At 72.9% G+C, this 55,424-nt stretch carries 55 protein-coding genes (1 of these 55 running past the window's edge); 29 read left to right on the forward strand and 26 right to left on the reverse strand.

All coding sequences use genetic code 11. The annotated features are described in order from the left end of the window. Positions 1 to 269: 269 nt before the first annotated feature. Complete coding sequence (locus ABZ135_RS01465) at positions 270 to 1,529, reverse strand: zf-HC2 domain-containing protein (RefSeq protein ID WP_356690637.1); 1,260 nt, start codon at positions 1,527 to 1,529, stop codon at positions 270 to 272. Beyond that, a complete protein-coding gene (locus ABZ135_RS01470) occupies positions 1,526 to 2,113 on the reverse strand; it encodes a sigma-70 family RNA polymerase sigma factor (RefSeq protein ID WP_356690639.1) in 588 nt (195 codons plus the stop codon). Before ABZ135_RS01470 ends, ABZ135_RS01465 begins: the two co-directional genes overlap by 4 nt. Before the next feature lie 314 nt (positions 2,114 to 2,427). On the opposite strand from ABZ135_RS01470, the gene ABZ135_RS01475 reads away from it, so the two are divergent. Continuing rightward, a complete protein-coding gene (locus ABZ135_RS01475; RefSeq protein WP_356690641.1) occupies positions 2,428 to 2,802 on the forward strand; it encodes an STAS domain-containing protein in 375 nt (124 codons plus the stop codon). Positions 2,803 to 2,851: 49 nt separating this feature from the next. On the opposite strand, the gene ABZ135_RS01480 is transcribed toward ABZ135_RS01475, so the two are convergent. Further along, on the reverse strand, positions 2,852 to 4,381 hold the full coding sequence (locus ABZ135_RS01480; RefSeq protein WP_356690643.1) for an AMP-binding protein: 1,530 nt from the start codon (positions 4,379 to 4,381) through the stop codon (positions 2,852 to 2,854). A gap of 129 nt (positions 4,382 to 4,510) precedes the next feature. On the opposite strand from ABZ135_RS01480, the gene ABZ135_RS01485 reads away from it, so the two are divergent. The 4 genes from ABZ135_RS01485 (at position 4,511) to ABZ135_RS01500 (ending at position 8,691) form a co-directional block, all read left to right on the forward strand. Further along, positions 4,511 to 5,701: an amidohydrolase family protein gene (locus ABZ135_RS01485; RefSeq protein WP_356690645.1), complete on the forward strand. Its 1,191-nt coding sequence runs from the start codon at positions 4,511 to 4,513 to the stop codon at positions 5,699 to 5,701. Positions 5,702 to 5,711: 10 nt separating this feature from the next. Continuing rightward, positions 5,712 to 6,845, forward strand: a complete 1,134-nt coding sequence (locus ABZ135_RS01490) for an acyl-CoA dehydrogenase family protein (RefSeq protein ID WP_356690647.1) — start codon at positions 5,712 to 5,714, stop codon at positions 6,843 to 6,845. Between the two features lie 8 nt (positions 6,846 to 6,853). After that, positions 6,854 to 7,738: an acyl-CoA dehydrogenase family protein gene (locus tag ABZ135_RS01495; RefSeq protein ID WP_356690649.1), complete on the forward strand. Its 885-nt coding sequence runs from the start codon at positions 6,854 to 6,856 to the stop codon at positions 7,736 to 7,738. A 380-nt stretch (positions 7,739 to 8,118) separates the two neighbouring features. Beyond that, positions 8,119 to 8,691: an ATP-binding protein gene (locus tag ABZ135_RS01500; RefSeq protein WP_356690651.1), complete on the forward strand. Its 573-nt coding sequence runs from the start codon at positions 8,119 to 8,121 to the stop codon at positions 8,689 to 8,691. Between the two features lie 154 nt (positions 8,692 to 8,845). Here ABZ135_RS01500 and ABZ135_RS01505 read toward each other — a convergent pair whose 3' ends face one another. Continuing rightward, positions 8,846 to 9,784, reverse strand: a complete 939-nt coding sequence (locus tag ABZ135_RS01505; RefSeq protein WP_356690653.1) for a cyclase family protein — start codon at positions 9,782 to 9,784, stop codon at positions 8,846 to 8,848. A gap of 101 nt (positions 9,785 to 9,885) precedes the next feature. Between ABZ135_RS01505 and ABZ135_RS01510 the strand changes: the two genes are divergently transcribed. The 3 genes from ABZ135_RS01510 (at position 9,886) to ABZ135_RS01520 (ending at position 13,568) form a co-directional block, all read left to right on the forward strand. Further along, positions 9,886 to 10,800: an SDR family oxidoreductase gene (locus ABZ135_RS01510; RefSeq protein WP_356690655.1), complete on the forward strand. Its 915-nt coding sequence runs from the start codon at positions 9,886 to 9,888 to the stop codon at positions 10,798 to 10,800. A 483-nt stretch (positions 10,801 to 11,283) separates the two neighbouring features. Next, a complete protein-coding gene (locus ABZ135_RS01515; RefSeq protein ID WP_356690657.1) occupies positions 11,284 to 12,342 on the forward strand; it encodes a Zn-dependent alcohol dehydrogenase in 1,059 nt (352 codons plus the stop codon). An 80-nt stretch (positions 12,343 to 12,422) separates the two neighbouring features. Then, positions 12,423 to 13,568, forward strand: a complete 1,146-nt coding sequence (locus tag ABZ135_RS01520) for an MFS transporter (RefSeq protein WP_356690659.1) — start codon at positions 12,423 to 12,425, stop codon at positions 13,566 to 13,568. On the opposite strand, the gene ABZ135_RS01525 is transcribed toward ABZ135_RS01520, so the two are convergent. Beyond that, on the reverse strand, positions 13,523 to 14,518 hold the full coding sequence (locus tag ABZ135_RS01525) for a helix-turn-helix domain-containing protein (protein WP_356690661.1): 996 nt from the start codon (positions 14,516 to 14,518) through the stop codon (positions 13,523 to 13,525). The genes ABZ135_RS01520 and ABZ135_RS01525 overlap by 46 nt on opposite strands. 181 nt (positions 14,519 to 14,699) lie before the next feature. Between ABZ135_RS01525 and ABZ135_RS01530 the strand changes: the two genes are divergently transcribed. From ABZ135_RS01530 to ABZ135_RS01540, 3 genes are all read left to right on the forward strand, one after another. Then, the gene (locus ABZ135_RS01530) at positions 14,700 to 15,920 is read left to right on the forward strand and encodes an MFS transporter (protein WP_356691078.1); all 1,221 of its coding nucleotides are present in this window, start codon (positions 14,700 to 14,702) and stop codon (positions 15,918 to 15,920) included. Positions 15,921 to 16,037: 117 nt separating this feature from the next. Continuing rightward, positions 16,038 to 17,342 (forward strand): MFS transporter, encoded by a 1,305-nt coding sequence (locus ABZ135_RS01535; protein ID WP_356690663.1) that lies wholly within the window; start codon positions 16,038 to 16,040, stop codon positions 17,340 to 17,342. A gap of 75 nt (positions 17,343 to 17,417) precedes the next feature. Beyond that, a complete protein-coding gene (locus tag ABZ135_RS01540; RefSeq protein ID WP_356690665.1) occupies positions 17,418 to 18,332 on the forward strand; it encodes a hypothetical protein in 915 nt (304 codons plus the stop codon). On the opposite strand, the gene ABZ135_RS01545 is transcribed toward ABZ135_RS01540, so the two are convergent. From ABZ135_RS01545 to ABZ135_RS01565, 5 genes are all read right to left on the reverse strand, one after another. After that, a complete protein-coding gene (locus tag ABZ135_RS01545) occupies positions 18,329 to 18,922 on the reverse strand; it encodes a flavin reductase family protein (protein WP_356691080.1) in 594 nt (197 codons plus the stop codon). The two genes, ABZ135_RS01540 and ABZ135_RS01545, sit on opposite strands and share 4 nt — an antisense overlap. A 67-nt stretch (positions 18,923 to 18,989) precedes the next feature. Continuing rightward, entirely contained in the window at positions 18,990 to 19,802 is an 813-nt protein-coding gene (locus tag ABZ135_RS01550; RefSeq protein WP_356690667.1) for an enoyl-CoA hydratase-related protein, read from the reverse strand. Then, positions 19,793 to 22,033, reverse strand: a complete 2,241-nt coding sequence (locus ABZ135_RS01555) for an acetate--CoA ligase family protein (protein WP_356690669.1) — start codon at positions 22,031 to 22,033, stop codon at positions 19,793 to 19,795. The genes ABZ135_RS01550 and ABZ135_RS01555 overlap by 10 nt, the downstream gene beginning before the upstream one ends. Positions 22,034 to 22,185: 152 nt before the next feature. Then, on the reverse strand, positions 22,186 to 23,073 hold the full coding sequence (gene bla / locus ABZ135_RS01560; protein ID WP_356690671.1) for a class A beta-lactamase: 888 nt from the start codon (positions 23,071 to 23,073) through the stop codon (positions 22,186 to 22,188). A 102-nt stretch (positions 23,074 to 23,175) separates the two neighbouring features. Further along, on the reverse strand, positions 23,176 to 24,483 hold the full coding sequence (locus tag ABZ135_RS01565) for an NAD(P)/FAD-dependent oxidoreductase (protein ID WP_356690673.1): 1,308 nt from the start codon (positions 24,481 to 24,483) through the stop codon (positions 23,176 to 23,178). 165 nt (positions 24,484 to 24,648) lie between these two features. Between ABZ135_RS01565 and ABZ135_RS01570 the strand changes: the two genes are divergently transcribed. Both ABZ135_RS01570 and ABZ135_RS01575 read left to right on the forward strand, forming a co-directional pair. Further along, on the forward strand, positions 24,649 to 25,101 hold the full coding sequence (locus tag ABZ135_RS01570) for a DoxX family protein (protein ID WP_356690675.1): 453 nt from the start codon (positions 24,649 to 24,651) through the stop codon (positions 25,099 to 25,101). Then, entirely contained in the window at positions 25,098 to 25,508 is a 411-nt protein-coding gene (locus tag ABZ135_RS01575) for a Zn-ribbon domain-containing OB-fold protein (RefSeq protein ID WP_356690677.1), read from the forward strand. The genes ABZ135_RS01570 and ABZ135_RS01575 overlap by 4 nt, the downstream gene beginning before the upstream one ends. 10 nt (positions 25,509 to 25,518) lie before the next feature. On the opposite strand, the gene ABZ135_RS01580 is transcribed toward ABZ135_RS01575, so the two are convergent. Continuing rightward, the gene (locus ABZ135_RS01580) at positions 25,519 to 26,418 is read right to left on the reverse strand and encodes an AraC family transcriptional regulator (RefSeq protein WP_356690679.1); all 900 of its coding nucleotides are present in this window, start codon (positions 26,416 to 26,418) and stop codon (positions 25,519 to 25,521) included. Between the two features lie 189 nt (positions 26,419 to 26,607). Here ABZ135_RS01580 and ABZ135_RS01585 point away from each other — a divergent pair, with 189 nt between their 5' ends. From ABZ135_RS01585 to ABZ135_RS01595, 3 genes are all read left to right on the forward strand, one after another. Beyond that, complete coding sequence (locus tag ABZ135_RS01585) at positions 26,608 to 27,372, forward strand: MerR family transcriptional regulator (protein ID WP_356690681.1); 765 nt, start codon at positions 26,608 to 26,610, stop codon at positions 27,370 to 27,372. A 108-nt stretch (positions 27,373 to 27,480) separates the two neighbouring features. After that, the gene (locus ABZ135_RS01590) at positions 27,481 to 28,203 is read left to right on the forward strand and encodes a DUF1326 domain-containing protein (RefSeq protein ID WP_356690683.1); all 723 of its coding nucleotides are present in this window, start codon (positions 27,481 to 27,483) and stop codon (positions 28,201 to 28,203) included. Between the two features lie 69 nt (positions 28,204 to 28,272). Continuing rightward, complete coding sequence (locus tag ABZ135_RS01595; protein ID WP_356690685.1) at positions 28,273 to 28,683, forward strand: Rid family hydrolase; 411 nt, start codon at positions 28,273 to 28,275, stop codon at positions 28,681 to 28,683. A 48-nt stretch (positions 28,684 to 28,731) separates the two neighbouring features. Here the strand turns inward: ABZ135_RS01595 and ABZ135_RS01600 are convergent, their stop codons facing one another. Continuing rightward, entirely contained in the window at positions 28,732 to 29,358 is a 627-nt protein-coding gene (locus tag ABZ135_RS01600; protein WP_356690687.1) for an HAD-IA family hydrolase, read from the reverse strand. Between the two features lie 18 nt (positions 29,359 to 29,376). Here ABZ135_RS01600 and ABZ135_RS01605 point away from each other — a divergent pair, with 18 nt between their 5' ends. Continuing rightward, complete coding sequence (locus tag ABZ135_RS01605) at positions 29,377 to 29,811, forward strand: SSI family serine proteinase inhibitor (protein WP_356690689.1); 435 nt, start codon at positions 29,377 to 29,379, stop codon at positions 29,809 to 29,811. A gap of 15 nt (positions 29,812 to 29,826) precedes the next feature. Here ABZ135_RS01605 and ABZ135_RS01610 read toward each other — a convergent pair whose 3' ends face one another. Both ABZ135_RS01610 and ABZ135_RS01615 read right to left on the reverse strand, forming a co-directional pair. Continuing rightward, positions 29,827 to 30,069, reverse strand: coding sequence for a DUF397 domain-containing protein (locus tag ABZ135_RS01610; RefSeq protein ID WP_356690691.1), 243 nt, complete (start codon positions 30,067 to 30,069; stop codon positions 29,827 to 29,829). Continuing rightward, positions 30,066 to 30,929, reverse strand: coding sequence for a helix-turn-helix transcriptional regulator (locus ABZ135_RS01615; RefSeq protein WP_356690693.1), 864 nt, complete (start codon positions 30,927 to 30,929; stop codon positions 30,066 to 30,068). The genes ABZ135_RS01610 and ABZ135_RS01615 overlap by 4 nt, the downstream gene beginning before the upstream one ends. 103 nt (positions 30,930 to 31,032) lie before the next feature. On the opposite strand from ABZ135_RS01615, the gene ABZ135_RS01620 reads away from it, so the two are divergent. Together ABZ135_RS01620 and ABZ135_RS01625 are read left to right on the forward strand one after the other, a co-directional pair. Then, on the forward strand, positions 31,033 to 31,443 hold the full coding sequence (locus ABZ135_RS01620; protein ID WP_356690695.1) for an ATP-binding protein: 411 nt from the start codon (positions 31,033 to 31,035) through the stop codon (positions 31,441 to 31,443). Positions 31,444 to 31,674: 231 nt separating this feature from the next. Then, positions 31,675 to 32,547 (forward strand): isocitrate lyase/PEP mutase family protein, encoded by an 873-nt coding sequence (locus ABZ135_RS01625; RefSeq protein ID WP_356690697.1) that lies wholly within the window; start codon positions 31,675 to 31,677, stop codon positions 32,545 to 32,547. Between the two features lie 30 nt (positions 32,548 to 32,577). Here the strand turns inward: ABZ135_RS01625 and ABZ135_RS01630 are convergent, their stop codons facing one another. From ABZ135_RS01630 to ABZ135_RS01650, 5 genes are all read right to left on the reverse strand, one after another. Continuing rightward, positions 32,578 to 33,084, reverse strand: coding sequence for a DUF664 domain-containing protein (locus ABZ135_RS01630; protein WP_356690699.1), 507 nt, complete (start codon positions 33,082 to 33,084; stop codon positions 32,578 to 32,580). A gap of 95 nt (positions 33,085 to 33,179) precedes the next feature. Continuing rightward, the gene (locus ABZ135_RS01635) at positions 33,180 to 35,177 is read right to left on the reverse strand and encodes a serine/threonine-protein kinase (RefSeq protein ID WP_356690701.1); all 1,998 of its coding nucleotides are present in this window, start codon (positions 35,175 to 35,177) and stop codon (positions 33,180 to 33,182) included. A 133-nt stretch (positions 35,178 to 35,310) separates the two neighbouring features. Then, a complete protein-coding gene (locus tag ABZ135_RS01640) occupies positions 35,311 to 38,718 on the reverse strand; it encodes a FlgD immunoglobulin-like domain containing protein (RefSeq protein ID WP_356690703.1) in 3,408 nt (1,135 codons plus the stop codon). Between the two features lie 104 nt (positions 38,719 to 38,822). Further along, positions 38,823 to 39,233 carry a DUF1992 domain-containing protein gene (locus tag ABZ135_RS01645; protein ID WP_356690705.1) on the reverse strand — a complete coding sequence of 137 codons (411 nt, stop codon included), beginning with the start codon at positions 39,231 to 39,233 and terminating at the stop codon, positions 38,823 to 38,825. Positions 39,234 to 39,353: 120 nt separating this feature from the next. After that, positions 39,354 to 39,557, reverse strand: coding sequence for a cold-shock protein (locus ABZ135_RS01650; protein ID WP_345486399.1), 204 nt, complete (start codon positions 39,555 to 39,557; stop codon positions 39,354 to 39,356). Positions 39,558 to 39,816: 259 nt separating this feature from the next. On the opposite strand from ABZ135_RS01650, the gene ABZ135_RS01655 reads away from it, so the two are divergent. Further along, on the forward strand, positions 39,817 to 40,686 hold the full coding sequence (locus ABZ135_RS01655) for a menaquinone biosynthesis protein (protein ID WP_356690707.1): 870 nt from the start codon (positions 39,817 to 39,819) through the stop codon (positions 40,684 to 40,686). A gap of 82 nt (positions 40,687 to 40,768) precedes the next feature. Here ABZ135_RS01655 and ABZ135_RS01660 read toward each other — a convergent pair whose 3' ends face one another. Then, on the reverse strand, positions 40,769 to 41,848 hold the full coding sequence (locus ABZ135_RS01660) for an alpha/beta hydrolase-fold protein (protein ID WP_356690709.1): 1,080 nt from the start codon (positions 41,846 to 41,848) through the stop codon (positions 40,769 to 40,771). Positions 41,849 to 42,049: 201 nt separating this feature from the next. Between ABZ135_RS01660 and mqnC the strand changes: the two genes are divergently transcribed. Together mqnC and ABZ135_RS01670 are read left to right on the forward strand one after the other, a co-directional pair. Beyond that, positions 42,050 to 43,264, forward strand: a complete 1,215-nt coding sequence (mqnC, locus tag ABZ135_RS01665; RefSeq protein ID WP_356690711.1) for a cyclic dehypoxanthinyl futalosine synthase — start codon at positions 42,050 to 42,052, stop codon at positions 43,262 to 43,264. A gap of 7 nt (positions 43,265 to 43,271) precedes the next feature. After that, positions 43,272 to 43,871, forward strand: coding sequence for a hypothetical protein (locus ABZ135_RS01670; RefSeq protein WP_356690713.1), 600 nt, complete (start codon positions 43,272 to 43,274; stop codon positions 43,869 to 43,871). 21 nt (positions 43,872 to 43,892) lie between these two features. On the opposite strand, the gene ABZ135_RS01675 is transcribed toward ABZ135_RS01670, so the two are convergent. Next, positions 43,893 to 44,711 carry a hypothetical protein gene (locus ABZ135_RS01675; protein ID WP_356690715.1) on the reverse strand — a complete coding sequence of 273 codons (819 nt, stop codon included), beginning with the start codon at positions 44,709 to 44,711 and terminating at the stop codon, positions 43,893 to 43,895. A gap of 8 nt (positions 44,712 to 44,719) precedes the next feature. Further along, entirely contained in the window at positions 44,720 to 45,229 is a 510-nt protein-coding gene (locus ABZ135_RS01680) for a SigE family RNA polymerase sigma factor (RefSeq protein ID WP_356690717.1), read from the reverse strand. A 158-nt stretch (positions 45,230 to 45,387) separates the two neighbouring features. Between ABZ135_RS01680 and ABZ135_RS01685 the strand changes: the two genes are divergently transcribed. Next, entirely contained in the window at positions 45,388 to 46,083 is a 696-nt protein-coding gene (locus ABZ135_RS01685; RefSeq protein WP_356690719.1) for a demethylmenaquinone methyltransferase, read from the forward strand. A 22-nt stretch (positions 46,084 to 46,105) separates the two neighbouring features. Here the strand turns inward: ABZ135_RS01685 and ABZ135_RS01690 are convergent, their stop codons facing one another. Both ABZ135_RS01690 and ABZ135_RS01695 read right to left on the reverse strand, forming a co-directional pair. After that, positions 46,106 to 47,488: a phosphodiester glycosidase family protein gene (locus ABZ135_RS01690; protein WP_356690721.1), complete on the reverse strand. Its 1,383-nt coding sequence runs from the start codon at positions 47,486 to 47,488 to the stop codon at positions 46,106 to 46,108. Further along, positions 47,485 to 48,246: a peptidase inhibitor family I36 protein gene (locus ABZ135_RS01695; RefSeq protein WP_356690723.1), complete on the reverse strand. Its 762-nt coding sequence runs from the start codon at positions 48,244 to 48,246 to the stop codon at positions 47,485 to 47,487. Before ABZ135_RS01695 ends, ABZ135_RS01690 begins: the two co-directional genes overlap by 4 nt. 121 nt (positions 48,247 to 48,367) lie before the next feature. On the opposite strand from ABZ135_RS01695, the gene ABZ135_RS01700 reads away from it, so the two are divergent. Then, positions 48,368 to 49,654, forward strand: a complete 1,287-nt coding sequence (locus ABZ135_RS01700) for a geranylgeranyl reductase family protein (protein WP_356690725.1) — start codon at positions 48,368 to 48,370, stop codon at positions 49,652 to 49,654. Here the strand turns inward: ABZ135_RS01700 and ABZ135_RS01705 are convergent. Continuing rightward, complete coding sequence (locus tag ABZ135_RS01705) at positions 49,620 to 50,597, reverse strand: helix-turn-helix domain-containing protein (RefSeq protein ID WP_356690727.1); 978 nt, start codon at positions 50,595 to 50,597, stop codon at positions 49,620 to 49,622. The two genes, ABZ135_RS01700 and ABZ135_RS01705, sit on opposite strands and share 35 nt — an antisense overlap. 85 nt (positions 50,598 to 50,682) lie before the next feature. On the opposite strand from ABZ135_RS01705, the gene ABZ135_RS01710 reads away from it, so the two are divergent. Beyond that, the gene (locus tag ABZ135_RS01710; protein ID WP_356690729.1) at positions 50,683 to 51,555 is read left to right on the forward strand and encodes an NAD(P)-binding domain-containing protein; all 873 of its coding nucleotides are present in this window, start codon (positions 50,683 to 50,685) and stop codon (positions 51,553 to 51,555) included. Positions 51,556 to 51,630: 75 nt separating this feature from the next. On the opposite strand, the gene ABZ135_RS01715 is transcribed toward ABZ135_RS01710, so the two are convergent. After that, on the reverse strand, positions 51,631 to 52,452 hold the full coding sequence (locus ABZ135_RS01715; protein ID WP_356690731.1) for a C40 family peptidase: 822 nt from the start codon (positions 52,450 to 52,452) through the stop codon (positions 51,631 to 51,633). A gap of 678 nt (positions 52,453 to 53,130) precedes the next feature. Here ABZ135_RS01715 and ABZ135_RS01720 point away from each other — a divergent pair. The 4 genes from ABZ135_RS01720 to ABZ135_RS01735 all read left to right on the forward strand — a co-directional run. After that, positions 53,131 to 53,490 (forward strand): NADH-quinone oxidoreductase subunit A, encoded by a 360-nt coding sequence (locus tag ABZ135_RS01720; protein WP_003956195.1) that lies wholly within the window; start codon positions 53,131 to 53,133, stop codon positions 53,488 to 53,490. Positions 53,491 to 53,507: 17 nt separating this feature from the next. Then, positions 53,508 to 54,062, forward strand: a complete 555-nt coding sequence (locus tag ABZ135_RS01725; RefSeq protein ID WP_265863904.1) for an NADH-quinone oxidoreductase subunit B — start codon at positions 53,508 to 53,510, stop codon at positions 54,060 to 54,062. An 88-nt stretch (positions 54,063 to 54,150) separates the two neighbouring features. Then, the gene (locus ABZ135_RS01730; RefSeq protein ID WP_356690734.1) at positions 54,151 to 54,882 is read left to right on the forward strand and encodes an NADH-quinone oxidoreductase subunit C; all 732 of its coding nucleotides are present in this window, start codon (positions 54,151 to 54,153) and stop codon (positions 54,880 to 54,882) included. Continuing rightward, positions 54,879 to 55,424 carry the beginning of an NADH-quinone oxidoreductase subunit D gene (locus ABZ135_RS01735; protein WP_356690736.1) on the forward strand. It continues 777 nt past the right edge of the window, so only the first 546 of its 1,323 coding nucleotides appear in the window; the start codon lies at positions 54,879 to 54,881; its stop codon lies beyond the right edge, outside the window. The genes ABZ135_RS01730 and ABZ135_RS01735 overlap by 4 nt, the downstream gene beginning before the upstream one ends.

Here is a 55,424-nt window from a genome sequence, read left to right on the forward strand (position 1 = left end):
TTCGTTCCGCTGGGGCGGAACGGGTGGGCACAACGGAACGGCGCCCTTTGCCGGGCCTAGGCTCCTGGTGCCTTGACCCGCACCACGAGTACGGCGCCGTCGTGGTGCGGGCAGGTGCAGGTGCGGAACGCGCCCGCATGGGCGCCGTCCCGTGTGCCCACCCGTCCCGCCCTGCGGGACGATTGCCCACACGGGCGGGCGGGGCGGGGTGCCGTCCCAGCGAGGCGCGGGCCCACACGGGGGCGGACCGCAGGCCGCATGCGCATTCGTTACATGCGGCTCAACGTCGCCGCCGCGAAGAGGACGTCGCGGATGGCCTCGCGGTCGCCGTCCTGGCCCGCCGCCGCTTCCTCCGGTGGGACGTGGCCCGCCACCAGTTGGCAGAACTCGACGCCGTCCATCGCCACCTGCGCCACCGCGTGCTCGCGGGAGCCGAGCGCGGCGGGGGAGTCCAGGGCGATGTACCAGTGGCCGCCGCCCGCGCCCTCGATCTCCAGGTGGAGGGAGCGGCCGGGCGCACCCGCGGTGACCAGCTCGCGGGGCGGCCCCGCGAGCCCCGCGCGGCGGCGGCCGGCGAGGGCCGCCGGCAGCAGCCGGGCCGCGAGGTCGATCATCCCGTGCAGATGCGCCCCGCTGGGCGGCTCGTACGGATACGCCACCGCGTTCGCGATGTCGTCCGCGTGCAGCCAGCACTCGAAGGCCCGCTCCAGGAGCGAGTCCCGCAAGGGCAGCGCGAAGTCCCCGTACGTCACCGTGAGGTCCGCCACCCCGCGCCCCGCGAAGGAGACCGTGCGGATCAGGGCGTGGCTCTGGTCCCGCCACGGCTCGCGCACCGCCCGGGTCGGCGGCCGGGACGCGCCGTTCCAGTAGATCTCGGTCCGCTCGGTCGGCGGCATCTCGCCCACGCCCGCGCCGAGCGGATCGTCCAGGCCGAGCGAGGCGGCCACCAGGCCGTCCACCGCGAGGAGATGGCCGATGACGCCCGCGACGGTCGTCTTCCGGTTCACCCGCCGCTCGCCCTCGAACCACTTCAGCCGCACCGGCGCGTGCCACTCCGACTCGCCGATGTCGCGCAGCAGCGCGTCCAGCCGGGCGGTCTCCGCGTCGTACGGCGTCGCCCACGTGGGTACGGGGATCCGGGCCGGCCGCCGGCCCAGACAGTTCTCCAGGACCCGGGAGCGCAGCAGCGGGTCCAGGTCCAGATCGCGCTCGGCGTGCAGCAGCCCGACCGCGTCGCGCAGCCGCAGCGCCTCGTCGGCGCAGGGGGCGCACTCGGTCAGGTGCGCCTCGACGGCCTGCGTCTCCTCCGCCGAACACGCCGAGAGCGCCCACGCCCCGAGCAGGGACTTGAGCACCCGGTGGGGCAGCGGTTCCGGTTCCGCTTTCGGGTCCGGCTCCCTTTCGGGTTCGGGCTGCACGGCGGGAAAGGGGGACGACGTCAGGTCCGCGTGGTCGTCCGCCGCCGGGCGCGGCCCCGGTATCCACGGGGCGCGTGCGACCTCCTCCGGATCGCCGTTCGCCCCCGTCACCGCGACCGTCCGTAGCCACCGGGCGGCGGGGAGCCCTCCAGCGGGCGGGTGTTGGCCGTGGACAGGAGCTGGAGGCCGAGCCGCAGCCGGCGCCGCGCCTCGTCCTCGGTCACCCCGAGGTCCGCCGCCGTCTGCCGGTAGTCCCGCCGCTGGAAGTACGCCAGCTCCAGGGCCTGCCGCAGCGGCGTCGGCATGGACGTCACGATGTAGTCGGCGCGGGCCGCGACCGAGGCCCGCCGCACCTTCTGCTCCAGCTCCTCCGCCGAGCCCTCGCCGCGCTCCGCGTACGCCTCGGCCTCCGCCTGCCGCAGCCGGTACACCGCCTGCCGCTGGGTCAACCGGGCCACCCAGGCCCGCATGTTGCCCTGCTTCGGGTCGTAGGCGTCGGGGTTCTCCCAGATGTAGCCGAAGACCTCGCGGGTGATCTGGTCGGCGGCGTCGTCGTCGTCGAGCACGCGGTGGGCGAGGCTGTGCACGAGGGAGGCGAACCGGTCGTAGAGCTCGCCGAGCGCGGCCGCCTCACCGCGCGCCAGCCGCTGCTGCATCTTGCGGTCCCAGCGCGGTGGTGTGTCCTTCGCCGCCATCCGAAGCCCTCCCGACCGACCCGAGTTCTCCTCCAAAGTAATGCGCCGGACCCCGGCGCACTTCTCTTTGCCACAAGTGCGCCCTTGACGGGACGGGCAATGGTAAGGAAAGCGACAAGCCCGACCGCGGGGGTTTCAAGGCGCGGTGGCGGGGCAGCGGGAGACAGGAAGGACCCCCTCCGCTTGATCCACTCGTTCCACTTGCCGCCCTCGTTCCACTCGTTCCACTCGTTCCACTCGATCACTCGATTCGCTTGATCCCCTTGATTCGCTTGTTCGCTTGATCTGTCTGATCCGTCTGAAAGGCGCCGCTCGTGACGATTCAGGTCGACGAGGCCGAGCAGGACCCATGGACCGTGCTGCGGATCAGCGGGGAGCTGGACCTGGTGAGCTCCCCGCTGATCCGCAAGCGCCTGCACGCGGCCGTCGCCGGCGGCCGCCACGACGTGGTCCTCGACCTGTCGGAGGTCCGCTTCTGCGACTCCAGCGGCGTCGGTGTCCTCATCGCGTCCCGCCGTCTGATGCGCTCCTGCGGCGGCCGGCTCCGGCTGATCCTGCCCGCCCGCGGCGCCGAGGACGGGGCCCACGTCAACCGGGTGCTCGCCGCGCTCGGCGTCCGCCGCCTCTTCGAGGTGTACGAGGACGTGCCCGCCGCCCTCGACGAGGCGACCGAGCCCCTCTCCGCCTGACGCCCCCGCGCGTCCCGCGCGTCCCGCGCACCCCCCGCGAGCTCCGGAATCAGGAATAGCGCTCGCGCAGCTTGTACTTGAGCACCTTCCTCAGCGTCTCGTTCCTCGGCAGCGCCTCCACCACTTCCACCTGCTCCGGCAGCTTGAACACCGAGAGTCCCGCCTCCCGCAGGAAGGCCGTCACCGTCTCCAGGGTGAGGGGCTCGGCGCCCTCCGGCTGTTCGATCACCGCGCAGACCCGCTCGCCGCGCTCGGCGTCCGGCAGGCCGACGACGGCCGCGTCGCCGACGTCCGGGTGGGTGTGCAGGAGGTCCTCGATCTCCTTGGCCGAGATGTTCTCTCCCTTTCGGATGATCACATCCTTGAGCCGTCCGGTCAGGACGAGATGGCCGCTGTCGGTGAGGTGCCCGAGGTCGCCGGTGCGCAGGAAGCCCTCCTCGTCGAAGGCGGCGGCGGTCTGCACCGGGTCCAGGTAGCCCCGGCAGACGGCCTCGCCGCGCAGCCGCACCTCGCCGTCGGCCGCGATGCGTATCTCCATGCCCGCGGGCGGGCGGCCCTCCGTCGTCGCCAGGTTCTCCGCGCTGTCGCCCGGGTCGCCCATGGTGATCATGGGGACCTCGGTCATGCCGTACCCGTGCGTGAGCTGACAGCCCAGCTCCCGCACGACCGCGTGGTAGATCTCCGGCGGTTTGGGCGCCCCGCCGCCCGCGAGGAGCCGCAGGGTCGGGATGATCGGCTCGCCCGGCCGCCGGCGCTGCTCGGCGAGGAACATCGCGTAGAAGGCGGTGGACCCGCCGGCGACGGTCACGCCGTGCCTGCGGTACTCGTCCAGGGCGTCCGGCAGCGCGAACTGCTCGAACATGACGGCGGGGAACCCGTACAGCAGCAGCATGACCGTGTAGTCGGGGCCCGCGATGTGCGCGTACGGGAAGGCCATGGAGCCGACGTCGCCGGCGGTCGGGCGGAGGGCGTGGGCGAGGCAGGAGCCGCCGGCGAGGAGCGAGCGGTCGGTGTGCAGCACGCCCTTGGGGTCGGAGGTGGTGCCCGAGGTCCAGTAGATCCAGCGCACGTCGGTGCCGGAGGCGGGCGGGGGTGGGAGCACCGCCGGGTCGCCGTCGGGCAGGCTCTCCGGCGCGTACGCCTCGAAGATCCCGCGCGCGCCGAGCCGGCGGGCCATCGCGGTGTGGTCGAAGCCGCGCCAGACGCCGGGGACGGCGAAGAACTCGGCGCCGGACTCGCGCAGCGCGAAGCCGACCTCCTTGTCCCGGTAGAAGGGGATGACGGGGGTCTGTACGGCGCCGAGGCGGGCGAGCGCGAAGGAGAGCACCGCGGTCTCGATCCGGGTGGGCAGTTGCCAGGCGACGACGGTGCCGGGGCGCACGCCCATGCCGTACAGGCCGGCGGCGCAGCGTTCGGCGCGGGCCCGCAGCTCGCCGAAGGTGAGGGTGCGGTCGCCCTGGAGGAGGACGGGCCGGTCGGGGGTGCGGTCGGCGCGGCGCGCGACGAGCTCCCAGAGGGTGCGGGACGCGCCCAGGGCGTACGCGGTCCCGGTCGGGTCCGCTGCGGCATCTTCGGTCACGACGACTCCCTAGCTGACTTACCGTCAGATCGTGCCGAGAGCGTAGAGGGGCGGTCCTTGTCGGTCCAGGGGTGCGGGGCTAGCCTGGCCTCCAGAGGATCTGACGATCCATCAGAAAACGGAGGGGTCATGACGGAACTGCCCCGCATCATCAGCGTCGACGACCACGTGATCGAGCCCGCGCACCTCTTCGAGACCTGGCTCCCGGCCAGGTACCGCGACCGGGGACCCCGGCCCCTCACCGCAGGCATCGGAGAGCTCGCCTACATCGGCGGCAAGTACCGGATCACGATGGATCCCGACGGACCGCCCACCGACTGGTGGATCTACGAGGACCTGCAGTTCCCGTACAAGCGCAACATCGCCGCCGTCGGCTTCGACCGCGACGACATGACCCTGGAGGGCATCACCCGCGAGGAGATGCGCCGCGGCTGCTGGGACCCCGTCGAGCGCCTCAAGGACATGGACCTCAACCACGTCGAGGCGTCCCTCTGCTTCCCCACCTTCCCCCGCTTCTGCGGCCAGACCTTCGCCGAGGCCAAGGACAAGGAGGTCGCCCTCGCCTGCGTCCGCGCCTACAACGACTGGATGGTCGAGGAATGGTGCGGAGACAGCGGCGGCCGGCTCATCCCGCTCTGCATCATCCCGCTCTGGGACATCGGCCTCGCCGTCGCCGAGATCCGCCGCAACGCCGCCCGCGGCGTCAAGGCCGTCACCTTCTCCGAGATCCCCACCCACCTCGGGCTCCCCTCCATCCACTCCGGCTACTGGGACCCCTTCTTCGCCGTCTGCCAGGAGACCGGGACGGTGGTCAACATGCACATCGGGTCGTCCTCCCAGATGCCCGCCGCCTCCCCGGACGCCCCGCCCGCCGTCCAGGCCGCGCTCAGCTTCAACAACGCGATGGCCTCGATGACGGACTTCCTCTTCAGCGGCGTGCTCGTGAGGTTCCCCCGCCTCAAGCTCGCCTACAGCGAGGGCCAGATGGGCTGGATCCCGTACGCCCTCGAACGCGCCGACGACGTCTGGGAGGAGCACCGCGCCTGGGGCGGCGTCCGCGATCTGATCCCCGAGCCCCCGTCCACGTACTACTACCGGCAGATCTTCTGCTGCTTCTTCCGCGACAAGCACGGCATCGCGTCCCTGGACGTCGTCGGCCGCGACAACGCCACCTTCGAGACCGACTACCCGCACGTCGACTCCACCTTCCCGCACACCAAGGACGTCGCCCTCGACCACGTCGCGGGCCTCGACGACGAGACCGTCTACAAGCTCATGCGCGGCAACGCCATCCGCATGCTCGACCTCGGCATCGTCTGAGGGCGGCCCGATGGACCTCGGCCACACCGAAGAGGAGGAGGAGTTCCGGACCCGGCTGCGGAAGTGGCTCGCCGCCGAACTGCCCGGACTGCCGCCCCGGCCCGACCCGCTCGACTGGCCCGCCCGGCGCGCCTACGACTGTGGCTGGCAGCGGCGGCTCTACGACGCGGGCTACGGGCACGTCCACTGGGACGCCTCCCCGACCCAGCGGCTGATCTTCCTGGAGGAGACCGAACGCGCCGGCGCGCCCTACGTCGGGGCCAACTTCGTCGGCCTCCTCCACGCCGGACCCACCATCGCCGCCGAGGGCACGCCGGAGCAGCGCGCCCGCTGGCTGGAGCCGGTGCTGCGCGGCGACGAGGTGTGGTGCCAGGGCTTCAGCGAACCCGAGGCCGGCTCCGACCTCGCCGCGCTGCGGACCCGGGCCGTCCGCGACGGCGACGCGTACGTCGTCACCGGCCGGAAGATCTGGACCTCGCACGCCGAGGTCGCCGACTGGTGCGAACTGCTCGTCCGCACCGACCCCGAGGCCCCCCGGCACCGCGGCATCACCTGGCTCGCCCTGCCCATGGACGCCCCCGGCGTCACCGTACGGCCGCTGCGCACCCTCGCCGGGTCCGCCGAGTTCGCCGAGGTGTTCCTCGACGAGGTCCGGGTGCCGGTGGAGAACCGCGTCGGGGCGGAGAACGACGGCTGGCGGGTCACCATGGTCACGCTGTCCTTCGAGCGCGGGACCGCCTTCGTCGGCGAGGTCGTCGCCTGCCGCCGCGTCCTCGGCGACCTCGCCCGCACCGCCCGCGCGAACGGCCGCTGGGACGACCCCGTCCTGCGCCGCCGCCTCGGCCGCCTCGGCGCCGAGTTCCAGGCGCTGTGGCGACTGATCCAGTGGAACGTCAGCGAGGCCCAGGCCGGCGGCGGGGTGCCCGGCGTCGGCGGCTCCGTCTTCAAGCTGCGCTACTCCCACGCCCGCCAGGAGCTCTACGACACGGCCGCCGCCGTCCTCGGCCCCGGCGCGCTCGACCTGGAGCACGCCTGGACCCTCGACCGGCTGTCCTCGCTGTCGTACACGATCGCCGCGGGCACCTCCCAGATCCAGCGGAACATCGTCGCCGAGCGCATCCTCGGCCTGCCGAAGGGCCGGTGAAGCGACCCGTGGACTTCCGACTCACCGAGGACCAGCGGGCCCTGAAGCGGGGCGTACGGGAGGTCCTGGAGCGCCGCTTCGACCGGGAGGCGCTCCGGGCGGCCGTCGACGGGGGCGGGGCGGCCGGCGGTCGGGGCCGGGTGCTCGACCGCGCGCTGTGGCGGGAGCTCGGCACGGCCGGCTTCTTCGCGCTGCGGCTGCCGGAGGAGCACGGCGGGGTCGGGCTCGGCCTGCCCGAGGCGGTGCTCGCCTTCGAGGAGGCCGGCCGGGCGCTGCTGCCGGGGCCGCTGATCGCCACGCACCTGGCGGCCGGGAGCGTGGCGGGCGCGGCGGAGGGCGAGGTCGTGGTGACACGGGCCGACGGCGACCTCGTCGAGTGGCTGGACGAGGCCGACGTGGTCCTCGGCCCGGCCGAGGGCGCCGTCCCGGTGCGCTCGGTCGACCCGCTCACCCCCCTGCACCGGCTGCCGGGCGGCGCCCCGCCGGGCGGCGACCTCGTCTCCCTCCTCACCGCCGCCGAGCAGCTCGGCAGCGCCGCCCGTACGACGGAGGCGGCCGTCGCCCACGCCCGCACCCGCACCCAGTTCGGGCAGCCCATCGGCGGCTTCCAGGCCGTCAAGCACCTGTGCGCGCAGATGCTCGTACGAACGGAAGTAGCCCGCGCCGCCGTCTACGCCGCCGCCGTCACCGCCGACCCCGTCGAGATCGCCGGGGCCCGGCTGCTCGCCGACGAGGCCGCCGTCGGCTGCGCCCGCGACTGCCTCCAGGTGCACGGCGGCATGGGCTTCACCTGGGAGGCCGATGTGCATCTGCACCTCAAACGGGCGTGGGTGCGGGCCGAGCGCGGGCTGTCCGGGGCGGCGGCCGAGGAGCTCCTCGCCGCCCGTCTCTGAGGGTCCGCCGGCAGCGGTCGGGTCACGCAGTGTCGATACCGGGTTGTGTCCTTCGGCGGGGTCGTCACGGGGCGGAGTCGGCCTCCGCCTCCGGTACGCTCCGTGGGATGCGAGTGCTTGTGGGACCGGATCACACCGGTGCCGCCCCTGCGGCGGCCCCGGGTTCGGGAATGCCCGCCGCTCGCGCCCCGTGGAGGCGCGGTGCGCGCCCCTGTTCGACTCGCCGGAACGTGCGTCGCACAGTATGGACCATGCGTACTCCTTCGCGCTGGAATATGCCCGAAGCGCTTGTTGCGGTGACTGTACGTCAACCATGCTGTCCCACAAGGGAATCACGTTCCGTTAGGTCGTCGAGGACGCCGGTTCGGATGGTGTGAACGGTGCAGGTGCTTCAGGTTCAGTTGGAGGTCGGGCCGGACCCGGCCGAGGTGGGGCGCGCTCGTCGCTGGGCGCGTTCGCGGCTGGCCGGCTCGGGGATAGGGGACGACGAGCCCCTGGCGGACACGCTGGTGCTGCTCATCTCCGAGCTCGTCACCAACGCGGTGGTGCACACGGGCTGTCCGGCCGTGCTGAGGATGCTCTTCGGCGGGGCCGGGGTGCGGGTGGAGGTCGCCGACACGAGCGACCGGCCGCCGCGGCCCCGGCACGCGAAGGGCGAGGACACCAACGGGCGCGGCCTGGAGCTGGTGGACGGCCTGGCCGACCGGTGGGGCTGGCAGCGCGAGGGCGCGGGCAAGAGCATCTGGTGCGAGGTGGACCGGGCCCCGGTCGCGGACCAGAGCGTGGCCCCGGTCGCGATCCCGGTCGCCGGACACGTGGTGGCGTCGGTCGGCGGCCCGGTGACGGGCACGGTGGCCGGTGCGGTCGTCGGCACCGGCCGGGGCGCCGACCGGGGTGCCGACCGAGGTGCGGACCGGGGTGCCCCGGTGTCACCCGCTCAGGCGCGCTGTTGACGATTCGGGACGAATTGACCACCCTTGGGTGAGCGATTCGCTCTGCGAGGGGAGTCGAGGGGCGTGCCCCTCGGCGCGCGCGAGTCGTGACGGGTGGCGGCTGTCGTGCCGTGCTCGGGGCGCGCGCGAGTGCGCCGCCACCCGCAGAGTTCTCTTACAGCACGGCCACCGGCGCCACCGGTGTGCCCGTGCCGCCCACGAAGGGCTCGGGCATCGCGGAGAGCAGGAACGCGTAGCGCCGTTCTTGTGCACAGGCTGTGGACAAGTTTTCCAGATTCCAGTTCTGCCCCTGGAGCATGCCCATCTCGACCAGATCCAGGGCGTGCACGGGCATCCACAGATTCTCGATCTCCGGCGGGAAGATCTCGAAGGTGAGCGTGTCGTTGGCGACCGCCGCCACGTCGCGGGCGTGGAACCACTCGGGCGTCCGCACGGACAGGCCGGGCGACGGAAAGGCGTAGCCGTGCCGGTCGCCGGCCAGATAGGCGCGGATCTGCCCGGTCCGTACGAGCACGATGTCACCGGACCGCACGGTGACGCCGCCGAAGTCCGCCGCCTCGTCGAGGTCTTCGGGGGTGACGGCGTGATCGCCGGGAAGCCGGTCGACGCCCTTGGCCGCCGCCACGTCGAGCAGCACGCCGCGCGAGACGATGTGGCGGGCGGTGTGGATGCCGCTGAACTCCGAGCGGCCGTGCGCGGTGACGGTGGCGGCGGGGCGGCCGTTGTAGATCCGGCCCGAGTGGGAGACATGGGTGAGGGCGTCCCAGTGGGTGCCCGCCTGGAGCCCGAGGGTCACGGCGTCGTCGCTGGTGGCGACCGTGCCGGGGCCGAAGAGCTCCTGGTTGATCTGGACCATGACGTGGAGCGGGTTGACCCGGCCGGGGATCACGCCGGTCTGCACGCCGTCCTGCTTCAGGTCGACGGCGAGCGGTATGCGCAGGCCGGTCCGGACGCCGGCGGCTGCCTCCCGCACCACCTCGTCGGTGATCAGGTTGAGCGTGCCGATCTCGTCGTCCCGGCCCCAACGACCCCAGTTGTTCACGCGCTTGGCGATCTCATGGAATTCCGGCGGGAGGGTGCTGGGGTCGGACATCGGGGGCCTCCGAGGTCTTGTTCTCCGGTATCTGACGGGCCGTAGAATCCTGTCGGCACAGAAATCTAACGGACCGTCAGAAAATGCGGAAAGGGGCCGGCGTGGGGAACTTCTTGGCAGGGAAGGTCATCGCCGTCACGGGCGCCGGCCGGGGGATCGGCCGCGCGGTCGCCCTCGCCTGCGCGACCGAGGGCGCGAAGGTCGTCGTCAACGACTACGGCGTCTCCGTCGAGGGCGCCGAACCGACCAGCGAGATCGCCGAGGCGGTGGTCAAGGAGATCGAGGCGGCGGGCGGGGCGGCGGTGGCCGTCGCCGACGACATCTCCACGATGGCGGGCGGACAGCGGGTCGTGGACACGGCGCTCGCGGAGTACGGGCGGATCGACGGGGTCGTGTGCGTGGCCGGCATCCTGCGCGAGCGGATGCTCTTCAACATGACCGAGGAGGAGTGGGACCCCGTCGTCGCCACCCACCTCAAAGGCACCTTCACCGTCTTCCGGGCCGCCTCCGCCGTCATGCGGAAACAGGGCTCCGGCACCCTCATCGGCTTCACCAGCGGCAACCACCAGGGCTCCGTCGCCCAGGCCAACTACGCGGCGGCCAAGGGCGGTGTCATCTCCCTGGTCCGCAGCGCCGCCCTCGGGCTCCACAAGTACGGCGTCACGGCGAACGCCGTCGCTCCCGTCGCGCGTACCCGCATGTCGGCCAACGTGCCCATGGAACTCAAGGAGATCGGCGAACCGGAGGACGTGGCCGCGCTCGTCGTCTACCTCCTCTCCGACCGGGCCCGCGCCGAGCGGATCACCGGGCAGGTCTACACGGTCGCGGGGCCCAAGATCGCGGTGTGGGCCCAGCCGAGGGAGCTGCGGGCGGCGTACGCGGAGGGGGGTGCGTGGACGCCGGAACGGATCGCCGACGCCCTGCCGGGCACGGTGGGCACGGACCCCATGCCGCTGCTCCCCCACCTGGCGGCGATCGCCCACGCAGCGACCGAGGGCTCCCGCCCCAACGCGTAACCCCCGCCGATGCGGGCACGTCGGGCACGGCGGCCCCGCCGGGGCCGCGCCCGGCCGGGGCGGTGCCCCTCCCTCCCCACCCGCCCGTGCGGCCTGCGGCCCGCCCGTGTGGGCCTCCGCCCCACCCCCGTGTGGGCAATCGTCCCGCAGGGCGGGACGGGTGGGCACACGGGACGGCGCCCATGCGGGCGCGTTCCGCACCTGCACCTACCCGCACCACGAGCACGGCGCACTCGTGGTGCGGGTCAAGGCACCGGGAGCCTAGGCCCGGCAAAGGGCGCCGTCCGTTGTGCCCACCCGTTCCGCCCCAGCGGAACGAATGCCCACAACGGGGGTGGGCGGGAGGGCACCGACCCGGCGGGGGTAAGGCGCCGGCGCGCGGCGTCGGGAGGTGGACGGGGGCCGCCCCAGCGGGGCTCGCGGGCAAAGGAAGCGCGCAGGCGCGTGCGTACGGATCCGTTCCATCGGTGGAGGTGCAGGCACATGAGAGGTGTCGTCTTCGACGGCGAGCAGGTCCGGGTCGTCCAGGACCTGGAGGTACGGCCGCCCGGCCCCGGGGAGGTGCTCGTCGCCGTCGTCGCCGCCGGGCTGTGCCACAGCGACCTGTCGGTCGTGAACGGCACCATCCCGTTCCCCACCCCCGTCGTGCTCGGCCACGAGGGCGCCGGAGTCGTCGAGGCCGTCGGCCCCGGCGTCACCCACGTCGTCCCCGGCGACCACGTCGCCCTGTCCACGCTCGCCAACTGCGGCGCCTGCCCCGACTGCGACCGGGGCCGCCCCACCATGTGCCGCAAGGCCATCGGCATGCCGGGCCGCCCGTTCTCGCGGGGCGGGCGCGGCGGCGAGCCGCTGTTCCAGTTCGCCGCCAACTCCTCCTTCGCCGAACGGACCGTCGTCAAGGCCGTCCAGGCTGTGAAGATCCCCGACACCGTCCCCCTGACCTCCGCCGCCCTCATCGGCTGCGGCGTCCTCACCGGCGTCGGAGCCGTACTCAACCGCGCCCGCGTCGACCGCGGCGAGAACGTCGTCGTCATCGGCACCGGCGGCATCGGGCTCAACGTCCTCCAGGGCGCCCGGATCGCCGGCGCCACCACGATCGTCGCCGTCGACACGAACCCGGCGAAGGAGCCGACCGCCCTCCGCTTCGGCGCCACCCACTTCCTGGCCTCGACCGACGGCGTCCGCGAGATCCTGCCCACCGGGGCCGACCACGTCTTCGAGTGCGTCGGCCACACCGGCCTCGTCCGCACCGCCATCGACCTGCTCGACCGGCACGGGCAGGCGGTCCTGCTCGGCATGACCGCGCCGAAGGCGGAGGCGACGTTCGCACCCGCCGCGATGTTCCTCGACAAGTCGATCCTCGGCTGCCGTTACGGCTCCTCCCGCCCCCAGAAGGACATCCCGCTCTACGCCGAGCTCTACCGCACCGGCCGGCTCCTCCTCGACGAACTCGTCACCGCCACCTACCCCGTGGAGGAGTTCGCGCGGGCGGCGGAGGACGCCGAGCGCGGCAAGGTGGCCCGGGCCGTCCTCACCTTCTGACGCCTCCGCATAATCGGCTGGGGCCCACCGGCCTCCGCGGCTACGGTCCGAGACATGTCGTCCCCCGGCTCCCCGTCGCCATGGCACCGCTGGCGCTGGTGTTCCTCGTACGGGAGCGGCCGGGCGGCTACACCCTCGGCGCGGTGCTCGCCGCCGTGTACGTGATCGGCGAGATCGTCGCGGCGCCCGTCCTCGGCGTCCGCATGGACGCCGAACGGGCCCGCCCGCACATGGCGGCCGGCCTCGCCGTCGGCGCGGCCGGTTTCGCCGGGCTCGGCGCCGTCGGAGCCAACGGCGGCGGAGGCCACCCCGTGCTCCTCGGGGCGCTCGCCTTCCTCGCCGGCGCGGGACCCGCCGCGGCGCCCGGCGGTCTGCGGGCGCTCCTCACCGGCATGGTCCCGGAACGGGCCGTCACCCAGGCGATGAGCGTGGAGTCGGTGCTGACCTTCGGGATCTGGGCCGCCGCCCCGGCCCTCGCGACCGGACTCGCCCTCGGCGTGGCCCCGGCCGTGCCGCTGCTGCTCCAGGCCGGGCTGATGACCCTGTCGGTGGCCGGGCTGTGGCTCCTTCCGGCCGGCTGGCCGGCCGGGGAGAAGCAGCGGGGCGCGGCCATGGGCCGGGTCCTCGCCCGCGCCTGGCCCGTGTACGTCACCGGCGCCGCCGGTCTCACCCTGCTCGCCCTCGCCGAGTTGATCCTGCCCGCCCTCCTGGAACAGCGGGCCATCGCCCTCGGCTGGGCCGGCCCGCTGCTCGCCGGGTTCTCCGTCGGCTCGGCCGTGGGCGCCTTCCTGTACGGGCTGCGCGGCTCCTGGCCCGGCCGGCTGCCGGTGCAGTCCGCCGTCCTGGTCACCGGCGTCGCCGCGGGCGTCGCCCTCGTCGCCGTACTGCCCTGGACGGCCGCGATCGCCGTGACCCTGGTCGCCGCGGGCCTCCTCCAGGCCCCCGCCATGCTGACCCGCAACCTCGCCCTGCGCCGGATCCTGCCGTCCGGTGCCCTCGCCGCGGGCTACTCGGTGATGTACGCGGCCGTGGGCGCCGGTTACGCCGCGAGCGGCACCCTCGCGGGCGCCCTGCTCGAGGTCGTCGCCCCGTCCACGGCGATCCTGTGCGGGGTCGCCCTGACGCTGGCGCTCACCGCCCTCGGCCTGTGGGGCGAGCGCCGGATCCCCGTCCCGGAGGCTCAGGCCGGGGAGCCGGCACCGGCGGCGCGGAAGGTGCGGCGGTAGGCGGTCGGGGTCACCCCGATCGCGCTCTGCAGGTGCACCCGCAGGGACTGGGCGGTGCCGAAGCCGGAGTCGTGGGCGACCTGGTCGACGGGCAGGTCGGTGGTCTCCAGGAGGTGGCGGGCCCGTTCCACGCGCTGCTGGGTGAGCCACTGGCCGGGGCTGACGCCGACCTCGTCGCGGAACCGGCGGGTGAAGGTCCGTACGCTCATCGACTCCCGCACCGCCAGGTCCCGCAACTGGATCGGCTCGTGGAGGTGGGCGAGCGCCCAGGCGCGGGCCGCCGTCGTGGTGGTGGCCGCCGGGTCCGGCACCGGGCGGGCGATGTACTGCGCCTGGCCGCCGTCCCGGTGCGGGGGCACGACGGTCCGCCGGGCCACCTCGTTGGCGACGGCCGTGCCGTGGTCGCGGCGGACGATGTGCAGGCACAGGTCGATCCCCGCCGCCACACCGGCCGACGTCAGCACGTCCCCGTCGTCCACGAAGAGCACGTCCGCGTCCACCCGCACCCGGGGGAAGAGCCGCTGGAAGTGGTCGGCGGAGGCCCAGTGGGTGGTGGCCGGGCGGCCGTCGAGGTAGCCGGCCGCGGCCAGGACGTAACCGCCGGTGCAGATGGAGACCAGGCGGGTCCCGGGCCGTATGCGGGCGAGCGCCGAGGCCAGCGGCTCGGTGAGCCTGCCCTCCTCGTAGACCGGGCCGAGCTCGTAGGAGGCGGGCACGACGACGGTGTCGGCGGTCGCGAGGGCGTCGGGGCCGTGCTCGACGTGGATCGCGAAGTCGGCGTCGGTCGGGACCGGTCCCGCGACCGGCGCGCACGTCACGATCTCGTACAGCGGCCGGCCCTCCGGGTCCTTGGCGCGGCCGAAGATCCGGTGCGGGATGCCCAGTTCGAAGGGGAGCAGGCCGGGCAGGGCCAGGACGGCGACGCGATGGGGCCGGTGCGGTGACGGCACGGCGTACTCCTCTCGGATAACCAGTGGTGGTCCAGACCACAGGCTGGTACCTGTGCTCTTCGTGACGGACAACACGTACAAGTCTGAGGCCGCCGACCGGATTCCCGCGCCGGCCGGACCGGACCCGCTTCCCGTACCGGCCGGACCGGACCGGATTTCCGCACCGGCCGGACCCGGACCGATTCCCGCGCCGGCCGACTCGGTTCTCCCGCCGCCCGCCCTCTGGAACCGTAACTTCCGGCTCTTCTTCGTCGCCCGCGCGGTCGCCGTCCTCGGCGAGGGCATGGTCCCGGTCGCGTTCGCCGCCGGACTGCTCGGCGCCGGGCACCCCGGCTCCACCGTCGGCTACGCGCTCGGCCTGTGGACGGCCGCCTTCGCCGTGTTCGTGCTCTTCGGCGGCGTCCTCGCCGACCGCTTCACGGCCCGGCGCATGATGATCCTCGCCGATCTGCTCCGGCTGCCCGGCGCGCTGCTCCTCGGCGTCACCTTCGCGCTCGGCAGCCCGCCGCTGTGGGCCGTGTACGCGCTGTCCGCCGTCAGCGGCATCGGCGCCGCCCTCTTCCAGCCCGGCGTCGCGTCCACGATCCCGCGCATCGCGCCCGACGTGCAGCGGGCGAACGCGGTCCTGAGGGTCGTCGAGGCCCTCATGACCATGGCCGGCCCGGCCCTCGCCGGTCTGCTCGTCGCGCTGTGGGACGCGGGCGTCGCCTTCACCGTGAACGCGGCCACGTTCGCCGTCAGCGCCGTCTGCTTCACGCTGATGCGGCTCGCCCCGCTCCCCTCGGACGGGGTCAGGCGCGGCTCGCTCGGCACCGAAATGGCCGTCGGCTGGCGGGAGTTCCGGGCGAGGAGCTGGCTGTGGGGCGTCATCGCCATCTGGACGGTGTACGGGCTCACCGTCGCCGGACCGATGGTGCCGCTGACCGCGAACCTGGTCACCGGGCAGCACGGCTCGGCCACGTACGGCGTGCTGATGGCCGCGGGCGGCGCCGGCAGCGCCGTCGGCGGCCTCCTCGCCCTGCGCCTGCGCCCGGTCCGTCCGCTGGCCGCCGGGGCGGTCGCCCTGCTCGGCCTGCCGGTCAACCTGCTGCTGCTCGGCACCGGTGCGCCGGTGCCGCTGCTGCACGCGGGCCAGTTCGTCGGCGGCGCGGCCTTCGCCTTCTGGCTGGTGATGTGGTCGACGGCGGTACAGACCCATGTGCCGCAGGACGCCCTGAACCGCATGCACGCCTACGACGTGGCCGGATCGCTGCTGATGATGGGCGTGGGGCGCAGCCTCTCGGGCCCGGTGGCGGCCGCCCTCGGCACGGAGGAGGTCCTGCTCGCGGGGGCGGGGATCGCGGTCCTGGTGGTGGCGGCGCTGCTGGTGGTGCGGCCGATCAGGACGCTGCCGCGGGTGTGAGGAAGCCCGGCCGTGGCGGAGGGCCGGGCGGGGCCTCACCGGGGTTGGCCCGATCCTTTGGAAAGCTGGCATCCGGGCCAATGGTCCCCTCGTGCTCCCGGCTCGATTCTGGGTGACGTGACCCAGACAACCGACACCCCCACCCCCGCCCCCTCCTCGTACCGCCCCCGCACGCCCCGGATCCACCGCGCCTGGTTCGTCGCGGCCGTCACCTTCGTCACGATCATCGGCGCGGCCGCCTTCGCCTCGCTGCCGGGCCTGCTGATCGAGCCGCTGCACTCCGAGTTCCACTGGACGCGCGGCACGATCGGGTTCGCGGTGTCGGTGAACCTCGCGCTGTACGGCCTGACGGCGCCGTTCGCCGCCGCGCTGATGGACCGTTTCGGCATCCGCCGGGTCGTCGCGGTGGCGCTGTCGGTCATCGCGCTCGGTTCGCTGCTCACCGTGTGGATGACCGCCGCCTGGCAGCTCGTCCTCTACTGGGGCGTGCTGGTCGGCCTCGGCAGCGGTTCCATGGCCCTGGCGTTCGCCGCGACCGTCACCAACCGGTGGTTCGTGGCCCGGCGCGGTCTGGTCACCGGCATCCTGACGGCGGCCGGCGCGTCCGGGCAGTTGGTCTTCCTGCCGCTGCTCTCCTGGCTGGTCGAGCACCACGGCTGGCGCCCGGCCGCCGTGACGACCGCGCTGGCCGCGCTCGCCGTCGTGCCGTTCGTGTGGCTGCTGCTGCGGGACCACCCGGCGGACGTGCGGCTCGCCCCGTACGGCGGGGAGTTCGCGGAGAAGCCCGCGCCGGTGCCGGGCGCCGCGCGGCGAGCCGTCACGGTCCTCCTCAAGGCGGCCCGCACGGGCCCCTTCTGGCTCCTCGCCGGCACCTTCGCGATCTGCGGCGCCTCGACGAACGGCCTGGTCAAGACCCACTTCGTGCCGGCGGCCCACGACCACGGCATGCCGGTCACGGCGGCGGCCGGGCTCCTCGCCGTGATCGGCGTCTTCGACGTCGTCGGCACGATCGCCTCCGGCTGGTTCACCGACCGCTTCGAGGCCCGCCGCCTGCTCGCCGTCTACTACGCGCTGCGCGGGATCTCGCTGCTGTTCCTGCCGATGCTGCTGGCCCCGACGGTGCACCCGCCGATGCTCTTCTTCATCGTCTTCTACGGTCTCGACTGGGTCGCCACGGTGCCGCCCACGATCGCCCTGTGCCGCGAGCACTACGGCGAGGACAGCGCCATCGTCTTCGGCTGGGTCCTCGCCTCCCACCAGGTCGGCGCCGCCGCCGTCGCCTTCCTGGGCGGCGTCGCCCGCGATGTCTTCGGCTCCTACGACGTCGTCTGGTACGCCTCGGGCGCCCTCTGCGCGGCGGCGGCCCTGATGGCCCTGATCATCCGCCGCCCGACCACCCCCCGGGCCCTTCCGGCGCTGTAGCGGGCCCCATGAGGGGACCCCGGGTGCACGGCCCCGGCCCGCAGGGAGGAGGATGCGGGCCAGGAGGGGATTTGAATGCGTTCAGAACAACTGCCGGGGGCGGCGGCCGGGGGGACCGGGCCGGTCGGGCCGGCGACGGCGAACGGCCCGGACCCGGACGGGCGCACGTCCGCCCGGATGCTGCGGATCTCGATGCTGGTGCTGTTCCTGGAGGCGGCCCTGCTCGGGGTCGGCGCCGTGGTGATCGGCCAGACCCGGCCCGCGCCCGTCGCGGGACACAACGCGCTCGGCCTGCTCGCCCTGCCGTTCCTGGTGGCCGGCGGCGCGGTCGTCGGGCTCGCCCTGTCCTCGGGCCTCGTCCTGCCGGTGGTCCGGTCGGGCGAGCTCCTGGCCCGCCGGGCCGGTGGCCGGCCCCTCTGGTGGCAGTCGGCGCTCGCCGTGGCCGCCACCGCCCCCGTCGCCCCGTTCCTGGGGCCGTGGTGGTGGTGCGGCGGCTGGGCGGCGCTCCTGCTGGCCGTGGTCGTCACCGCGCGGGCGCGGCGGGGCGGCTTCGTCACCCTGCTGGCCTGGGGCACCCTCGCCGTCGTGAGCGCCGGCACGCTGGGCGGCGCCGCCCTCTACAGCGGCGTCCTCGTCCCGTACACCCCGCCGCGGATGTCGGCCGAGGCGCTGGTCGGCTCCTGGACGGACGGGGACGGCGGCACCCTGACCTTCACCGCGGACGGCCGCGTCACGGCCAGGGGCGTGCGCTACGAAGAGGTCGGTTCCCCCGACTCCTTCGAGACGGTCTCCAGGGAGTGCACCGGCACGGGCCGCTGGGTCTACCAGCCCTCCGACACCCCCTGGCGCCAGAGCGTCGAGGTCACCATCGACGCGTGTTCATGGGTCCCGTGGGAGGTGACCGGCACGGACACCGATCCCGTCCTCTACCAGTACCTGGGCGACCCGGACGCCTGGGACCTGTACGAGCTCCGCAGGGCGCCCCGCTAGCCCGCGAAGCGCCCGAACCGCCCCCGGTGGAACAGCAGCGGCTCGCCGGTCTCCGTCGCGTCCAGGGACTCCACGCGGCCCACCACGATCAGGTGGTCGCCGCCCGTGTGGACGGTGGTGATCGTGCAGTCGATCCAGGCGGGGGCGTCGGGGAGGCGGGGGGAGCCGGTGGTGGGGGTGGGGGTCCAGGGGGCGCCCGCGAACTTGTCCGCGCCGCTCACCGCGAAGGCCCGGCACAGGGGGCCCTGGTCGGCGCCCAGGATGTTGACGCAGAAGCGGCCCGCGCGGGCGATCCGGGGCCAGGTCGTCGACGTACGGGCCACCATGAAGGCGACCAGGGGCGGGTCCAGTGAGAGCGAGGCGAAGGACTGGCAGGCGAAGCCCGTCGGGCCGGCCTCGTCGAGGGCGGTGACGATCGTGACCCCGCTGGCGAAGTTCCCGAGCACCCGCCGGAACTCGGCGGGATCGACCGGCGGCCGTTCCCCCTCCCGTACCGCCCGCAGCGCGGGCCGGGGCAGGGGCCGGGGCAGGGCTTCCGCGGCCGTGCCCGCACCGGCCGACCTGAGGTATCGGACGGCGGTGGCCGCCATCCCCGCGTGTCCCATCACATCCCCATTGAAGCTGACGGTGCGTCAGAAAGGAACCCCCGAACCGCCCCTACCGCCCCTCGAACCGCGCCGCCCGCCGCTCCACGAACGCCGCCACCCCCTCCCGCGCGTCCCGCGTCGTCATGCACAGCTCCTGCGCCGCCGCCTCCGCCGCGAAGGCGGTGGCCCGGTCGGTCTCCAAGGAGCCGTTGACCAGCCGCTTGGTGAGCGCCAGCGCGCGGGTCGGGCCCTGGGCGAGCCGCTCGGCCCACGCGCGGGCCGTCTTCTCCAGCTCCTCCGCCGGAACCACCCGGTTCACCAGACCCATCGCCAGCGCCTCGCCCGCCGGCAGCGCGTCGCCGAAGAACATCAGCTCCTTCGCCCGCTGCGGCCCCACCAGCCGCGGCAGCAGATACGCCCCGCCCCCGTCCGGTACGATCCCGCGCCGCACGAACACCTCCACGAACCGCGCCGACTCCGCCGCCAGCACCAGATCGCACGCGAACGCCAGATGCGCCCCGATCCCGGCCGCCGTCCCGTTCACCGCCGCGATCACCGGCTTCTCGCAGTCCAGTACGGCCCCGACGAAGCGCTGCGCGCCGCGCCGGATCATCCGGGCCACGTCGCCCTGCACCCGCTCCCCGCCGGCGGCCGGCCCGCCGCGCAGGTCCGCGCCCGCGCAGAAGCCCCGCCCCGTCGCCGTCACGACCACGGCCCGGACCTCCGGGTCGGCCGAGGCGTCGTCCAGCAGCCCGATGATCCGCTCCCGCTGGTCCCAGGTCACCGCGTTCATCGCCTCGGGCCGGTTGAGCGTGATCCACGAGACGCCGTTCCCGACGGCGTGCAGGACGTCCTCCACGTACGTACGCCTCCTCAGCGGCACACCGCGAGCGCGTCCAGGGCCACCGCGCCCTGCCCCCGCGGCAGCACCATCAGCGGATTGATGTCCAACTCGGCGAGGTCCCCGTCGAGTTCCAGGGCCATGCGCTGCACCCGCAGCACGACCTCCACCAGCGCGTCCACGTCCGCCGGCGGCGCCCCCCGCACCCCCTCCAGGAGCGCCCGCCCGCGCAGCTCGCCCAGCATGTCCCGGGCCTCCCGCTCCCCGAACGGCGGCACGCGCACGGCCGTGTCGTCCAGGACCTCCACCAGGACCCCGCCGAGCCCCACCGTGACCGTCGGCCCGAACAGGGAGTCGTGGGTCACGCCCACCACCATCTCGACCCCCCGCCCCACCATCTGGCACACGAGGATTCCGTCCAGGTCGACGCCCTCGTAGCGGGCGATGTCGGTCAACTCCCGGTAAGCGTCGCGGATCTGGCTCGCGGACGTCAGCCCGACCTTCACCAGGCCGAGCTCCGTCTTGTGCGCGAGCCGGGCACCCGAAGCCTTCATGACGACCGGGTAGCCCACCAGACCCGCCGCCCGCACGGCCGCGGCGGCGCTGGTCACGAGCTGTTCGCGGGGCACCCGTATCCCGTACGCCCGCAGGAGCTGCTTCGCCGCGTGCTCGCTCAGCCGGTGGCCGGGCCGGAGCAGCGCCCGGGCCTTGCGGAGGGAGGGGGACGGGGTGCGCGGGGCCTCGTCGAAGGGGGAGCGGTAGCCGGTGGTGAAGCGGTGGTGGTCCAGCCATGCCTTCACCGCGCCGATGCAGTTGCCGAAGGTGCGGAAGGTGGCGACCCGCGAGGAGCCGAGCAGTGTCGTGCGGTAGGCGTCCTCGGTGCCGACGGGCGAGCCCCACACCACGCAGATCAGCTTGTCCGTCTCCTCGGCCGCGTCCACCAGGTCCCGCGCGAGCCGGTCGCTCATCGGCGGGAAGGGCCCGGTGATCGGGCAGATCAGCACGCCCACCTCCGGGTCGGCGAGGATCGCGTCGATGATCTTCCGGCCGCGCGGGTCGCCGACCGGGTGGCCGCCGTTGTCGACGGGGTTCGCCACGCTCAGGTACGCCGGGATCCACTGGTGCAGCTCGTCCTGCTTGGCGGCCGACAGTGTGGGCAGGCTCAGGCCCGCCGCGGTCGCCAGGTCGGAGAAGTGGGCGCCGGTGCCGCCGGAGATGGAGTAGACGACGACGCCCTCGGCGACCGGCCGGCGGGCGCGGGCGAGCAGGGTGGCGGTGTCCTGGAGCTGGTCGAGCCCGTCGACCCGGATCACTCCGAACTGCCGCATGGCCGCGTCGACGACCCGGTCGGCGCCGGTGAGCTTGCCGGTGTGCGAGGCCGCCATCCGGGCCCCGGCCTCGGTGCGGCCGACTTTCACGGCGACGACGGGCACCTTGCGGCGGGCGGCCTGGTCGGCGGCGAGCAGGAAGGAGCGGCCGTCCTTGAGCCCCTCCACGTAACAGGCGATGGCCCCGACCTCGGGCCGGTGGGCGAAGTACGAGAGAAAGTCGGCGGTCTCCAGGTCGGCCTCGTTGCCGGTGGGGGCCCAGTGCGAGAGCCGGACGCCGAGCTCCTGGAGGGTGAAGACGGGCCGGCCCTGGTGGCCGGACTGGGTGATGAGCGCGATCGCCGGTCCTTCCAGGTCGTCCCGGAAGCGCTCGAAGGCGTTGAGGTTGGTGTTGGGGCCGAGCAGCCGGAGCCCGGACCGCGCGACCGCGGCCGCGAGCCGCTCCTGCGCCTTCGCGCCCTCCTCCCCGGTCTCGGCGAAGCCGGAGGCGAAGGCGACGGCGAAGCGCACCCCGGACGCGGAGGCGGCGAGCCGCTCGATGACGGGCAGCGGGTCGGCGACGAGGAGGACGGCGAGGTCGACGGGCTCGCCGAGGGCCTCCAGACCGTCGACGGAGGGTACGCAGTCGATCCCGAAGACGGTCGTACGGGTCGGGTGCACGGGCACCACTCGGGCGCCGACCCGGCCGGCCCAGTCGAGCAGTTGCCGGGTGATCCCGGTGGTGGGCCGCCCCTCGGTGTCGGAGGCGCCGACGACGGCGACCACCCGGGGCCGGAAGAACCGGTCGAGGTCGGGCACGGGGGCGTGCAGCGGGCGGCCGCTGACGTCGGTGTCGCCCTCGACGGCGGCGGCGCCGTGCGCAACCGTCCGGGCCGGCTGTTCGCCGCAGGCGTCCACCCGGGCCCGGAGGTCGGTGGTGAAGGTCCCGTGAGTCGATCCCAGCATCGTTCCGCACCGCCCATCCCGAAGACCGGACACGCCCCGGCTGTACCTGACGCTTAGTCAGATTACTCAACTGACGGTCAGTCAGGAATAGCCGGGACGGGACGGGACGGCATGGGACCGGCGGACGACGGCACGGCCCGGCTCGGGTCGCCCTACGCCGTCACGGTGTCCGCCAGCACCTCCGCCGCCCGGGCCACCAGCACGTCGTCGGCCGCCGCGTCCTCGGCGGGCTTGGTGGTCATGACGGCCAGGACGACCGGCGGCCGGCCGGGCGGCCAGGCGATCCCGGCGTCGTTGTTGCCGCCGTAGCGGCCGCCGCCGGTCTTGTCGGCCAGCGTCCAGTCGACCGGCAGCCCCTTGCGGAAGCGTGCGTCGCTGGTCGTGTTGGCCAGCATCCAGCCGGTCAGCCGGCGCCGGTCGCCGGGGGCGAGGGCGTCGCCCAGGACGAGCCGGGCGTACGAACGGGCGATGGCACGCGGGGTCGTCGTGTCCGTCTCGCGCCACGGCTCAGCCGAGTTCAGCTCCGGCTCCCAGCGGTCGAGCCGGGTCACCTCGTCGCCGATGGACCGGGCGAAACGGGTGATGGCGGTCGGTCCGCCGAGCTCGCGCAGCAGGAGGTTGGCGGCCGTGTTGTCGCTGTGGGTGATGGCGTACTCGCACAGCTCGGCGACCGTCATGCCGGTGCCCACGTGGTCCTTGGTCACCGGCGACCAGCCGGAGCGCGTCACGTACTCCTGGGTGTAGTGGATGCGCCGGGCGAGGAACGCGCCGTCCCGGTCCAGGTCCCGCAGGACCGCCGCCGAGCCCAGCGTCTTGAACAGCGAGCACATCGGGAAGCGTTCGTCGGCCCGGTACGCGACCAGGCGGCCGCTGCCGGTGTCGTAGGCGTACGCGCCGAGGCGTGCGCCGTGCTCCCGCTCCAGCGCCCGTAAACGCTGCCGCGCGCGCCCGGGCGCGGCATGGGCCGGGGCCGCGGCCAGGGCGCCCGCGAGGGCCGCCCCGGCGCCGGCGGCGAGGATCGTCCGACGGGTGGGTCGCACGGTTCGGTGCCTTTCGTTGCTGCGGATGGGACGCCTGAGGTGACGCCCCCACCCACCCACTCGGTTGCACCGCCCCCTCCGGCGCCGCCACGGCCTGCGCGGCTACGCCGGGCTCCCGGCCCCGCGCCCGCTCGCCCGGCCCTGCGCCCCACTGTCGGTGCCGCCCTCGGCCGCGCGGCGGCCCGCTCGGCGGGCCGTCGCGCCGCCGGTGCGCGGGTGGGTCTCCGGGGTGATGCCGGCCGCCTGGCGGCCCGCGCCCGTTCGGGCGATCCTTCGGGCGATCTTGTCCGCGTCTCTGGCCAGTTCTCGCAGCATGCCGCTGATCGGGTTGGTGAAGCCGGTGAAGTAGAGCCCCGGGGCGGTGCGCGGGCAGCGGGCGCCGCGGGTCAGGGGGCGGCCCTGCGGGTCCAGGACGTTCAGGTGGCCGAGGAGGGGCTCGAGGGCGCGGTCGTAACCGGTGGCGGCGATGACCGCGTCCGGGGTGATCCGGGTGCCGTCCGCGAGGACCACCTCGCGCCCGTCAAGCGCCTCGACGGCCGCGACGACCTCCACCTTGCCGGACCGGATCGCGGCGACGAGGCCCACGTCCTGCACCGGCACCGCCCCCGCCCGGGTGCGGGTCGCGAGGCCCGTGTCCGGGCGGGGCAGGCCGTACGCCGTCAGGTCGGGCGACGCGAACCGGCCGAGCGCCCGCCCCAGCAGGTCCACCAGGACCACCGGAAGCCGCCGGACCAGGATGCCGCTGCGCTGGGCGGGCCAGCCGAGGGTCGTGCGGCGCACGATGTGCGGGGCGGTCCGCACCGCGAGCCGCACCCGGGCCGCCCCGCCCTCCGCCAGGTCCGCCGCGATCTCCGCGCCGGTGTTGCCGACGCCCACGACGAGGACGTCCCTGCCCCGGTACGGCCCCGGATTGCGGTACTCCCGCGCGTGCCGGAGCTCGCCCTCGTACGTGGCGCGGCCGGGCCACGCGGGCAGCCGCGGCGTGTGGTTGTAGCCGGTGGCCACGACCACCGCGCTGCCGACGAGCCGCCGCCCCCCGCTCGCGTGCAGCACCCACTCCGTACCGTCCCGCTCGACGCGGAAGACCTCGACCCCGGTGACGATCTCCAGCTCGTGCCGCTCGGCGTACGCCTCCAGGTAGCGGACCACGTCCGCCCGCGCCACCCACCGCCCGTACGAGCGCGGGATCTTGAGGCCGGGCAGGGCGGACAGCCGCCTCGTGGTGTGCAGGCGCAGCCGGTCGTAGTGCCCGCGCCAGGAGGCGCCGACGGCGTCGGACTTCTCCAGGACGACGGCACGGACGCCGCGGGCGCGCAGGGTGGCGGCGGCCGCGAGTCCGCCGGGACCGCCGCCGATGACGTACACCGGGTGGACGACCTGTGAGGGCGGTGCTTGGGGGGTGGTGACCATGAATTCTGAGCGTAATGACGTGTACACGCTATGGGTCTCGGTCAAGAGGGGTTTCGGTTGCGAAACGGTCACGCGGGCCGGTCCTGACGGCCCCCTCTTGCGCCCGGACTGCTCCTGCGCTGAACTGACATGCCGTCAGATTCGTGTCTCCGGGGAGGCTCGCGCATGCAGACCCTCTGGCTCACCGGCGCCGAATGGCTCGCCGTCCTCCGCATCGGCCTCGGCCTGTGGTGGCTGGAGAGCTGGCGCCACAAGGACCGGAAGGGCTGGTTCGAGCGCGGCACCGGCATCGCCTGGGCCGCCGACATCGCCGCCCGGCACAAGTGGCCCGCCGTACGGAAGGGCTTCGACGCCGTCGTCGCCCCGCGCCCCAAGCTCATGGCCTACGTGGTCGTCCACGCCGAACTCGCCCTCGGCCTCGGCCTGATCGCCGGCCTCCTCACCCCCGTCGCCCTCGTCGGCGGCCTCCTCCTCAACCTCCTCTACCTCACGCTGATGATCCACGACTGGGCCGAGCAGGGGCAGAACGCGATGATGGCGCTCATCTCCCTCGTCGCCCTGGTCACCCTGTCCTGGCAGACCTGGTCCCTCGACCACGCGATCGGACTCTTCTCATGACCGTCCACCCCGCGAACCTCCCGGACGTCGACGCCTTCACCCGCCCCTATTGGGACGCCGCCGCCGAAGGCCGGCTCCTCCTGCGCCACTGCGCCGACTGCGACCGCCCGCACCACTACCCCCGCGAGTTCTGCCCCCACTGCTGGAGCGACGCCGTCACCTGGCGCCGCGCGAGCGGCCGCGCCGTGCTCTACACCTGGTCCGTCGTCCACCGCAACGACCTCCCGCCCTTCGACGGCCGCGTCCCCTACGTCGCGGCGGTCGTCGACCTCGCGGAGGGCCCGCGGATGATGACCGAGATCGTCGACTGCCCGGAGCCCGAGCTGCGCATCGGCATGGACCTGGAGGTCGCCTTCCGCCCGGAAGGCGACCTCCACGTCCCGGTGTTCACACCCCGGCGCCCGTGACGCCCGAACCCTAGGACCCGACCCGCTCGCCCGTGACCCTCTCGCCCGTGATCCGCTCCACCGGGACCCACAACTGCGACCCCGTCTCCGCCCCGATCTCCACCGGCCGGGTCTTCAGGAGCTCCGGACCCGGACGGCTCGCGTACGGGTTCGAGGGGAACCACTGCGTGAAGACGTCCCGCCACAGCTCCTGGAGCGCGCTCGGATACGGCCCGTGGTTGTCGAAGACCGCCCACGTCCCGGCCGGCACGTCCAGGACGTCCAGGTCCTCCGCGGTCGTCCCCGGACCGGTCGCCACACCGATCCAGTAGTCCACCTCGGCACCCTCCTCACGGCTGTCGGACAGATGCTCCACCGCCGTCAGGACCCCCTCCGGGTCCCGGTCGGACAGCTCCTTCATCCGTACGATCGCCTGCTCGCCCAGGCTCTCCACGTGCGCCGCGGCGGCCGCGTTCACCCCCTCGTGGACGAGCGGGACCCGGGCCTTCCGTCCCACGATCCTGAAGGCGTCCTTCTCGACGATCCGGTACCGCATGGTGCTGCTCCCTTCGACGACGACACGGAAGGACACGCGCGGCTGGGACGTGAGCACCGCGCCCGTGCGCCGGACCTCGCCCGGCCCCACCCCGTGCACGGAACGGAACGCCCGGGCGAACGCCTCGCCCGACCCGTAGCCGTACCGCACCGCGATGTCGAGCAGCGTCCGCTCCCCGGCCAGCACCTCGGCCCCGGCCAGCGTCATGCGCCGGCGCCGTACGTACACGGAGAGCGGCATCCCGGCCAGCGCCGAGAACAGCCGCCGGAAGTGGTACTCCGACGTCATCGCGATCCGGGCGGCCCCGGCGACGTCCACCTCGCGGTCGAGATGGCGTTCCATGTGGTCAAGGGCTCGGTTCAGCTCCTCCAGCACGCCTGTGCGTCCTTCCTTCTGGTGCCTTCACCGTAGGAAGGACCACCCTCCCAGGACCCGACAAGCCGTGCCCGGAACGGTCGGGTCCGGCGGGGGCGGCCCAGCGGCACTTGCGGTTGACGCTGCGGCAACTCCTACGGTCTTCGTACGGGGCCGGAGAGACCGGCCCCGGCGAGGGAAGGGACCGCCATGGCCTGGTCGATCGCGGACGTGGCCCGGATGTCCGGAGTCACCACCCGGACCCTGCGGCACTACGACGAGATCGGCCTGCTGCCGCCCGCGTGGACCGCGAGCAACGGGCACCGCCACTACGAGGAGGCCCAGCTTCTCCGCCTCCAGCAGATCCTGCTCATGCGGGAGCTGGACGTGGGGCTGCGCGAGATCCGGGCCGTCCTGGACAGCCGCGCGGACCGCGTGGCCGTCCTGCGCGAGCACCACGCACGGCTGCTCGCGGAGCGGGAACGCATCGGCACGCTGGCCCGGACGGTGGCCCGCACCATCGCCGAACTGGAGGAAGGCGAGGACGACGACACCATGACGAAGATCAACCGCCCGGAGAACCTCTTCGAGGGCTTCCAGCCCGACCCCGAGATGGAGGCCGAGGTCAGGGAACGCTGGCCGGAGGCGTACGAGGAGTCCCGGAAGGCGGTCGAGGAGCTGACCCCGGAGACCGGCGAGGAGTGGCAGCGCGAGGTCACCGCGCAGATGATCCGCTTCGCCGAGCACATGGCCGCCGGCACACCCGCCGACGACCCGGCCGTCCAGACCGAGGTGGACGCCCACTACCGGGGCGTGTGCCGCTTCTGGACCCCGAACGCGGAGGCGTACCGGGGCCTGGCGGCGACGTACGCGGAGGACCCGCGCTTTCGGGCGAACTTCGACCGCGTCGCCGATGGGCTGGCCGACTATCTGCGCGCTGCGATGGCTGTCTACGCGGATGCCCGGCTGAGCTGACGGCCTGCGGCCTGCGGTCGGCGGCCGGCGGCCCACGGGGGGATCACGCGCGGTCGACGGGCTGCAGACCGTCGACGGCGTCATGCTGGAAGGTGGGAGGCGAGGAGGATGACCACTCCTACCGACACCGACACCGACACCGACACCGACACCGACACCGGTACCGACACCGGTACCGACACCGGTACCGAGACCGGCACCCGCTGGCATATCGCCGGTGACTGGTTCGACACCTGTAAATGCACGATCCCGTGCCCCTGCACCTTCGCCCAGCCTCCGACCTTCGGCGACTGCGAGGGCGTGCTGGTCTGGCACATCAGAGAGGGCGCCTACGGAGACGTGCGCCTCGACGGCCTGAACGTCGTCATGCTGGCCTCCTTCACGGGCAACCCGTGGGCGGGCGAGCACACCGACCCCTTCGCCGCCGTCTTCGTCGACGAGCGCGCCGACGAGCGGCAGCGGGCGGCCCTGGGGGCGATCTTCGGCGGGGAGGCGGGCGGCTGGCCGGCGCAGTTCGGCGAGATGTTCGGCGCCGAGATGCGGGGGATGGAGTTCGCCCCGATCGAAGTGACCGTGGCCGCCGACCTGGCGTCCTGGAGCGCGGAGGTCCCGGGCAGGGTACGGGCGAGCGCGGAGGCCCTGAGCGGCCCGACGACCCCGGAGGGCGCGCGGGTCCAGGTCCACAACATCCCGGGCGCGGAGGTCGGCCCCGGCCAGATCGCGACGTGGGGCCGGTCGACGGCGGACCGGGCGGACGCGTACGGCTTCCGCTGGGACCGCAGCGGCCGGTCGAGCAAGCACTTCCCGTTCGACTGGAGCGGCCCGGACTAAATGTGTCGATCGCGGGGGCGACCTCTGAGAAGGTCCTGAGTGACCCGGAACCGCTACGAGGGGAAGCCCGTGCCGCGTGCTGTCACATTGATCCGTTCCGCCTCCCTGTCCGATGTGGCGGAGTACGCCTACGCGGCCACGGCCCCGGCCGAGGCGCGGCTGATCTTCCTGGCCGGAGCATGTCCTCTGAACGAGGACGGCTCGACCGCGGCGATCGGGGACGTCGCGGGGCAGGCGGCCAAGGCCGTGCAGAACATGCGGACGGCTCTGACGGACGCGGGCGCGTCACTGCGCGATGTCATCAGCACCCGTGTCCTCGTTGCCTCGCACCGGCGGGAGGACCTGGTGACGGCGTGGGAGGTCGTCCGGGACGCGTTCGGTGACCACGACGTACCCAGCACATTGATGGGGGTCACCGTGCTCGGCTATGACGGCCAGCTCGTCGAGATCGAAGCCGTCGCCGCCGTGCTTGACTCCTGAGCGGCGCCCCGCCGCTCCCCGGGCCTTCCGCCGGCCACACCTGGCCGGTCAAGCCGCCCCGACGGTCGCCAGGATCTCCGGTGCGGCCTCCGCCAGCGTGGCGAAGTGACGGTGCGAACCCTCCGCCGGGGCCGCCGTGTTGACGGCCCAGACCGTCATCCCGGCCGCCCGCCCCGACCGTACGCCCGACGGCGCGTCCTCGATCACCAGGCAGTCCGCCGGGTCCGCGCCCAGCTTCTCGGCGGCCAGGAGGTACGGCACGGGCGAGGGCTTGCCCTCGCTCACGCAGGCCGCGTCCACGACGAGCTCGGGCATCGGCAGCCCGGTCCGCTCGAACCGCCCGCGCACCCGGTGCTCGTAGTTCGACGTCACCAGCGCCCACCGGTCGGCGGGCAGGGCGTTGAGGAGCTCGGCCGCGCCGTCGAAGGCGCTGTACGTACCCGTCCGTACGTCCTCGTCCTCCAGCGCGTGCAGAAGGGCGAGGCACTCGTCGGGATCGGCCCCGGGCGCGACGGCCGCGAACGTCTCCACCGGCCGCGTCCGCAGCGCGAAGGCGTACACCTCGTCCCCGTCCAGCCCGTGGTGGGCGGCCCAGGCGTGCCAGACGCGCCGCTGGTTCTCGACTGCGTCCATCAGGGTGCCGTCGACGTCGAAGAGGATGAAGGTGCTGGTCATAGCGGGGAGATCGTAGACATGAAACGAAACCTTGCCTACGGCTTTGCCGCCGCCACCTGCGCCGCCGCCCTCGGCCTCGGCCTCTCCGGCGCGGCCACCGCCGGCCCCGTCCCCGGGGAGAACCCGGCCGCCGCCGAGTGGGCCCCGAAGCCGCCCACCCGCCTGCACCTGACGATCACCGACGCCGCCGGTGTCGAGAAGGACGTCTTCCTCGGCTGTCGCCCGAACGGCGGCAACCACCCGAAGGCGGACCTGGCCTGCGACGCCCTCCACGACTCCGCCGGCGACTTCGACAAGCTGAAGGGCGAACGGGACACGATCTGCACGGCCGAGCACGCCCCGGTCACCGCGAAGGCGGAGGGCACGTTCAACGACGCGCCCGTGACCTGGTCGAAGACCTTCGGGAACGCGTGCGAGCTGAAGGCGAAGACGGCACCCGTCTTCGCCTTCTGAGCGCTCACCGCGCGATCAGACGCGCGCGTACGACACGAACGACGACCACACGGCGGGCGCCACGGCGAGCTGGGGCCCGTCGGGGTTCTTGGAGTCGCGGACGTGGACGGTGGTGGGGTGGGCGGCGACCTCGACGCAGTTGCCGCCTTCACCATCGCTGTAGCTGGACTTGCGCCATTCGTAAGCGACTTCGAGGCACTCGCCGCCCTCAGGGCCGCTGTAGCTGCTCTTGAACCAGGCCAGATCCGCGGTGCTCATAGCTCTCCCAGCCGTTTCTCGATCCATTCCAGGGACTCCCGCTTGGTGAGTGCCTGTGATCGCAGGATCCCATAGCGCTCGGAGTACTGGCGCACCTCTTCCGGGTCGGTGATCAGGCGGGCGTGCCCGTAGACCTCGGTGTAGGCGACCTCGCGGCGCCCCTTGGGTGTCAGTAGCGTGAAGGGGTTGCCCAAGTACGGGTGTTCCTCACTGTCCTGGGGGAGGATCTGGAGCTCCACTGTGCGTCGCTGAGCAACCTCCAGGATGCGCCGGAGCTGCTCGCGGTGGACCTCAGGGCCGCCGAACGGCCGCAGAAGGACGGCCGCCTCAAGGACGAAGCTGATGGTCGGCACGGGCCATCGGTCGAAGATCATCTGCCGCGAGATCCGATCGGCCAACCGCTTCTCGATGGTCGCCTCGTCCAGCATCGGGCGGCTGCGTTCGAAGAGCGAGCTGGCATATGCGGGTGTCTGGAGCATGCCCGGCACGGCCTGCACCGCGTAGTAGTGCAGCGCGACCGCCTCCGCTTCCTCCTTCGCGAAGCTGCGGAACCAATCCGGATGCCGCACCCGCGCCCGCGCCAGCGCCTCCCGTACGTCGTCCACCGCCGCGATCAGCACCCCGTCCGCCCGCAGCACCGGGTCCGCCCGGATCAGGAAGTCGGGCTGCGGGGTGCGGACCCCGCGCTCTACCGAGGAGACCAGGTCCTCGCTACAGTGCGTGGCGTCCGCCAGTTCCGCCTGGCTCAGGCCCGCGTTCTTGCGCAGGACCTTGATGATTTTTCCCAGCGCCCTGAACAGGTGCGCCGTACCGTCGACTTCGGACGGCCGTTCCGGCCGCTCCTCCTCGTTTCCCGACATCCGTACCGCCCTCTTGGCGTGCTCGTACCGCTACTCAGCGTCGTGGTGTCGCCCCTGGTCAGGGTACGGCCGAGGCTCCACTCTCGGGGCCATGAAGACGGAAATGACCACCCCAACCAGTGAGTCCGGCGGCGAATTCAGGGGCGTGTTCGCGCAACGGCTCTCTTCCACGCGCCGGGGCGCTCGGCTCGCGCGCCTCCTGGCCGTGCAGCAGATGCGGGACTGGGGGCTGACGGACACGGACGCCGCCGAGCTGGTCGTGGCGGAGCTGGCCAGCAACGCCGTCACGCACGGTCGCGTGCCCGGGCGGGACTTCGAGGTGCGGCTGCTGCTCGCCGAGGACCATGTCCGGGTCGAGCTCTCCGACACCCGCGCCGAGCGCGAGCCGGAGCCGAACCCGTATCCGGACGAGCACGGCTACGGCCTCCCGCTCGTCGCCGCGCTCGCGATCGCCTGGGGTGTGAAGAGCCGCTGCGTCGGCAAGACGGTCTGGGCCACGGTGGCGGTGGGATGACACGGCCATCGCAGGCCCGGCGAGCCGTACTCGGCGCTGCCTTCCGGCCGCGGTTGCTCGGCGAGCAGGTCGACGGAGTCCTCGCGGATGTCCCAGTGACGTTTCTGCAGGTGAAAGCCGTCCGCCTGGCGGGTGAGGACGGGCCCGCAACGCGGCCGTCGCCGCCGCCCGTCCCCAACGATCGTCCTCGGCAGCGCGCCGGCGCGCTGCGGGACGATGAGGAGTCAGGCAGTGAGCATCACCCCCCACGGCGCCGCCCTGCGCGCCCGGATCGCCGCACCCGGCACGACGCCCCTGGTCGGCGTGTACGACATGTACTCGGCGTCGGTCGCCGCCGGGCACTACGACGGGATGTTCGTGTCCGGGTTCGGTTTCGCGGCCTCGTACTACGGGCTGCCGGACATCGGCTTCATCGCGTGGCCGGACATGCTGGCCTTCGTGCAGCGGCTGCGCGGCGCGTTTCCCCGGCACGATCTGCTCGTCGACATCGACGACGGCTACGTCGATCCCGAGGTGGCCTGCCATGTCGTGGAGAGCCTGGAGCGCGCCGGGGCCTCCGGGGTGATCCTGGAGGACCAGAAGCGGCCGCGGCGGTGCGGGCACGCGGACGGGAAGCAGGTGCTGCCGCTGGAGGAGTACCTGGCCAAGCTGGAGAGGGTGCTCGCCACCCGCCGGGACCTGGTGGTCGTGGCCCGTACGGACGCGACGGAGGAGGACGAGATCCTGCGGCGGGCCGAGTCCCTGGCGGCCACCGACGCCGACGCCGTGCTCGTGGACGGCGTACGGAGCGTGGAGTGGATCCGCCGGATCCGGAAGGTCGTGGACGGCAAGCCGCTGCTCTTCAACCAGATCGCGGGCGGCAAGTCGCCCCGCCTGTCCCTGTCCGAGCTGACGGACCTGGGGGTCGACGTGGCGATCTACAGCACGCCGTGCCTCTTCGCCGCGCACGAGGCGATGGACGCGGCGCTGGCCGAGCTGCGGCGGGCGGACGGCCGGCTGCCGGCCGTCGATCCCGGGAGCGGGGTCGGTGTCGCCGCCTCGACCCGGCTCCTGGAGCGGAACATCGCCCGGCACCGCGGGGCGCCCGAGCGGGCGGAGGTGTGACCCGGCGGCACCGGAGTCACCCTCGCCCCCTCAGCGGCGCTCCACGACTCCGCGGACGTACGCGGCCTGGCCCGCGTGCTGGTTGTCCTCGGCGATCACGCTGACCAGCCGGACGCCCAGGGTGACGTGCGGGGTCCAGCGGGTGTCGACGACCCGGGCCAGGTCGCCGTCGGTGAGGGAGCGGACGTGGTCGAGGGTGCGGGCGTGGACGGCGTCGTAGTAGCCGAGGAGCAGGTCGGCCGGGGCGCGGACGGCCGCGACCTGCTTGGCGCTGTGGCCGAAGCCGGTGGCGTCCTCGGGGAAGGGCAGGCCGAAGCGGCCGGACCAGCCGTCGGCCGTCCACACCTGCTCGGTGCCGAACGCGTCGGCGATGTGGTCGTCCTGGATACGGGTGAGGTGCCAGACCAGCCACGCGATCGAGTTGGCGTCGGGATCGATCCGTACGGCCAGGTCGTCCTCGGACAGGCCCTCGACGGCCTCGTGCACGGCCTCCTGGACCCGGCCGAAGGCGTCAAGGAGAAGCTCGGCGCTCTTCATGGGGCCACCGTACGACGTGCGCCGGCGGCCCGCCTGTTCCCTGCCTCCGTCCGACCTCCGCCAGACGTCCGCCAGACCTCTCCGTCCGACCTCCGTCAGACCCGGTGGTAGTGGTAGCCCTCCCCGTGGGAGGGGCCCACGTCGCGGAGGATGCCGCTCGGCACGGCGAGCTTGAACGCGGACGTGTCGCCGTTGGTGCAGTGGGGGTAGCCGCCGGACTTGGCCTGGTCGACGGTGGTGACGCCCAGGTTGATGCGCTTGCCGCCGTCGGTGATGGAGATCAGCTTGGCCACGTACTCGCAGTGCACGCTGTTGATGTTGGTGATCATCCGGGCGGCGATCTGGCCGGGCGCCACCCGGTAGATGTAGACCGTCTCGGGCTGGCTGATGTTGTAGTCCGCCGTGTACTTCCAGGTGCCGACGAAGGCCGAGGGGACCCGGTTGTCGCTGGTGGCGGGCGGCCTGGGGGCGTTGGTGGCGGGCGGCCGGGCCGCGGTGCCGCCGGAGGAGGAGCCGCCCGACGATCCGCCCGACACCGAGCCGCCGGTGGAGCCGCCGGACGTGGTGGTCGACGAGCCGCCGCCCGAGGCCGTACCGCCGCCGCTGGCGGGCAGGCCGCCGCCGGACCCGCCGGAGGCGCCGCCGACCGCCCCGCCCGGACCTGCGGGCGGCGGCACGGCGCTCGTCGGCGCCTGCCCCGGCTTGGTGGGCGTGCCGGACGGGGGAGCGGTCGAGGGTCCCGTGGTGGTGGCGGGCGGGGCGGTGGTGGCGGAGGTGCCGGGGGAGCCCTGGAGGTCGCGCTCGCGGGCACTGTCGTCGATCAGTTTGACGACGGTGCCGCTGACGCCGAGGACCACGAAGACGGCGGCCACGACCGCCCAGACGCGCGAGGCGCGGCGCGGCTCGCGGCGGCCGGTGCCGGCGGTGGCGGGAGTGCCGGCCGGGGCGGCGGAGGCGGCGGGGGTGGCCGGGGTGGCCTGCGGTGCCGCCTCGCCGTTCTCGGGGAGCGGCGCGGCCGCGCCGGAGCCCGCGCCCTGGTCCTCGCCCGTGTCGGCGTCGGACGCCGAGGGGCCGCCCGGCCCGGCGGTCCGGTCGGCCGCCTCCCGCTCCAGCTCCTCGGACAGGGCCTCGGCGTCGAGGAGCCGGGCCGCCTGCCGGGCGAGGCGGGCCACGAGCTCGGGCGGCAGCCACGCCCCGGCGGTCGCGCCGCGCCCGGTCTCCTCGCCGGGCAGGGCGGGGTCGGCGAGAAGGGCCTCGATGGCGGGCCGCTGCTCCGGGTCCTTGATGAGGCAGCGGGCGACGAAGCCGCGCAGCTCCTCGGACTCGATCCGGTCGAGCTCCGGCTCGGCCTCGACGATCTGGAACATGATCGCGTGCTGGTTGCTGGCCCCGTGGCCGAAGGGCAGCCGGCCGGTCGCCGCGTACATCAGGACGCAGCCGAGCGCGAAGACGTCGGCGGCCGGGCCGAGGCTCTCGCCGCGCACCTGCTCGGGGGCCATGAAGCCGGGCGAGCCGACCACCATGCCGGTGCTGGTGAGCAGCGACTCGACCGAGGGCTCCAGGGCCCGCGCGATGCCGAAGTCGATCACCCGGGGGCCCTCGACGGTGAGCATCACGTTGGACGGCTTGAGGTCCCGGTGCAGGATCCCGGCGCCGTGGATGCCCTGGAGCGCCCGCAGCAGCCCGAGCGCGAGGGCGAGGATCGAGTCGGCGGGCAGCGGGCCGTGCTCGCGCACCACCTGCTCCAGGGACGGCCCGGGCACGAAACCGGTGACCACCCAGGGGCGGTCCGCGTCGGGGTCGGCGTCCAGGACGGGCGCGGTGTAGTGCTCGCCGACCTTCCGGACCGCGTCCACCTCCCGGCGGAAACGCGCCCGGAACTGCGGGTCCTGCGCGTGCTCCTCGTGCACGACCTTGACGGCCACCGTGCGCCCGCCCTCGGAGCGCCCCAGGAACACCCGCCCCATCCCGCCGGACCCGAGCCGCCCGAGCAGCCGGTACGGCCCGACCCGGCGCGGGTCACCGGACTTGAGCGGCTCCATCCCGCTCCCGCCGCCGTCCCTCTTCTTCCCTTTGCCGCTCTCGCCGCTCATGCCGGTCTGGTCCCCCTGGTCGTCCCTGGTCCGTGGTCGGTCGAACGCGCACAGCGTAGATGAGTACGCGTCAAGTGGACGCGGCGAGAGCCGACTTGGGTTCCTCCTGCACGTACTCCTCCGCGCGCCTTCCTTACAGGAACCAGCCCTCCACGTCTGCGATCAGGTGCACGTTTCCGGAGTGGTTGGAGAAGGTCACCTTGCCGTCGACGACCGGGACGACGACCAGGTTCGGCACGGTCTGTCCGGCCCGGAAGTTCAGGCTCGACGTGGTGCCGCGGGGGGTGCCCGCCGGGTGGACCGTGACGTAGCCCGCGGTCGTCGGCTGGGTCGCCGTGACGTTGAGGACGACGGCCTTGACCTTCTCCGGGATCACGCCGGCGCCCCCGGCCTGGAGCGTCACGGACTGGCCCGGACCCACTGCGCCCTTGCGGACGCCGAAGCCGAGGCGGGTGTCCATGAGGCGGCGCGGTTCGGTGCCGGTGAAGGCCGAGCCGCTGCCGTTCGTGTAGTAGCCGACGACGTCGCCGAGCAGGTCCACGGAGCCCCAGCCGTTGGTGAAGGCCACCTTGCCGTTGACGACGGGGACGACGACGGCCCCGGCGACCGTCCGGCCCGCGGGGACGTTCAGGCTGGATGTGCCCGGGCGCGGGGTGCCGTCCGGGTAGGCGGTGACGTAGGTCCCCTTGGTCGCGTTGGTGGCGGTCACGTTCATGACGACGGCCGTGACGCCGCTCGCCGGGACGCCCTTCACGCCCGCGACCTGAAGACGGGCGGTGCCGCCCTGGCCGATCTTGGCGCGGGGCACGCCCGTGCCGCTGCGGGTGTCCATGAAGCGGGTCGGGGCGAGCGGCTGGAAGGCGGAGCCTGTGGCCGTCGTGTGGTAGCCGGAGACATCGGCGACGAGGTCCGTGCTGCCGGAGGTGTTGGCGAAGAACTCCACCTTGCCGTCGACGACGGGGACGACCACCAGGTTCGATGTCGTCTGCCCGGCGGTGAAGTTGACCTGCGAGCTGCCGTTGGACGAGTGGTACGGGCCCGCCGTGCCGGGCAGCACGCTGATGTGGCCGGGCTTGGTGGTGTTGGTCGCCGTGACGTTCAGGACGACACTCGTGGCCCCGGTGGCCGGCACCCCGCCGACGCCCGCCACCTTGAGCTGGAACCGCTGCCACGGGGCGAGCTTCGCCTTCCGGATGCCGACGCCCGCCCGGGTGTCGAGGACGCGCTTGGGGGCGAGCGGCTGGTAGGAGGAGGGGCTGGTGGTGAGGACGGTGCCGTACGCCTGGATGGTGCCGCCGGCGCGCAGGGCGGTGGTGGTGCCGCCCGGCTCGCGGGCCTCCAGGTCGTAGCGGTAGGTCCCTTCCAGGACGCCGTTGCCGGCCTCGTCCTTGCCGTCCCACACGGCACGGACCGAGGCGCCCTCACCGCCCTCGCCGGAGAGGGTGCGCACGACGCTTCCTCCGGCGGTCCGGATGGTGACCTTCCAGGCGCCCGCCGGGCGGGACAGCCGCCACAGGTGCGTCCAGACGGGGTCGGACGGATACTTGCCCATCTCGAAGGCGTGCAGGACGGCGAGGGGTTGCGGGGCGATCGGGACACGCTTCACGTGGATGTTCTTCTGCGCGTCGACGAACGCGACGCCGCCGCCGAACTTGTCCACCGACCAGTCGACCCGGCGGCCGGACCCGGTCGCGGTCCTGACCGGGATGTCGGCGAACTCGGAGGTCCGGCCGGTGGCCGCTTCGGTGAGCAGCAGCTTGCCGGCCGCGTTGTCCCGCCGTACGACGTAGCCGTCACCGAGCAGTGCCTCGCCCGCAGGGACGGCGACGCTCTTCTTGAGCTGCTGGTCGTACACGCCTGCCTTGGCGCCGCCCGCGCAGGCCCAGTAGAGCCAGCGGCCCAGGGCCTGGAGCTCGGCAGGGACGCAGCCGGAGCCGAGGTCGATGACGGGGGCCGTCACCTGGGTGACCAGGTCGTACGAATTGACCTTGCCCGTGCCGGTGGCTGCCGGCTTCCACAGCTTGGTGCCCCACAGGGCGGCGGCGCCCTGCGGACGCTTGAGCAGGATCTGGGCGCCCTGGGTGTCACCGAAGTCGGTGACGTACTGCGAGGTGCCGTCGGTGGAGAGGGTGTAGCGGCCGCCGGCGTCGAGGAGGGTGGCCTCGGCCGGCAGGTACACGACCCGGGAGGAGTTCTCGATGATGGGCGCCTCGACCGCGCTGCTCCAGGCGACGGCGCTCTGGCCGTCGCCGAGTGAGAACGGCCCCTTCGGCGCGGGCATGTTGTCCGTCGCGTACCAGTCGCGTCGCCTCACCTCGGTGGGCGTCCGGGTGTCGACCTCGTAGAGGGTTTGTCCGGGCATGGTGTTGCTCAGGTAGCTCACCCGACCGCCGCCCACGGCGATCCCGCGATAGCTGGCGGGCATCTGCGGCACCTTCGCCACCGGCGCGAGCCGGGGTACCCCGTCCTCGCCGAGGGTGACGTGGTGCACGGCCCAGTCCTGCGCCCGGGTGCCGCCGACGACCAGGACGCTGCCGTCGGGCATGACGGTGAGGTCGCCCGCCCCGTGGGGGAGCAGCTCGCGGGCCGTGCCGCCGCCGAGCGGCACGGCGTACAGCTTCCCTCCCTCGCTGTACGTGCCCCAGAACGGGTCGAGGTCGTGGCGCACGAGGATCCAGTCACCGAGCACGGTCGACTTCGACCAGGCGGCCTCGTTCATGCCCTTCGCGGGCAGCGGCGTCACCACCGGCGTGGCCGAGGGGTTGTCGCGGGGCACGGTCAGGACGGCGTCGTTGGACTGCTCCACGAGCAGGCGGTCGTGCCCGAGGCTCCGATCGGCCAGCAGGGGGACCGTCGTCGTGGGCGTGAGCTCCGCTGTCGCGTAGTCGAGGAGGTAGGTGGTGTACGGGCCTTCGGCCACCGCCTGCGTCGTCACGAGCGCGCCGCGCATGTCCTGCTCCAGGACCCGCACGCTGGCGACGGTGTCGCGCAGGCCGGTGACGGGCTGCTCGGTGACCTCGCCGCCGGTGCTCCGCCACAGGCGCAGACCGCCGTATCTGCCGTCGGCCGTCCTGGTGGCGGTGAGCATGCTGTCCCGCGTGAATCCGCGGAGCCAGACCTGGCCCTGGGCCGGAGGCACGTCGAGGGTGGTCGTCGCGCCAGTCGAGAGGTCGGTGACGGTCATCCGCCGCGTGTCGCGGTCGAAGAAGGCGAAGTGTCCGGAGTGGCGGGCCGTGTCGGCGGCCAGGTACTTCGAGGGCAGCGGCGAGTCCGTGCCGGTCGCCAGGTCCCTCCAGAGCAGGGTGCGGCCCTCCTGACTGTGGACGTACCCACCGGCCCCGGCGTGATCGATGTCCACGGCACGCGGCCTGAACCGCCCCGGATCCGGGATCACCACCTCGTCCGCGGCCGGTGCGGGCGCCGGGTCCTCGGCGGCGGCGGGCAGTGTCATGGTGCCGGTCAGGCCGCTGGTGGCGGCCAGAACGACGGCGGTGGCGAGCGCGGTGCGCGGGAAGGCGCGGCGGCGAGCCGTGCGAAGCATCTGGGAACCCCTCCTGGACACGGAAGGAGATCCCGCCCGGGACGCCCGTGCGCCCCGAGCCCCCCGATCACCCCCCGGATGCGCGGGATCCTAGCCGAACGCGTTCAAGAGGTGGCGCGGTTTCTCGTCTCGCGCCACTCCGCCACCGCCGCCTCCACGTCGAACAAGGTCAGGTTCAGGGGCGGGCCGGCCGGGGGGCGGGTCAGGGCCTCGGCGATGCGGGTGTTGATCTCGCCGAGGATCCGGCGGACCTGGGACTCGGAGACGGCCGCGCGGGCGGCGTCCGCCGCGTCCTCGGCGGCCTTGCGCAGGGCCAGGGAGGGCGGCAGCACGGAGGCGCCCTCGCGGTGCAGCTTCTGCTTGACCCACCACAGCTCATCGTAGGGCGCGGTGTCGTCCGCGAGCGGCTTGCCGAAGCCGGACAGCCGGGCGAACTCGCCCCGCTCGGTGGCCTCGCGGATCTGCTTGTCGACGAACGACTCGAAGCTGACTCCGGGCGGTTTCCGTTCGGTCATACGACCAGACTACGAATCCGGCGGCCGAAACGGCAGGAGCCCCGCTCGTACACGGACGTGCACGGAGCGGGGCTCCTTGGGTACTGCTTCTCGAAGATCGCGATAGTCGACCCGGTGGCCTTAGGCCGGGGTGACGTTCTCCGCCTGCGGACCCTTCGGGCCCTGGGTGACGTCGAAGGTCACCTGCTGGTTCTCCTCGAGGGAGCGGAAACCAGACGCGTTGATCGCGGAGTAGTGGACGAAGACATCCGGGCCGCCGCCTTCCTGGGCAATGAAGCCGAAGCCCTTTTCAGCGTTGAACCACTTCACGGTTCCGGTAGCCATGAGCCCTCCTATGGGCCAAAGGGTCGCCCTGCTCCAGAACCTGCAAACAAGTCTGAAAACTACAAAAGCCTGCGGGTTACATGCTCCGCAGGCTCTGTACTGCAAGGGAAACCAAACTGCAACTTGCGTTGAGCGTAGCACGCAGCGTGCGCGAAGCGGTAGAGGTAAAGATCACGTCACTCGGATGTTTGATCTCCGCGCGTGTACTGACACGTGCCCCGGCGATGTCCACCGTTCGAGACGGGACTAGCCTCGCGTTGTGGACAATGCAACCGATGACCACCAGCGCAGCCGGCCCCGGGTCGGACACATCCAGTTCCTGAACTGCCTCCCCCTCTACTGGGGCCTGGCCCGGACCGGAACGCTCCTCGATCTCGAGCTCACGAAGGACACCCCGGAGAAGCTCAGCGAGCGGCTGGTCCGGGGCGATCTCGACATCGGTCCCGTCACCCTCGTGGAGTACCTGCGGCACGCCGACGACCTGGTCGCGCTGCCCGACATCGCCGTCGGCTGCGACGGGCCGGTCATGTCCTGCGTGATCGTCTCCCAGTTGCCCCTGGGCGAGCTGGACGGCGCGCGGGTGGCGCTCGGTTCCACCTCCCGGACCTCCGTGCGCCTGGCGCAGTTGCTGCTCGCCGAGCGGTACGGCGTGGCGCCCGACTACTACACGTGCCCGCCCGACCTCGGCCTGATGATGCAGGAGGCCGAGGCGGCCGTGCTGATCGGCGACGCGGCGCTGCGGGCCTCGCTGCACGACGCGCCCCGGCTCGGCCTGGAGGTCCACGACCTGGGGCTGATGTGGAAGGAGTGGACGGGCCTGCCGTTCGTCTTCGCGGTGTGGGCGGCCCGCAAGGACTTCCTGGCCCGCGAGCCGGAGACCGTCCACGACGTGCACCGGGCCTTCCTGGCCTCGCGGGACCTGTCCCTGGAGGAGGTCGCCAAGGTCGCCGAGCAGGCCGCGCGCTGGGAGGCGTTCGACGCGGAGCTGCTGGAGCGGTACTTCCGGACGCTCGACTTCCGCTTCGGGCCGGAGCAGCTCGCCGGCGTGCGCGAGTTCGCCCGCCGGACCGGCCCGACGACCGGTTTCCCCGCCGACGTACGGGTGGAGCTGCTCGAAGCCCGGCGCTGAGCCGGCTCCGGCCCCGAGCCCCGGGCGCTCCTGAGGCCCGGCAGGCTCGGCGGGCTCGGCAGCCTCAGGAGGCTCAGGAGGCTCAGGGCGAGGGGATCGGCGCCTGGAGCTGCTCGCTGATCCAGGCGATCGAACCCATGTCCATGCCCCGCACATAGCTCTTCGCGTTGTGCGAGCCGTCCGGGATGATCTGCAGCCGCGACTTCACCGGGCCCTTCGTGTACGTCTTGATGAAGGCGTTCAGGCGCGGGGCCATCCAGGTCTCCTTCGTGCCCATCTGGAACGCCAGGTAGACCCGGTTGGCCGGGGTGTCGGGCTTCGCGCCGAGCGCCTTGGCGAGCCGCTCCGGGTTGTTCGCCTGCCGCTCCTTCTCGTGCCCCTTCCACAGCGGCGAGTCGGGCACGAGGTCCGGTCCGGAGGCGATGACCGCCTTGAAGCGGTCCGGCTTCTGGAGCACGGCCTTCAGGCCGACGAAGCCGCCCGACGACGACCCCATGAAGGCCCAGCCGTCCCGCGACCTGAACGTACGGAAATTCGCCCGCACGAAATCCGGCACGTCCTCGGTCAGCCAGGTCCCCATTCTCGGCTCGCCGGGGATATCACTGCCGTCGTAGTACGCCTTGTCGTTCGGGTTGAGCACAGGCATCACGACGATGAACGGAAGGCTCTTTCCCTCCTCCGACCACCGGGCGATGCTCGACTGGAGTTTCAGGTCGGTGCCCATCCAGTAATTCGTCGGATAGCCGAGTCCTCCGGGCAGGGCGATGAGGACGGGGAAGCCGCTGTTCGCGTATTTCGGATCGAAATACTGCTTCGGGGCCCACACCCAGACCTTGCCCGTGAACCCGGACTTCTCGCCCCGGAGCTCGGTGACACCGATCTTGGTGCCGTCCTCGACGGTGTTGGCCGTGGTGAACTCCGCCTTGGGCCCGGTCGGGAAGACCGTCTCCGGGGCCTTTGCGCCGGCGCCGGTGCCGGTGCCGGTGCCGGGCTTCGGCTTGTGCTGCTGCTGGACGGCCTGACGCCCGGCGGACGTCTCGCTCTTCGGCGTGTCGAAGGAGACCGGGTCGCCCTCGTCCGAGCAGCCGGTCACCACGGCCAGGGTGGTGCCGAGGGCGAGGGCTGCCGCGAGGGCGCGGATCGGGCGGCGGCGACGTGTCATCAAGGGTCTCCGGTGCGGTGTGATGCGGTGCGTGGGGCGTTTCGGGTGATACGGCGGATTCCGGAGAAGGAGAGGGCTTCCGCGCCCGATCGGTTGGCTCGGGACCGGGACGAATCCGCGCGGAGGCCCTGGCGTAGGCTGGTTCGGTCCGCTCCGTACGCGCCGGAACGCGTACGCACCCCTCCGAAAGGGACACACCCGGTGACCGAGAAGGCCGAACTCACGTCTCTTGATGTCGCAGCCGTTCTCGACCGCGCCGCCGCGGGTGGCCGGATCACCCCCGAGGAGGCGCTCGAGCTGTACCGCTCGGCGCCGCTGCACGCCCTGGGCGCCGCCGCGGACGCCGTGCGCCGCCGCCGGTACGCGGGCACCGAGCACATCGCCACGTACATCATCGAGCGGAACATCAACTACACGAACGTCTGTGTGACGGCGTGCAAGTTCTGCGCCTTCTACGCCCCGCCGAAGGACACCAAGAACGGCTGGACCCGCGACCTCGAGGACATCCTGCGCCGCTGCGCGGAGACCGTGGAGCTCGGCGGCACCCAGATCATGTTCCAGGGCGGCCACCACCCGGACTTCGGCGTCGAGTACTACGAGAAGCACTTCGCCGCCATCAAGAAGGAGTTCCCGGAGCTGGTCATCCACTCCCTCGGCGCGTCCGAGGTCGAGCACATGGCCCGTATCTCCGGCGTCTCCGTCGAGGAGGCCATCACCCGCATCCACGAGGCCGGCCTCGACTCCTTCGCCGGCGCCGGCGCCGAGCTGCTCCCGGCGCGCCCGCGCAAGGCCATCGCGCCCCTGAAGGAGAGCGGCGAGCGCTGGCTGGAGATCATGGAGATCGCCCACAAGCTGGGCGTCGAGTCCACCTCCACCATGCTGATGGGCACCGGCGAGACCAACGCCGAGCGCATCGAGCACCTGCGGATGATCCGTGACGTGCAGGACCGGACGGGCGGCTTCCGGGCCTTCATCCCGTACACGTACCAGCCCGAGAACAACCACCTGAAGGGCCGCACCCAGGCCACCCTCTTCGAGTACCTGCGCATGATCGCCATCGCGCGGCTCTTCCTCGACAACGTGGCCCACATCCAGGGCTCCTGGCTGACCACCGGCAAGGAGGTCGGCCAGTTGTCCCTGCACTACGGAGCGGACGACCTGGGTTCGATCATGCTGGAGGAGAACGTGGTCTCCTCGGCCGGTGCCAAGCACCGCTCGAACCGGCTGGAGATCATCGACCTCATCCGCAAGGCCGGCCGCGTGCCGGCCCAGCGCTCGACGACGTACGAGCACCTCGTCGTCCACGACGACCCGGCGAACGACCCGGTCGACGAGCGCGTCGCCTCGCACATCTCGTCGATCGCGATCGAGGGCGGCACGGCCCACCCCGAGCTGAAGCTGCTGGACGCGAACTGAGGCCCCGTTGCTGACCCTGCACGTCGCCGAGGCGTCGCCGGAGACCGCCGTCCTCGTCGACGGCGGCCGGATCGCGGCCGTCGGCCCGTACGAGGAGCTGGCGGCCGCCCACCAGGACGCCCGGCTGCGCCGCTGGCCCGGCCTCCTGCTGCCCGGGCTGCTCAACCCGTACGGCCCCGAGCTGCTGGAGCAGACCTACCACCCGGACCCGCGCGAGGCCGACACCTACGGCACCGAGCCGGTCACCGGGGAGCGGGCCCGGGCCCTCTTCCGCGCCGACCCGGCCCGGCTCGGCGCCAGCGCCCGGCGCGGGGTGCAGCGCCTCCTCGCGCACGGGACGGTCGCCGTCGCCGGCGAGCTCCGCTCCCGGGCCGCCCAGGACGCGGTGCGCCGCGCGGGCCTCGCGATCGGCCGCCGGCCCGAGGTGCTGCCCGGCCCACCGTCGCTCTCGCCGGTGCCGCTGGTGCTGCTGCCGCGCCTGACGGCGGGCGCCCCGGCCCGCTTCGCCGTCTTCGACGTGCCCGACACGGCGGCCCTGGTCCGCCGGGGGGCGTCGGCCTGCGTGGCCACCGTCCTCGACGGCCGCCTCGTCTACCGCGCCCGCTGACGGCGCGAACGCCCGTACCGCTCAGCCGCCCTTGACGGCCGGCGGCGCCTTTGTCTCCATCGGACTCGCGTCCGCCCGCCGCACCAGGTCGAGGAAGCGCGGGTCCTCGGCGACGGCGAGCAACTGGCGCGGGGTCACCGGCGCCGAGGCGCCCTGGGGCTCGACGGAGAGCCCCACCCGGCTCCCGCCGTACAGGAAGTTCACGTACGAGCCCAGGGTGTCCTGCCCGTCGACCGGCATCGAGAGCAGGTGCGCCTCGCGGTCCCCGTCGAAGGCGACGGCCTCGCAGACGACCCGGTGCTCCGGGAGGTTCACGCAGGGCCGCAGGGCCCGGTCGTCGGTCGGCCGCACCGAGACGGTCATGCGGAAGGACGTGCCGCCGGCCGTGATCCGGTAGACCGCCACCTGGTCCTTCACCGGCCGGATCGCGGTGACCTTCGGGGGCAGCAGCTCGTCGAGGAGCGCCGCCACCCGCTGCTGGTGCGCCGCCCGCCGCTCGCGCTCGGCCCCGGCCAGACCGTCGGGGTTGTCGGGCGGGGTGACGCCGGGCGTCTCCTCCACCACCACCGGGGGATAGCTCCCGCCGGGGCTCGCGCTCGCGCCGGTGGCCGAGGGCACGGCGGCCGGTGTCGCGGGCGCGGGGTCCGCGCCCGGCAGCAGGGTCAGCCCGAGGGCTCCCGCGGTGACGGCGCCGAAGGCGGTGGCCGCGACGGCGAGGCGGGCCCGGGCCCGCCGCCTGCGTCCCTCCCGCACGGCGAGGGGGGCGAGGTCGGGCAGCGGCGGCAGGTCCTCGGCCGTACGGTCCAGGACGTCGCGGAGCGGAACGGTCTCGTTGTCCACTGGGAACCTCAGCTTTCCGTGATCGAGAGCCCGGCGTCGGCCAGGCGTACGCGGAGTCGGGCGAGCGAGCGCGAGCACTGGCTCTTGACGGTGGCCTCGCTGCACCGCAGCAGCGCCGCCACGGAGGCCACGCTCTGGTCGTCCCAGTAGCGCAGCACGACCATCGCCCGGGCCCTCGGCGGCAGCTCGGCGAGCACCGCGAGCAGCGTGACGCGCAGGTCGGCGTGGTCGGCGGCGGCCTCCGGCACCGTGCCGCCGGTCCGGGTGAGCACGAGGAGGTCGCGCAGCCGCCGGCGCCGTTCCGCCAGGAACGTCCGCGTCAGCACCGTCTTGGCGTACGCGAGCGGATGCTCGGCGGCCCCCGCCCGCCGCCAGTGCCGGTAGAGCGTGGCCAGCGTGGTCTGGGTCAGGTCCCGCGCGTTCTCCGCGTCCCCGCACAGCAGGTACGCCGTGCGGTACAGCCGCTGCTGGGAGGCCCGCGCGAAGTCCTCGAACCCGGCGACGGACCCCACGTCCACGCCCCCCACCACCTCGGGTCTCACTTCGGTCGACACTGCCATCGCGCTCCTGCTCTCCTCGCCGTCGTGTGCTGTGCTCGACCGTCCTTGAGCGCGCCCGGGCCCGAAAGGTTGAAGCGGTACGAGAAGAGATTCCGGCGGCTGCTTGAATGGGGACCGTGACCCGAGCCAACCTGGACAAGCAGCCGCACGAAGTCGCCTCCATGTTCGACGACGTCGCGGCGAACTACGACCTCACCAACGACGTCCTGTCCCTCGGTCAGGACCGGCGGTGGCGCAAGGAGGTCGCCAAGGCGGTCGACGCGCGGCCGGCGCAGAAGATCCTCGACCTCGCGGCCGGCACCGCGACCTCCTCGCAGCCGTTCGCCCGCGCCGGGGCGTACGTCGTGCCGTGCGACTTCTCCCTCGGCATGCTCCGGGTCGGCAAGCGGAAGCACCCGTGGATGCCGTTCACGGCGGGCGACGGCACGAAGCTGCCGTTCAAGGACGACGTCTTCGACGCGGTCACCATCTCCTTCGGCCTGCGCAACATCCAGGACACCGACCAGGCGCTGCGCGAGCTGTACCGGGTGACGAAGCCCGGCGGCCGGGTCGTCATCTGCGAGTTCTCGCACGCCACGTGGGCGCCGTTCCGCACGGTCTACGAGGAGTACCTGATGCGGGCGCTGCCGCCGGTCGCGCGCGCCGTCTCCTCGAACCCCGACGCGTACGTCTACCTGGCCGAGTCCATCCGCTCCTGGCCCGACCAGCCGACCCTCGCGGGGATGCTGCGGAAGGCCGGCTGGTCCAGGGTCGCCTGGCGGAACCTGTCGGGCGGGATCGTGGCCCTGCACCGCGGGTTCAAGGCGGAGTAGGGCCGGCGGCCCGGCGGCGCGGCTACGCCGCGGGCAGGCCGTAGCCGCCGACGCCGGTGTACACCGCGTCCGCGACCTTGCGGTGCACCTTCACGCCGCCCTCGGTGTCCGTCGGGGGCGTCCGCACCCGCGTGCCGGTCACGAGCGTGGTCGAGCCGCCGCCGTCGAGGTTGAGCACGTCGACCAGGCCGAGTTCCCGGGAGTCGAGGAGCTCGGCGAAGGAGCGCAGGTAGTCGCCGTCCTCGTTCGCCCGGCCGGTGAGGGTGACGAGCACCGGGTGGCCCTCGTCGTCGGTGCCGAGGGCCGTCCGCGAGTCGGTGCAGACGCGGGTGGTGCCGTCGGCGCCCGTCTCCGTGCCGCTGCACGCGTCGGGCAGTTCGGCGGGGATCTCGCCGTCGCGCAGCAGTTGGTGGAAGGCGCTCACGACGTCGACCGAGGCGTCCAGCGGGATGTCCCGCTCCCTCGTCATGTCCCGCAGCCTCGTGCCGATCACCGCCCGGTCGTCGCGGACGAACCGGGTGCGCAGCCACGCGGCCCCGGTGCCGATGCCCTGGAGGACGCGGCCGCCGGCCGGGACCCGGATGCCGCCGCGGCCCTCGTGGGCGTCGGTGACGACGCCGTGCGCGTCGAGGACGACCTCGAAGCCCCGGTCGGTGGTGGCGGCGCCGGTGGGGTCCGTGCCCGGTGCGGGGACGGTGGCGCCGTAGTCGTCGGTGAACAGGACGATCTCGTCCGGGTCGGAGTAGACGGCCGGGTCCGAGCTGACCTTGGTGTCGCGCTCGTCGCGCGCGCAGTGCGGGGCGCGGCCGGGGCTCCGGTTGACGTCGTCGATCCGGATCGTCTCGCCGGTGGGCGCGGTCAGCCTCATCTCCGTGCGGAGTTTGGTGATGTACGGGACGCCGTACTGGATGACCGCTCCGGTGCTGCCCTTGCCGCCGCTCCAGCAGCCGGCGCTGTGCAGGACCCCGTCGACGGCCGAGGCGCTGGTGTACACGATCCTCTCGGCCGCCGTCCCGGCCGCCTCCCGCTGGAACAGGCCGCCGTTGACGCCCGCGTGCGGGTGACGGGCGGCGACGGGGGACACGGCGGCGAGCTGGTCGGCGACGGTCTCCGCCGCGGAGGCGTTCGCGCCGAGGAAGCTCTCCAGCGTGACCGGGCCGGCGGCGGGGTCGATCTCGACGACCTGGAGGACGCGGCCCGCCGTGCGGTTGTCGGGGATCGTCTCGGTCCACGTGGTGTGGGTGACGCCGGGGGCGAGGGTGACGGGTGCGCCCGGGGTCCAGCGGAGGGCGAGCGGGCTCGCCGGCTCCCCGGCGGGGGGCGCGGCGACGGCCGAGGTGGTCAGGGCGAGGGCGCCGAGGGCGGCGACGAGGGACGCGAGGGTACGGCGGTGGCGCGTGGTCACTGGCACTCCGCCGTTCCGTCGACGAGCTCGTGGGAGCGGAAGGTGGCCGCGAAGGGGGCGGGCACGGTGGTGTGGTCGCCGCGGAGCACCACGTAGGCGCCGTAGGTCTTCCGGTCCTTCGGGTCGGTCCAGGTGCCGTCGAAGGTGGGCCGGGGGTAGAAGCAGGCGTCGTGCCGGGTGCGGTTGAAGACCGACCGGGGTGCGGCCTCGGGGCCGTAGCTGCTGCCGTGGTCGTCCCCTGCGGTCCGGGGCAGGTGCACGGTCATCGCGCCCCGCCCGTGGGGCTTCGCGAAGGTGCAGACCCGGTTGTCGGGGCAGCGCTCGTAGCCGGTGAAGCACAGGGCGCGGGTCGGGACCGTCTTGTGGGCGCTCAGGGTGCGGACGAAGCGGGGGTCGCCGGTGGCGTAGTCGCCGGAGCCGCCCGGCTCGACGGTCCGCACCGGGCCGCCGTAGCCGGCGTCGACGTACAGGCAGGCCCAGTACCGGGTGTTGTTCCTGGCCGACAGCGTCCGGTCGTCCCAGGCCGCGTCGTACGCCTCCGCGTTCCGGCGGTCGGTGAAGTCCCGCCGCTCGCCGGTGCCGGCGGCGCCGCTGTAGAGGCACAGGGTGTGCGCGGGGCAGTCGTCGAAGGGCAGCGGGTCGGCGTTCGCGGGCAGCACGAGGAACGCCGAGCAGAGGAGGGCGAGGAGGGCGAGGACCGCCGTGATCAGCGCGCTCGGCCGGCGGACGGGTCCTCCGTGTCTTCGCATGATCGTCATATGACGATCCTTCCTCTCCGGGTGGCCCTTCGGAGCGTGCGACACGGGCCCCCCTAGACTGCCCGGGTACGTGCGTACGTCCGTACCGCCCCTATCGCCCTAGTCTTCGGGAGACCCCGCCGTGACCGAGCAGCCCCTCTCCGAGCACAGCGCAGATGTGATCGTCGTCGGGGCGGGCCCGGCCGGCTCGACCACCGCGTACTACCTGGCCAAGGCGGGACTCGACGTCCTGCTCCTGGAGAAGACCGCGTTCCCGCGCGAGAAGGTCTGCGGCGACGGGCTCACCCCGCGCGCCACCAAGCAGCTCGTCGCCATGGGCATCGACATCTCCGAGGAGGCCGGCTGGCTGCGCAACAAGGGCCTGCGGATCATCGGCGGCGGTGTGCGGCTCCAGCTCGACTGGCCGGACCTCGCCTCGTATCCGGACTACGGACTCGTGCGCAAGCGCGACGACTTCGACGAGACGCTGGCCCGTCAGGCGCAGAAGGCGGGGGCGCGGCTGTACGAGCGCTGCAACGTCCAGGCGCCGCTGATCGACGACCGCACCGGCCGGATCACCGGCGTGCGCGCCAAGCTCGGCGAGGAGAAGCGCGAGGTCACCTTCCACGCGCCGCTGGTCGTGGCCGCCGACGGCAACTCGACCCGGCTGTCCCTGGCGATGGGGCTGCACCGGCGTGAGGACCGTCCGATGGGCGTCGCCGTCCGGACGTACTTCACGACGCCCCGCCACGAGGACGACTACCTGGAGTCCTGGCTGGAGCTGTGGGACCGGCGCGGCCCGCAGGACCGTCTGCTGCCCGGCTACGGCTGGATCTTCGGCATGGGCGACGGCACGTCCAACGTGGGCCTCGGCATCCTCGACTCGTCCTCGGCCTTCCGCGAGCTGGACTGGCGCGAGGTCCTGAAGGCGTGGTGCGCCTCCATGCCGGAGGACTGGGGCTTCACCCCGGACAACATGACGATGCCGATCCGCGGCGCGGCCCTGCCGATGGCCTTCAACCGCCAGCCGCACTACACCAAGGGCCTGCTGCTCGTCGGTGACGCGGGCGGCCTGGTCAACCCGTTCAACGGCGAGGGCATCGCCTACGCGATGGAGTCCGGCCAGATCGCCGCCGACGTCATCGTGCAGGCCCACGCCCGCTCCACCCCCGCCCAGCGCGAGCTGGCGCTGCGCAACTACCCGCGGATCCTGAAGGACACCTACGGCGGCTACTACACGCTCGGCCGCGCCTTCGTGAAGCTCATCGGCAACCCGAAGGTCATGAAGGTCGCGACGCAGCGCGGTCTGACCCACCCGCTGCTGATGAAGTTCACGCTGAAGATGCTGGCCAACCTCACCGACCCGACGGGCGGCGACGCGATGGACCGCATCATCAACGGCCTGTCGAAGGTGGCACCGAAGGCGTGAACGAACGCCGGTAGGCGGTCGGCGAGACCCCGAGGGCACGGGTGAAGTGGCGGCGCAGGTTCGCCGCCGACCCCAGTCCGCTCGCCTCGCCGATCCGCTCCACCGGCAGATCGGTCGACTCCAGGAGCGCCTGCGCCCGCACCACCCGCTGCTGGAGCAGCCACTGCAGCGGTGTGGTGCCGTGGGCCTCGCGCACCCGGCGGTGGAAGGTGCGCGGGCTCATCCGGGCCCGGCGGGCCAGCCCGTCGACGGTCAGCGGCTCGTGCAGGTGCTCCAGGGCCCACTGGAGGGCGGGCCCGAGCAGGTCCCGCCCGCCCGGCGGCAGCGGCGCCTCCACGAACTGGGGCCGGTCGCCGGCCCGCGGGGCCGGGACGACCAGGCGCTGGGCGAGGGCGCCCGCGACGGTGGCGCCGAGGTCCTTGCGGACGAGGTGCAGGCACAGGTCCAGGCCGGCGGCGGCGCCCGCGCCGGTGAGCACGGTGTCCTCGTCGGTGTAGAGGACCGAGGCGTCGACGTCCACACGGGGGTGGCGGGCGGCGAGTGCGGGCGCGTACTCCCGGTGGAGGGTGGCCCGGCGGCCGTCGAGCAGTCCGGCGGCGGCGAGCGCGAAGGCCCCGCTGCACATGGACACCATCCGGGCGCCGCCGTCCGCCGCCGCCCGCAGGGCCTCGACGAGATCGCCGGGCAGGCTCTCGCGGCCCTCGACGACACCGTCCGGCACCGACGGCACGATGACCGTGTCCGCGCCGGCGAGCCCGTCGAGCCCGTGCGTGCTCTGCGGGCCGGGGCCGGCGACGACGCGCAGCGCGTACCAGGGGTCGGCCAGGTCGGTGTGCGGGATGCCGAAGACCATGGTGGCGACGGACAGTTCGTAGAGGTCCCAGGGGGAGATCCCGGGTGTCTTGCCGGGGACGAGGGCGACGGCCACCACTCCTGCGCTCATGCCGGCGAGCCTATGGCAGGAACCGTGCGCCCGCGGGCGGTTCACCCGCTGTCGGCGGCCTCGCGCCGCTGGGAGCGTGGGGCGCATGAGCGACAGCACGAAGCAGCACGTCACCGTCATCGGGCTCGGCCGGATGGGCAGCGCCCTCGCCGACGCCTTCCTCACCGCCGGCCACCCCACCACCGTCCACAACCGCACCCCGGAGAAGGCCGCTCCGCTGGTCGCCCGGGGCGCCCGGAGCGCCGCGAGCGTCGCCGAGGCGGTCACGGCGAGCGAGCTCGTCGTGGTCTGCGTCCTCGACCACGCGGCCGTCCGCGAGCTCCTCGCCCCCGTCGCGGACGCGCTGCGCGGCCGGGTCCTGGTGAACCTCACCTCGAGCTCGCCCGAGCAGGCCCGCGAGGAGGCCGCCTGGGCGGCGGCCCACGGGATCGGTTACCTCGACGGCGGCATCATGACCACGCCGCCCGGCATCGGCGACAGCGCCAACATGATCCTGTACGCGGGCTCGCCCGAGCTGCTGGCCGCGCACCGCGAGACCCTCGCCGTGCTCGGCGACCCGGTCGACCTCGGCACGGACGCGGGCCTCGCCTCGCTGTACGACGCGGGGCTGCTCGGCCTGATGTGGTCGGTCTTCGGCGGCTGGCTGCACGCCACCGCGCTCACCGGCGCCGACGGCGTACCGGCGAAGGAGTTCACCGGGGTCGCCGTCCGCTGGCTGCGGACGGTCGCGTGGTTCATGACCGGCTACGCGGAGCAGATCGACGCCGGCGCGTACCCGGGGGACGACGCCACGATCGACGTCCAGGTGGCGGCGATCGGCCACCTGCTGCACGCCGGTGCGGAGCGGGGGGTCGACGACCGGCTGCCGCGGCTGCATCTGGAGCTGATGCGGGAGGCGGTGGCGGCCGGGCACGGTGGCGACAGCTACGCCAGGGTCATCGAGTCCTTCCGGCGGTAGCGCCCCTGGGTGAACAGGGCGAAGGGCCGTCGCTCCCCCGAGGAGTGACGGCCCTTCGCTTCGTTCCGGTGCGGATCAGAGGATCCGGACGGCGCCCGACGGCGGGTCCCAGTCCATGTCGCGCTCGACGACACCGGTCGAGGGGTTCTGCGCGCCGACGTACTTGCCGCCGCCGACGTAGATGGCGACGTGGTACGAGCCGCTGCGGCTGCCCCAGTACAGGATGTCGCCCGGCTGGAGGTCGCTCAGGGAGACGGAGGTGCCCATGCTCGACTGCGAGCTGGAGACGCGCGGCAGGTCGATGCCGGCCTGGCGGTAGGCGGCCTGGACGAGGCCGGAGCAGTCCCAGGAGTTGGGACCGGTGCCGCCGGAGACGTAGGCGTCGCCGACCTGGGCGCGGGCGAAGGCCACGATGGCGGCGGCGGAGCCGGTGGCGACCCGGGAGCTGCTGGAGGAGCCGCTGTCCGAGGCGCTGTAGGAGGACGTGGAGAGGGAGGTGCGCTCCGCGGTGCGGGAGGCGCGCTCCCGGGCCTCGGCGCGGGCCTTCTCGGCCTTCTCGGCCTCGGCCTTGCGGTCCGCCTCGGCCTTGGCCTTCTTGGCGTCCTTGGCGGCCTTCTCGAGGGCCGCCTTCTCCTGGGCCGCGAGGTGCTGGTCCAGGGCCTCCTGCTGGCTCGCCTCGGCGGAGGCGGAGACGGCGCCGGCGAGGTCGGCGTCGAGGGAGCCCAGGGTGGGCATCTCGAGGGTCGTCTCGGTCACCGGCTCGGCGTTCGCCGGGGCGGCGGCTCCGGCCACCGCGATGGTGCTGAAGACGCCACCGGCAACTCCGGCCCGGAACGCGAGCTTCGAGGCGCCGCGGCGGGGCTTCCGGTGGCTGGGTATGTGAGCGGTCTGGGACATGAGTACAACCGCTATCAGGGCTTCACGGTTCCCTTCAAGAAACGTGGGTTGCGCCACAGTTACGTCCGGAACCTTCGAATCCGCTTCTCTGGCACCCTTATTGACGCCGTAACGGGCAAAACGGGCACGGCTTAACAGGGCCTTGATCATGTGTTTTCAATGAAACGCCCGAATTGCCCGCCGCTTACCACCTCTTCACGTCGATGGCCAAGCCCCGTTCTTCCCGGCCCTCGATTCCTGTGGTGCAGGTCACATCCGCGCTCGTGAACGCGCGCACACGTCCACCGCCGTACGTCCGGACCCCCGACCGGGCGATGGCCGGTTCCCTTATCACTCGTACGCGTTCCAGTGCCAATTTGCCTGTAGCGGCCAACTCTTGATAGTGCAACACCCCTCCGACCAGCGATTTCCGATACGGATGTCACATCTGGTGATCACCTGGGCGCTTCGCGTGGCAAGATCACCGCTCATCCGGCTTCATGATCCTTCGTCAGGTGGTGGAGATCACAAAGTCCTTGGCGTACCCCGTGTCGCAGATCACAGAGGGGCGGGCTTAAGATACGCGGCAGTCGGCTTGTGAACTGCCTCACATGTGGCGATCTTCGGAGACCCGGATGAGGACGACGCGAAGCCGGTGTGCGGTCCAACGGTCAAGGACGACTGGAAGGAGCGAGGAGCGTGAATGCGTACGCGCCCATCCTCGTGCTCGGTGCCCTGGGAGCGGGGTTTGCGATCTTCTCCGTGGTCATGGCCACGCTCATCGGGCCAAAGCGGTACAACAGGGCGAAACTCGAGGCGTACGAGTGCGGCATCGAGCCCACGCCGACGCCTGCCGGGGGCGGTCGCTTCCCGATCAAGTACTACCTGACGGCGATGCTCTTCATCGTCTTCGACATCGAGATCGTCTTCCTCTACCCCTGGGCCGTCAGCTTCGACGCCCTGGGGCTTTTCGGGCTCGTGGAGATGCTGCTCTTCGTGCTCACCGTCTTCGTCGCCTACGCGTACGTGTGGCGGCGCGGCGGCCTGGAATGGGACTGAGGGGCTGAGGAGCACCCATGGGACTCGAAGAGAAGCTGCCGAGCGGTTTTCTGCTGACGACCGTCGAACAGGCCGCGGGCTGGGTCCGGAAGGCATCCGTCTTCCCCGCGACCTTCGGCCTCGCCTGCTGTGCCATCGAGATGATGACCACCGGAGCCGGCCGCTACGACCTGGCCCGCTTCGGCATGGAGGTCTTCCGCGGCTCGCCGCGCCAGGCCGACCTGATGATCGTGGCCGGCCGCGTCAGCCAGAAGATGGCGCCCGTCCTGCGGCAGGTCTACGACCAGATGCCGAACCCCAAGTGGGTCATCTCGATGGGCGTATGCGCCTCTTCAGGCGGAATGTTCAACAATTACGCGATTGTGCAGGGCGTTGATCACATTGTTCCGGTTGACATCTATCTGCCGGGTTGCCCGCCGCGCCCGGAGATGCTGATGGACGCGATTCTCAAGCTCCACCAGAAGATCCAGGGCTCCAAGCTCGGCGTGAACGCCAAGGAAGCGGCCCGCGAGGCGGAGGAGGCGGCGCTCAAGGCGCTGCCGACGATCGAGATGAAGGGGCTGCTGAGGTGAGCGACGCACGCGTGGCCGCCAGGCCGCAGGCGACGACGATGCGCGAGGCTCTGCGCCGCGCGGGCGGAGAAGCGAAGGGGTGTGCACGTTGAGCGACGAGACCCCCAACCCCGAGAAGGACCTCAGCGCGCAGAACCTGCCGGGCCAGCGCGGCGAGCACGGCGAGGAGGTCCGCGTCCAGCGCGGCATGTTCGGCGCCGACGACGGCGGCGACACCTCCGGCTACGGCGGCCTCGTCCGCTCGATCCGGCTGCCCGGGCCCGCCACCCGCCCCTACGGCGGCTGGTTCGACGAGGTCGCCGACGAGCTCGAAGGCGCCCTGGAGGAACAGGGCCTCCTCCCCGAGAACGCGATCGAGAAGACCGTCGTCGACCGCGGGGAGCTCACCTTCCACATCGAGCGCGAGCACCTCGTCCGGGTCGCCCGCACCCTGCGCGACGACCCCGCCCTGCGCTTCGAGCTCTGTACGGGCGTCTCCGGCGTCCACTACCCGGGCGACAAGGGCCGCGAGCTGCACGCCGTCTACCACCTGCGCTCGCTCACCCACGGCCGGCTGATCCGCCTGGAGGTCTCGGCCCCCGACAGCGACCCGCACGTGCCGTCCCTCGTCGGGGTCTATCCGACCAACGACTGGCACGAGCGCGAGACCTACGACTTCTTCGGTCTCGTCTTCGACGGCCACCCCGCCCTCACCCGGATCATGATGCCGGACGACTGGCAGGGCCACCCGCAGCGCAAGGACTACCCCCTCGGCGGCATCGCCGTCGAGTACAAGGGCGCCCAGATCCCGGCTCCGGACCAGCGGAGGTCGTACTCGTGACCACCCCTTCTGCAAGCGCGCGTGAGACGACCGAAGGCACCGTCTACACGGTCACCGGCGGCGACTGGGACGAGGTCGTCCGGTCCGCCGCCAAGGCCGACGACGAGCGCATCGTCGTCAACATGGGCCCCCAGCACCCGTCCACCCACGGCGTGCTCCGGCTCATCCTGGAGATCGACGGCGAGACCGTCACCGAGGCCCGCTGCGGCATCGGCTACCTCCACACCGGCATCGAGAAGAACCTCGAATACCGGACCTGGACGCAGGGCACCACCTTCGTCACCCGCATGGACTACCTCACCTCGTTCTACAACGAGACGGCGTACTGCCTCGGCGTGGAGAAGCTGCTCGGCATCACCGACCAGATCCCGGACCGGGCGAGCATCATCCGCGTCCTGCTGATGGAGCTCAACCGGCTCTCCTCGCACCTGGTCTGCATCGCCACCGGCGGCATGGAGCTCGGCGCCACCACGATCATGATCTACGGCTTCCGGGACCGCGAGATGATCCTGGACCTGTACGAGCTGATCACCGGCCTGCGC

The organism is Streptomyces sp. NPDC006339 (assembly GCF_040612775.1).
Taxonomy (GTDB): domain Bacteria; phylum Actinomycetota; class Actinomycetes; order Streptomycetales; family Streptomycetaceae; genus Streptomyces.

Excerpts from the sequence above, each read along its gene's own strand:
- ABZ135_RS01470 (WP_356690639.1), bottom strand. The coding sequence starts at position 2,113 with ATGGCGGCGAAGGACACACCACCGCGCTGGGACCGCAAGATGCAGCAG.
- ABZ135_RS01485 (WP_356690645.1), top strand. The coding sequence starts at position 4,511 with ATGACGGAACTGCCCCGCATCATCAGCGTCGACGACCACGTGATCGAG.
- ABZ135_RS01490 (WP_356690647.1), top strand. The coding sequence starts at position 5,712 with ATGGACCTCGGCCACACCGAAGAGGAGGAGGAGTTCCGGACCCGGCTG.
- ABZ135_RS01505 (WP_356690653.1), bottom strand. The coding sequence starts at position 9,784 with ATGTCCGACCCCAGCACCCTCCCGCCGGAATTCCATGAGATCGCCAAG.
- ABZ135_RS01515 (WP_356690657.1), top strand. The coding sequence starts at position 11,284 with ATGAGAGGTGTCGTCTTCGACGGCGAGCAGGTCCGGGTCGTCCAGGAC.
- ABZ135_RS01520 (WP_356690659.1), top strand. The coding sequence starts at position 12,423 with ATGGCACCGCTGGCGCTGGTGTTCCTCGTACGGGAGCGGCCGGGCGGC.
- ABZ135_RS01540 (WP_356690665.1), top strand. The coding sequence starts at position 17,418 with ATGCGTTCAGAACAACTGCCGGGGGCGGCGGCCGGGGGGACCGGGCCG.
- ABZ135_RS01545 (WP_356691080.1), bottom strand. The coding sequence starts at position 18,922 with ATGGCGGCCACCGCCGTCCGATACCTCAGGTCGGCCGGTGCGGGCACG.
- ABZ135_RS01555 (WP_356690669.1), bottom strand. The coding sequence starts at position 22,033 with ATGCTGGGATCGACTCACGGGACCTTCACCACCGACCTCCGGGCCCGG.
- ABZ135_RS01565 (WP_356690673.1), bottom strand. The coding sequence starts at position 24,483 with ATGGTCACCACCCCCCAAGCACCGCCCTCACAGGTCGTCCACCCGGTG.
- ABZ135_RS01570 (WP_356690675.1), top strand. The coding sequence starts at position 24,649 with ATGCAGACCCTCTGGCTCACCGGCGCCGAATGGCTCGCCGTCCTCCGC.
- ABZ135_RS01575 (WP_356690677.1), top strand. The coding sequence starts at position 25,098 with ATGACCGTCCACCCCGCGAACCTCCCGGACGTCGACGCCTTCACCCGC.
- ABZ135_RS01585 (WP_356690681.1), top strand. The coding sequence starts at position 26,608 with ATGGCCTGGTCGATCGCGGACGTGGCCCGGATGTCCGGAGTCACCACC.
- ABZ135_RS01590 (WP_356690683.1), top strand. The coding sequence starts at position 27,481 with ATGACCACTCCTACCGACACCGACACCGACACCGACACCGACACCGAC.
- ABZ135_RS01600 (WP_356690687.1), bottom strand. The coding sequence starts at position 29,358 with ATGACCAGCACCTTCATCCTCTTCGACGTCGACGGCACCCTGATGGAC.
- ABZ135_RS01605 (WP_356690689.1), top strand. The coding sequence starts at position 29,377 with ATGAAACGAAACCTTGCCTACGGCTTTGCCGCCGCCACCTGCGCCGCC.
- ABZ135_RS01610 (WP_356690691.1), bottom strand. The coding sequence starts at position 30,069 with ATGAGCACCGCGGATCTGGCCTGGTTCAAGAGCAGCTACAGCGGCCCT.
- ABZ135_RS01615 (WP_356690693.1), bottom strand. The coding sequence starts at position 30,929 with ATGTCGGGAAACGAGGAGGAGCGGCCGGAACGGCCGTCCGAAGTCGAC.
- ABZ135_RS01620 (WP_356690695.1), top strand. The coding sequence starts at position 31,033 with ATGACCACCCCAACCAGTGAGTCCGGCGGCGAATTCAGGGGCGTGTTC.
- ABZ135_RS01630 (WP_356690699.1), bottom strand. The coding sequence starts at position 33,084 with ATGAAGAGCGCCGAGCTTCTCCTTGACGCCTTCGGCCGGGTCCAGGAG.
- ABZ135_RS01635 (WP_356690701.1), bottom strand. The coding sequence starts at position 35,177 with ATGAGCGGCGAGAGCGGCAAAGGGAAGAAGAGGGACGGCGGCGGGAGC.
- ABZ135_RS01640 (WP_356690703.1), bottom strand. The coding sequence starts at position 38,718 with ATGCTTCGCACGGCTCGCCGCCGCGCCTTCCCGCGCACCGCGCTCGCC.
- ABZ135_RS01645 (WP_356690705.1), bottom strand. The coding sequence starts at position 39,233 with ATGACCGAACGGAAACCGCCCGGAGTCAGCTTCGAGTCGTTCGTCGAC.
- ABZ135_RS01650 (WP_345486399.1), bottom strand. The coding sequence starts at position 39,557 with ATGGCTACCGGAACCGTGAAGTGGTTCAACGCTGAAAAGGGCTTCGGC.
- ABZ135_RS01660 (WP_356690709.1), bottom strand. The coding sequence starts at position 41,848 with ATGACACGTCGCCGCCGCCCGATCCGCGCCCTCGCGGCAGCCCTCGCC.
- ABZ135_RS01695 (WP_356690723.1), bottom strand. The coding sequence starts at position 48,246 with ATGACGATCATGCGAAGACACGGAGGACCCGTCCGCCGGCCGAGCGCG.
- ABZ135_RS01705 (WP_356690727.1), bottom strand. The coding sequence starts at position 50,597 with ATGAGCGCAGGAGTGGTGGCCGTCGCCCTCGTCCCCGGCAAGACACCC.
- ABZ135_RS01710 (WP_356690729.1), top strand. The coding sequence starts at position 50,683 with ATGAGCGACAGCACGAAGCAGCACGTCACCGTCATCGGGCTCGGCCGG.
- ABZ135_RS01715 (WP_356690731.1), bottom strand. The coding sequence starts at position 52,452 with ATGTCCCAGACCGCTCACATACCCAGCCACCGGAAGCCCCGCCGCGGC.
- ABZ135_RS01725 (WP_265863904.1), top strand. The coding sequence starts at position 53,508 with ATGGGACTCGAAGAGAAGCTGCCGAGCGGTTTTCTGCTGACGACCGTC.